Source organism: Mycobacterium sp. E3305, from assembly GCF_001666785.1.
GTDB lineage: Bacteria > Actinomycetota > Actinomycetes > Mycobacteriales > Mycobacteriaceae > Mycobacterium.
Genome location: NZ_LZJA01000054.1, coordinates 1 through 51,680, shown reverse-complemented (window position 1 = coordinate 51,680; position 51,680 = coordinate 1). Strand labels below are relative to the sequence as shown.

Sequence of the window (51,680 nt, the reverse complement as noted above, 5' to 3'; positions counted from 1 at the left end):
GGCCTGGGGGGTCCGCGCGGCGGGCGATCCCGACCTGCCGGTGTCCCGGGTCGCCGTCCGCGGCAGCGCGGCGTCCACGCGGGACACGAAGTCGCGCAGCGGTTCCGGCCGGGGCAGGGCGCCGATCCGCCCCAGCCCGGCGTCGCCCGGCGCGGGCACCAACGCGAACACGTCGAACGCCGGCTCCTCGTAGGGATGGGCGGCGCGCATCGCCGCCAGCACGGCTCCCCGGATCCGCGCGGGCGCGACCACCTCGAACCGATCCTCGGCCACCCGCTCGACGGTGCCGACGCTGCCCACCGCGGGCGACGCCCCTTCGTGCGGCAGGAACTGGCCGATGCCGCTGACACTCCAGCTGCAGTGCGAGTAGTCGCCGATGTGCCCGGCGCCGGCCTCGAACACGGCCGCCTGCACCGCTTCTGAGTTCTCGCGCGGCACGTAGACCACCCACTTGTCGAGGTCGGTCGCGGCCGTCCGCGGCTCCAGCGGTGCTTCGACGGCGAGGCCGAGGGCTTCGGCGAGCGCGTCCGAGACGCCCGGGGCGGCCGAGTCGGCGTTGGTGTGCGCGGTGAACAGCGAACGCCCCGTTCGGATCAGGCGGTGCACCAGCGCGCCCTTGGGCGTACTGGCCGCCACCGTGTCGACGCCGCGCATCAGCAACGGATGATGGGCCAAGAGCAGCCCGCCGTCGGGAACCTCGCCAACGACGGCCGGCGTCGCGTCGACCGCCACGGTCACCGACTCGAGCGCATCATCGGGGTCCCCGCACACCAGGCCCACCGAATCCCACGATTCGGCCAGCCCCGGTGGGTAGGCCTCGTCCAGCGCGTCGATCACGTCGGCCAGCCGCACGCTCACGCGCACACCTCCGAGACGGCCTCGACCAGCAGCGGCCATTCCCGGCGCACCGCGGCCCGCAGGTACCGTTGGTCCAGGCCGACGAACGTGTCACAGCGACGGATGGCAATCCCCTTGTCTCGCAGCTTGTTTCGGATCTCAACGGCGTCCGGGCGGCGGAACAGGACGAACGGCGCCCGCCCGTGGACCACCTCGGCACCCACCGACGTCAGACCGTCCACCATCTCGGCGCGCAACTCCGTGAGACGCTCGGCACCGGCCGCCGCTTCGGCGACGGACTGCGGGCCGCAGCACGCCGCGATCGCCGTCAGCTGCAGTGTGCCCACCGGCCAGTGGGCGCGCTGAGCGGTCAGCCGGTCGAGGACTTCCGGTGAGCCCAGGGCGTAGCCCACCCGCAACCCCGCCAGCGCCCAGGTCTTGGTCAGGCTGCGCAGCACCACCACGTCGGGCAGCGAGTCACCGGCCAGCGACTCCGGTTCGCCCGGGATCGCATCGGCGAACGCCTCATCGACCACCAGGATGCGGCCCGGCCGCCGCAGCGCGAGGAGCTGCTCGCGGGTGTGCAGCACCGAGGTGGGGTTGGTCGGGTTGCCGACCACGACCAGGTCGGCGTCGTCGGGGATTCGCACCCCGTCCAGGCCGAACGGCGGCTCGAGCACCACATGGTGCACGGCCACCCCGGCGGCGGTGAGCGCTGCCGCCGGCTCGGTGAACGAGGGCGCGACGATCGCCGCCCGCGCCGGACGCAGGTTGCTCAACAGCGCGAACCCCTCGGCCGCCCCGGCGAGCGGCAGCACCTCGTCGCGCGCCCGGCCGTGCCGCTCGGCGACCGCGTCCTGCGCCACCCGGACGTCCTGGGCGCTCGGATAGCGCGCCAAATCCGGCAGCCGCGCGGCCAGCCGCCGCACCAGCCATTCGGGTGGTTGGGCGTGACGGACGTTGACGGCGAAATCCAGCATCCCGGGTGCGACGGCCTGATCACCGTGATAGCGCGCCGCAGGCGGGGTCAAGTTCAGACTCGCCATCCGAGAAACACTAGTGGGCCGCGCCGGGGCGCGGCAGCGACACCGGCACACCCGGCCGCGGGGCATCGAGGACAATGGTGAGGTGACAGGCTCAACGTCCACCGATCGCCCTTCGCCACGCCTGGCGACCGAGCTGGTGATCTTCGACCTCGACGGCACGCTCACCGACTCCGCGGAGGGGATCGTGGCCAGCTTCCTGCACGCGCTCGAGCAGGTCGGCGTGGACGTGCCGGACGGCGACCTGGTGGCCCAGATCGTGGGCCCGCCGATGGACGACACATTCCACGCCATGCTGGGCGAGGACGCCGAGCGGGCGATCGCGGCCTTCCGCGCCGAATACGCCGACCGCGGCTGGGCGATGAACACCCTGTTCGACGGTATCGAGCCGCTGCTGGCCGACCTGCAGGCCGCCGGCGCCCGGCTGGCGGTGGCCACGTCGAAGCTCGAGCCGACGGCGCGCCGCATCCTGGCCCATTTCGGGCTCGATCGGCATTTCGAGGTCATCGCCGGGGCGAGCCCGGACGGCTCGCGCAAGACCAAGGTCGAGGTGCTGGCGCACGCATTGGAGCAACTGCAGCCGCTGCCCGATCGGGTGCTCATGGTCGGCGACCGCAGCCACGACGTGCACGGCGCGGCCGCGCACGGGATCGACACCGTGGTGGTCGGCTGGGGCTACGGCCGCGACGACTTCCCCGACGGGGCGACCGCCGCCGGCGCCACGGCGGTGACGCACGCCGCGACCGTCGACGAACTGCGGGCGGTGCTCGGTGTCTGAGCGCGAGCCGCTGCACGTGACGTTCGTGTGCACCGGCAACATCTGCCGGTCGGTGATGGCCGAGAAGATGTTCGCCGACCAGCTGCGCCGCCGCGGCCTCGCCGAGGCGGTGCGGGTGACCAGCGCGGGCACCGGCAACTGGCACGTCGGGGAATGCGCCGACGACCGGGCGACCGACGTGCTGCGCGCCCACGGTTACTCCACCGACCACCGCGCCGCCCAGGTCGGCGAGGACCATCTGGCGGCCGACCTGGTGGTGGCCCTGGGCCGTAACCATCTTCGGATGCTGCGCGAGCTGGGCGTCGACGAGGAGCGGGTGCGGATGCTGAGGTCGTTCGACCCGCGTTCGGGCGCCCACGCCCTCGACGTCGAGGACCCGTACTACGGCGACGCGCGGGACTTCGAGGACGTGTTCACCGTCATCGAGGCCTCGTTGCCCGGCCTGCACGCCTGGGTCGACGATCGGCTGGACCGGAACGGATCGCCCTGACATGCGTCGGTTGACGTTCTTGCTGCGGCCCGGCTGGATCGCGCTGGCGCTGGTGGTCATCGCGTTCGCCTACCTGTGCTTCACTGTGCTGGCGCCGTGGCAACTGGGCAAGCACAACCGGACGTCGCGGGAGAACCGCCAGATCGAGTATTCCCTCAACACCGAGCCTGTTCCCCTGAAAAGCCTGCTGCCGCAGCAAGGTTCGGCGGCCCCGAACGCGCAGTGGCGCCGCGTCACGGCCACCGGGCACTACCTGCCCGACCTCCAGGTGCTGGCGCGGTTGCGGGTGATCGAGGGCAAACCCGCGTTCGAGGTGCTGGCGCCGTTCGTCGTCGACGACGGGCCCACGGTCCTCGTCGACCGGGGCTACGTGCGGCCCGAGCAGGGCTCCCAGGTGCCGCCGTTCCCCCGCCCGCCCCGGGAACCCGTCACCATCACCGCGCGGCTGCGCGATTCCGAGGCCGTCGTCCCGGGCAAGGACCCGTTCACCCAGGACGGTGTGCAGCAGGTGTATTCGATCAACACCGAACAGGTCGCTGCGCTGATGAAGGTCCCCCTCGCCGGGTCCTATCTCCAGCTGACCGAGGACCAGCCCGGCGGGCTCGGCGTCATCGGCGTGCCGCACCTGGACGCCGGTCCGTTCCTGTCCTACGGCATCCAGTGGATTTCGTTCGGCATCGTCGCGCCGCTGGGTTTGGGTTACTTCGTGTATTCCGAGATCCGCGCCCGCCGCCGGGAAAAGCAACCCCCGGCCGCGGCTGCGCGGGCCCCGGAACCGCCGAAGACCGTGGAGGCGAAACTCGCCGACCGCTACGGCCGCCGCAGGTAACACAGCAGCCCCGCCACGACGGCGGCGCCCGCCTGCACCGTCCGCGACAGCGCCACCACGCGCCGCAGGTCGGCCACCGTCGGCTCGTGGCCGTCGCCCAGGGTGGGCCGGATCTGCAACTCGTGGTGGTATTGCGTGGGCCCACCGAGGCGCACGCCCAGCGCCCCGGCGAAGGCCGCCTCGACGACGCCGGCGTTGGGGCTGGGGTGCCGGGCGGCGTCACGGCGCCAGGCCCGCACCGCATCCGAAGCCGACCCGCTGACGAAGGGCGCCGAACCTACCACCAGCGCCGCCGTCACCCGGGCGGCGACGTAGTTGGCTGCGTCGTCCAATCGTGCTGCGGCCCAACCGAATCGGGCATAGCGCGCCGAGCGATAGCCCACCATGGAGTCCAGCGTGTTGATGCCGCGGTACGCCAGCACCGCGGGCACCCCGCCCACGGCGGCGCACAGCAGCGGCGCCACCTGGGCGTCGGACGTGTTCTCCGCGACCGATTCCAGCGACGCACGCGCCAGGCCTGCGGCGTCCAGCCAGGCCGGATCGCGGCCGCACAACGAGGGCAGCAGGCGGCGCGCTCCCTCGATGTCCCCGCGTTCCAGCAGTTCCGACATCGCCAAGCCGGTGCGCGCCAGCGAGGTCCCGCCCACCGACACCCAGGTGGCGGCGGCGGTGGCCGCGATCGACCAGGGCCAACCGCCGCGCGCGGCGGCCCGTTGCAGCGCGGCGCCCAGCAGGCCCACCGCTCCCACCAGCACGCCGACGTGCACCACCCCCGCGCCCCTGGCGTCGCGGTAGGTCACGCGCTCCAGCCCCGCCGCGGCCCGGCCGAACACCGCGACCGGATGCCCCCGCGCCGGGTCGCCCAGCGCCACGTCGGCCAGGTAGCCGGCCAGCACGCCGGCCAGCCGCGTCCGCGTCGCCAACACCCTGGCAGCGTCTCACACGCGTGCCGAGCGCTAGGCCATGGCGAAGAGGCCCGCGACGATCACCGCGGCGATCAGCACGACGATCACCCACCAGATCAGCAAGGGTGAGTCGAACGTGGCCGTCGACGCGGTCGCCCGGTGGCGCGCCGGGCCCGTGGCCGGAACGCCGAATGGGGTGCTCATTTTGCTAGGCGTGCCCGTTTTCGGCCGGTTCTAACGTCCGGGTCGTGGTTCACTCGAAGGCATGGCGTCGTCCGCGACGAAGCGGCCCGCGACCCGGGTCGCCGACCTCCTGAACCCGGCGGCACTGCTGCTCCCGGCCGCGAACGTGATCATGCAGTTGTCCTTGCCGGGCGTCGGGTACGGGGTGCTGGAAAGCCCGGTGGACAGCGGCAACGTCTACAAGCATCCGTTCAAGCGAGCCCGCACCACCGGCACCTACCTCGCGGCCGCCACCATCGGGACCGAGTCCGACCGCGCGTTGATTCGCGGCGCCGTCGACACCGTGCACCGGCAGGTCCGCTCGACGTCGTCAAGCCCGGTGCCCTACAACGCTTTCGACCCCAAGTTGCAGCTGTGGGTGGCCGCGTGCCTGTACCGCTATTTCGTGGACCAGCACGAATTCCTGCACGGCCCGCTCGACGACACCACCGCCGACGCCGTCTACCTCGACGCCGCCCGGCTGGGCGCCACTTTGCAGGTGCCCGAGGGCATGTGGCCGCCGGACCGGGCGGCCTTCGACGCGTACTGGAAGCGCTCGCTCGACGAGCTGCGCATCGACCCCCCGGTGCGCGAGCATCTGCGCGGCGTGGCGTCGCTGGCGTTCCTGCCCTGGCCGTTGCGGGTTTTGGCCGGCCCGTTCAACCTGTTCGCGACGACGGGTTTCCTGGCTCCGGAGTTTCGCGCGCTGATGCGGTTGGACTGGTCGCGGGGCCGGCAGCGCCGGTTCGAGTGGCTGCTGTCCGCGCTGCGGCTGGCCGACCTCTTCCTGCCGCACGGGGTCTGGCTCCTCGGGTATCAAATCTACCTGTGGGACATGCGATTTCGTGCGCGGCGGGGTTGGCGAATCGTCTAGCCCCGGATCGTCGCGAAGAACGCGCGGACGTCGTCGACGAACAGCTCCGGCTGCTCGAACGCCGCGAAGTGTCCGCCGCGCTCCATCGTGGTCCAATGCGTGATGTTGTAGACCGGCTCGCACCAGCTTCTCGGCGCCTTCAGCAGCTCGTGCGGGAAAGCCGCGACCCCCGTGGGTAATTCGACACGGTCCAGCTGCCCGAACACCCTGAAGCTCTCCCAATACAGACGAGCCGACGACGCGGCGGTGTCGGTGACCCAATAGACCATCACGTTGTCGAGCAGCTCGTCGCGGGTGAACGCGTTCTCCGGATGGCCATCGCAATCGGCCCACGCCCAGAACTTCTCGACGATCCACGCCAGCTGCCCGACCGGCGAATCGGCCAGCCCGTAGCCCAGCGTCTGCGGCCGGGTGGACTGCTGCTTGGAATAGCCGGTGCCCCACTTGCGGTGCTCGGCCAGCGCGGCCATCGCCCGCCGCTCCTCGTCCGTCGGGTTCTTCAGGGATTCCGGCGTCGGACGCCCGATCGGCATGTTGAGGTGGATTCCCACGCAGTGCCCCCGGTTTCGCCCGATCTGCGTGGTCACCGCGGCGCCCCAGTCGCCGCCCTGGGCGCCGTAGCGGTCGTAGCCCAGGCGCAGCATCAGCGCCTCCCACGCCTCGGCGATCTTCTCCACGCCCCAGCCCGTGCGGGTCGGCTTTCCGGAGAACCCGTATCCGGGCAGCGACGGGCAGACGACGTGGAAGGCGTCCTCTGCGCGCCCGGACGCCGGGTTCGTCAGCGGCTCGATCACCTTGTGGAATTCGACGATCGAGCCGGGCCAGCCGTGGGTGATCAGCAGCGGGAACGCATCGTCGTGCGGCGATCGCTGGTGGATGAAATGGATGTCCAGCCCGTCGATTTGGGTGGTGAACTGGTCGAAGCGGTTGAGCGCGGCTTCGCGTGAGCGCCAGTCGTATTCGTCGGCCCAGTAGCCGGCCAGCTCGCGGGTGTAGGCCAGCGGCATGCCCTGGCTCCAGTCGTCCACGCATTCGGCTTCCGGCCATCGGGTGCGCGCCAGCCTGGAGCGCAGGTCTTCCAGGACGTCCTCAGGGACGTCGATGCGAAACGGTTCCACGGGTTGCTCGTCCACGCTCCTGAGGTTGCCACACCGCCACGGTGCGGGGCGAGCGTAACGCCATGGCGAAGATCGGAGCCGAAAGTCGCCGTGGCGTTACGCCCACGACCGCCGCGAATGGGTGAGAGCGCGACAGGGACGCGAACCGGCGGAGCCGGCCGGTTACCGGGCCGGCTCCGCGGGTATCGCGGTCGCTACTCGCACGGCGATCATGGCCACCGCGGTCAACTGAACTGTTCTGCGGACATCCATGTCGACGTGGCGATCAGGTCGCCGCGGTCGAGCGCGGCGGCGCGGTGCTCGTGGACCTTCGCGTACTCCTCCGTGGTGACCATCTCCAAAAACGCTCCCGGCGTCGGGTATTCGACGAGCAGGATCGCGTCCCACCACGGCTCTTGACCCTCGCCGATGACCACCGCGGGGGCGGTGCCGCCGAAGCGAACCTTCGCGCCGACGCGCTCGAGGTGCGGCGCGACCTCCGCCCCGTATTGCAGGTAGCGCTCGAGGCCGCCGGGGTTCTTGAACTTCAGCAGATTGACCATCACCACCGGGGCGTCGGCCGGCCGCGCGACGAGCGCTTTCACCTGCTCGGGGGTGGTCTCTATCGAGGTGCTCATGTGGATCTCCTTGTCGTTGTCAGTGCTGGCTAACCGTGCCGGCGGCCCCACCGCCGATGTAATTGACCGGCCCCGCTTGTTGCGCCTCGGCGACCACCGGGGTCAGGTGGCGGATCATCACCGCGTCGAGGACGGAGTGGAATTGGCCGTCCTCGGTGAAATTGATGTTGGCTCCCTCGACGCGGATGAACACGACCGTGTCCTCGGTGTTGGACTCCGGGCAGACGAAGGTGTGCACGGAGCCGGCCGGCTCGTACAGATACGAACCGGCGGTCTGCGGCTGATCGGGGTACTCGAGGTAGTACCAGCGACCCGAGAGTGTGTAGGCCTCCGCGGTGCCGGTGTGGTAGTGCACCGGCAACTGGGCTCCGGGACTCAAGACGGCCAGCACCACCCAGCAGCCGGCTTCCAAATCGAGGCGAAGCGGCTTGAAGTGCACTCCCGGGGCGAGCGCGTCGCGCAGCAGGGGGTTGTCCCCCTCGTTGACCGTCAGGAGTTCGCCCTGCGGCAGGGCCGCCAGCGGCAACGGCGTTCCGGAGCTTGTCTTGGCCGATGTTGGTTCAGCGGCGAGCGTCATGGTCTTTCCTTGGGCTGCAGTGACTTCCCCCGCATCGGTGGAAGGGCGGTGTTGGTACCGCCGACTCCACGATGCCGAAGTGGCATGCCTTCGGTCTTGACCGTCAGAGACTACCTTTTGGCTTTTGACGACACCGGGGTCCGTTCGCTACTAGCATCCCGGAGCATGTCGGTGGTGCGCGGCACGGCGCTGTCGAACTATCCCGAACTGGTCACCGAGCTGGGCGGTGACCCACGACGGCTGCTGGCGCGCGCGGGGATACGGCCCATGGACATCGGCCATTACGAGGTGTTCGTGCCGTTGCGCGGAGTGGTTTTCGCCTTGGAGTCGGCAGCCGAAGAAACGGCCACACCGGATTTCGGCCGCCGCCTGGCCCGGCGGCAGGGCATCGAGATCCTCGGTCCGGTGGGGGTGGCGGCCCGCACGGCGGCCACGGTGGGTGACGCGATGGCGATCTTCGGCACCTTTCTTGCCGCGTACAGCCCCGCCCTGTCGGTCCGCGCCGCGCCGGTGCCGGACCGTCCCGAACGTTCTTTTTTCGAGTTTCACATCCTCATGGAGCGCCTGCCGCCCGTCATCCAAAGCGTGGAGTTGTCGCTCGGCGTGATCCTGGAGGTGCTGCGGCTGCTGCTTGGCGCCGCGTACTGCCCGCTTTCGGTGCACGTGCCCCATGAGCCGGTCACCCCCGCCGCGCAGTATCGCGAATACTTCGGATGCAGGCCGTATTTCGCGGAGCCGGTCGCGGGGTTCACTCTCCGAACCGCCGACTTGAGCGGCTCGCTCCAGCACGACGAACTGGCTCACCGGGCTGTGGTCGAATACCTCAGCACGCTGATCGGCCCGCGCGGCCCGGACATGAGCCAGTCGGTGCGCACGATCGCCCGGCAGTTGTTGCCTACCGGCGCCGCGAAGCTCGAGGTGATCGCGGCGCAGTTCAACGTCCACCCCAAGACGTTGCAACGCAGGTTAGCCGACGAAGGCACAACGTTTTTCGAGCTGATCGACGACTTGCGGCGCGAAACCGCCGAGCACTACCTGCGCGACACCGACATCGACCTGTCTCACCTTGCCCGAGAGCTCGGCTACACCGAACAAAGCGTGCTGACCCGATCCTGCAAGCGCTGGTTCGGCACCGGGCCGGCGGCCTACCGGCGCGCCCTCAGACCCCGCAGACATCCCGCCTTTTCCTGACCTCACAGTCCGACAGCCCGCTCCAAGTCCTTGAGTGAGGTTTCCAGGTGGCCGAGCAGGCGCTGCAGGTGCGGGACGGCGCGACGGCATCCGACGAGACCGAAGTCGAGGCTGTCGGCACTGGTGGCGACCGTGACGTTGAGGGCCTGCCCGTCCACGGCGATCGACAACGGGTAGTTTCCGTCGAGGCGGGCCCCGTTGCAGTACAACGGTTTCTGCACACCCGGTACGTTGGAGACGACGATGTTGAACGGCGGCGGCGTTGCCGCGCCGAGGCCCGGAATCCCGCCGAAAGCGGCCGGCGCCAGCAAGCCCATCCCCAACGCCATCGCCTGGGCGCGTGGCAGTTCGGACAGCACCAGCTTGTTGTCGCGCATGGACTCATGGATGGTCCGCAGACGGTCGGCCGGATCGTCGCGGTCGGTCGCCAGGTTGCACAACACAGCAGAGACCACGTTGCCGCCGTCCGCGTCGCGTTCGGTGCGCAGATTCACCGGGACCATCGCGGTCAGCGGCTTGTCCGGCAGCGCCTCGTGATCGGTGAGGTAGGAGCGTAATGCACCGGCGCACATGGCCAGAACGACGTCGTTGACCGTCATTCCCGCGACGTTCTTCACGTCCTTGATGCGGTCCAGCGGCCAGGACTGGGCGGCGCACCGCCGGGCACCGCCGATCGGAACGTTCAGCATGGTGCGCGGAGCCCGAAACGGCAGGGTCAGCTGCTGTTCGAGCAGCGCGGCGCGGGTCAGCTTCAGCGTCGCCGGCGCGAAGCCGGCCGCGGTCGCAATGGCGTCGGCCAGCATCGCGCGGCGCCCACGAGCCGGCCGCTTCTGCCGCGGCGGCGGTGCCCAGGGAGCCCGAATCACGGTGTCATGCGGGTCAGCGCTCAAGGCGCCCTGCAACATTCGCAGCGCGGACACGCCGTCGACGACCGCGTGATGCATCTTGGTATAGACCGCGAAACGTCCGTCCGCCAACCCCTCGATCAGATGTGTCTCCCACAGCGGGCGGTGCCGGTCGAGCAGGGTTCCGTGCAGCCGCGACGTCAACTCGAGTAACTCGCGGACCCGTCCGGGCGCGGGCAGCGCCGAGCGCCGCACGTGATAGCCGAGGTCGATCTCCTCGTCGAACTTCCACAGGGCGTTGCTGAACGCACCGAGCGTCTTGGCCGGACGCTTCCGGAAGGCGGGAGCCACGTGGCCGCCCGCCACCAAGGCGTCGTAGATGTCGCGAGCGAACTCCGGGCCGGCGCCCGGCGGCGGCGTGAACAACTGCAGGCCGGCGACGTGCATCGGGTGCTCGCGAGACTCGGCCAGCAGGCAGAAGGCGTCGACTGGTGCGATGAGGTTCATTGTCTTCCTTCGGCTTTCGTCATGGATGGTCGCGCTCACGCGCTCATCGCCGCATCAGGTGTGCGCATCGCCGCCACCGGGATGAAAGTCAAGTTGCCATCCGCGACGGAGCTCTCGCGCAGCATCTTGGCGTCGGCGAGGTGGTCCATCGCCGTCCGCCACGGCTGGCGGTCGCCCTGGCGCGGGAACTCCTCGACCGCCCTCTGGACGTAGCCGGCGTGCACTTCCAGTAGCGGCATGGTGCGCATCTCCCCGCTGATGTGCGGGTAGCACACCGCGTACCCGTGCGCGTCCATGTGGTCGAGCAGGCGGCACAGGTGCTCGCACACCGGGCCGACCTTCAACGTCCACGACGAGTTGGTGTAGCCGAACGAGTAGGCGAAGTTGGGCACCCCGTCGAGCATCATCCCCTTGAAGGCGACCTTCTCCGGCAGGTTCACCGGTGCACCGTCGACGGTCAGGGTGATGCCGCCGAATGCCAGCAGGTTCAGCCCGGTCGCGGTCACGATGATGTCGGCCTCGAGCTCCCGCCCGGACACGAGCCGGATGCCCTTCTCCGTGAAGGTGTCGATCCGATCGGTGACCACCGAGGCGCTGCCGTTGCGGATCGCGGCGAACATATCCCCGTCGGGGACCGCGCAGAGCCGTTGGTCCCACGGGTTGTAGGCCGGCCGGAAGTGCTCGTCGACCGGGTATCCCTTCGGTAGCTGCCTGGCGTTGAGGTAGCGGATGATGCGCCGTGCGGTGTCGGGATGGCGTTGGCACAGCCGGAATACCGCGCGCTGCTTGGCGATGTTCTTGCGCCGGGTGATCGCGTACGCCCGCTTACGCCCCACCAGCTTGGGCAGCGCATTGGCGATACGGTCCTTCGCGGGAACCGGCAGGACGTAGGTCGGTGAGCGTTGCAGCATCGTCACGTGGGCCGCGGCGTCGGCCATCGCCGGAACCAGCGTGACTGCGGTGGCGCCGCTGCCGATGACGACCACGCGCTTACCGCTGTAGTCCAGGTCCTCCGGCCACAGTTGCGGATGCACGATCTGCCCCGAAAACCGTTCGCGGCCCTCGAACTCAGGGGTGAAACCTTGGTCGTAGCGATAGTAACCGCCAGCGCAGAACAGCCAGCCGCAGGTGATGCGCACCCGCGCACCGGTGTCCGTGCGCTCGACGTCGACCGTCCACCGGGTGTCGGTGCTCGACCATGACGCACTGATCACCTTGTGGTGGAAGCGAATCGCGGGCGCAATGTCGTTTTCCGCGACCGTCTCGCGCAGGTAGACCATGATGGCATCGGCGCTGGCGATCGCCTTGTCGTTCTCCCACGGCTTGAACTCGTAGCTGAAGGTGTGTAGATCGGAGTCGGAGCGAATCCCCGGGTAGCGGAACAGATCCCAGGTGCCGCCGATCTCACCGCGCGCCTCCACGATCGCGAAGGTCTTGGCCGGCCGCCTGGTCTTCAGGTAGTACGCCGCCCCGATGCCGGAGATTCCGGCCCCGACGATCAACACGTCGACGTGCTCGGTGGTGGTGGTCATCGCGAGGCTCCTTTGCTTTCGATGTAGTGCATCAACTGTGCGGCACCAGCGGCCCATAGGTCTTGACCGAAGAGGACTAGTATTTAGCATCCAGAGACAGGCGAGCTGCAGATATGCGCGCAAGGGTGCCCTCGGCCACCTGTGCGAGCGGGGGTCAGATGCCGGCGAGGAAGCCGCGGAGCCGGTCGAGCAGGACGTCGGGGCGCTGCTCGGCGAACCAGTGGCCCACGCCGTCGACCAACTCCACGTCGAAGTCCCGAACCCGCCCCTCGTACCCACGCAACAGCGTCGGGGTGAGCACCGGGACTCGCGATGAGGCCCCCAGCGTGCGGCCACGGCGAAAATCGGGCCTGCAAGTCGCGATGGCGTTGTGCCCGCGAAGCGGATGAGTGGGCGCGGACGGTATCGAACCGCCGACCGCTGGTGTGTAAAACCAGAGCTCTACCACTGAGCTACGCGCCCGTGCCCCGGGGAGGCTACACGTCCGAAGGGCCGGTACTCAAAACTGTAAGCCCGCGTCAGGCCCGCTCAGCCCCGCAAGGCCGCCAGGGCTTCGGTCCACAGCCCCTGGTTGCGCGATTCGCCGGGTTGCTTCATCTCCGCGAACCGGATGATGCCGGCCTTGTCGACGACGAACGTGCCGCGATTGGGGTAGCCGGCCTCGTCGTTGAATACGCCGTAGGCCTGGCTGACCTCGCCGTGCGGCCAGAAGTCCGACAGCACCGGGAAGGTGAAGCCGCTTTCCAGCGACCAGATTCGGTGCGTGGGCGGCGGACCCACCGAGATCGCCAGCGTGGCGCTGTCGTCGTTCTCGTAGTCGGGCAGGTGGTCGCGCAGCTGGTCCAACTCGCCCTGGCAGATGCCGGTGAAGGCCAGCGGGAAGAACACCAGCAGCACGTTCTTGGCGCCGCGGTAGGAGCTCAGGGTGACACGCTGTTGGTTCTGGTCGCGCAGTGTGAAATCCGGGGCGGTGGCGCCAACGGGCAGCATCAACGCTTCCCGGTTCGGGACTTCGGCTGCACGAGTCGGCTGGCGCTCCAGTCGCCCAGGTTGACCGACGACGTCGGCATCAGGCCGGCGGTCGGGGCCGCCTCGGCGATTTCGGCAGGCAGGACGTGGCCGGGCTTGCCGGTCTTGGGCGTCAGCACCCAGATCACGCCGTCCTCGGCCAGCGGACCGATCGCGTCCATCAGGGTGTCCACCAGGTCGCCGTCCCCGTCACGCCACCACAGCAGCACGACGTCGACCACCTCGTCGGTGTCCTCGTCGAGCAGCTCAGCGCCACACGCTTCCTCGACGTCGGCCCGGATCTCGTCGTCGGTGTCCTCGTCCCAGCCCCATTCCTGGACAACTTGGTCTCGTTGGATGCCCAGTTTGCGAGCGTAGCTCGGGGCGTGATCCGCCGCGACCACCGTGGAGCCTCCTTAAACCGTCCCGCGCCGTGCGATGGGGATTATCGTCGCACAGCCGCAACCGCGTCGACACCCGCGCCTTTAGAAGGATGCCAGGCACAGTTTCAGCGCTTTCGTCTTGGCGTCGTTGAGGCGGTCCACGCGCCGATTGAACTCACCCGTCGCGGCGTGGGTGCCGATCGCGTTGGCAACCCCCCGGGCCGCGTCGATATACGTGTTGAACGCGTCCTTCAGCTGCTGGGACAGCGCATCGCTGAAGCTGTTGCCCACGGTGTCGGCGCTGCTGTTCAGGGCGTCGATCGCCGGGCCCTCCGTCGGGCCGGTGCTGCGGCCCGCGTTGAACGCGCCGACGAAGACGTTCACCTTGTCGATCGCGTCCTTGCTCGACGTGGCCAGCGTGTCGCACGAGGTGCGCACGGCCCGGGTGGTGAGCGATTGCTGCCGCTGGGACTCGCGGACCCGCGAGGTCGCCGACGACGCGGACACCGACGCGGACACCGACTGCCGATACGCCGGGGCGACCTGGGTGTCGGGGGTGGCGGTGCCGTTGGTGACGGTGGTACACCCCACGATCCCCATCAGCGTCGCCGCTATACATCCGAGCGCCAAAGCGCCTCGCCTGGGGGAGCCCCCCGCAAGGACGGCACGCCATCCACTGAGCACGGCTCATGACGTTACCGGGTGGCCTCCCCGATCGTTTCGCTACGCGCGGGTTCGTGTCCGCGGGGTGAACCCGCGTCAGCTACCCGATGTCGGCTAGCCCCGCGAAACGCCGGTGCGGCACGATAGGGGGAGACGGTGCACGGCACCCCGAGGGCACAAACCCCGCCAACTACAGGAGAGTGCGTTGACAACCGAGTTCGCGCGCCACGATCTGGCCAAAACCCCTAGCAGCGCAAGCGAACCCGACCGCGTTCGGGTGATCCGTGAAGGCGTGGCGTCGTACCTGCCCGACATCGACCCCGAGGAAACGTCGGAGTGGCTGGAATCCTTCGACGAGCTGCTGGAGCGCTCCGGGCCCGCGCGGGCCCGCTATTTGATGCTGCGGCTGCTGGAACGGGCCGGCGAGCAGCGCGTCGCCATTCCGTCGCTGACGTCAACCGATTACGTCAACACGATCCCGACCGAACTCGAGCCGTGGTTTCCCGGCGACGAGGACGTGGAGCGGCGCTTCCGGGCCTGGATCCGCTGGAACGCCGCCATCATGGTGCACCGCGCGCAGCGCCCGGGAGTCGGCGTCGGCGGCCACATTTCGACGTACGCGTCGTCGGCGGCGCTGTACGAGGTCGGGTTCAACCACTTCTTCCGGGGCAAGTCGCATCCCGGCGGCGGCGACCAGGTGTTCATCCAGGGCCACGCGTCGCCCGGGATTTATGCGCGCGCCTTCCTCGAAGGCCGGCTCAGCGAGGACCGGCTCGACGGCTTCCGCCAGGAACACAGCCACGCCGCCGGCGGGCTGCCGTCCTACCCGCACCCCCGGCTGATGCCCGACTTCTGGGAATTCCCAACCGTGTCGATGGGCCTGGGCCCGCTCAACGCCATCTACCAGGCGCGGTTCAACCACTACCTGCACGACCGGGGCATCAGGGACACCTCCGACCAGCACGTGTGGTGCTTCCTCGGCGACGGGGAGATGGACGAGCCGGAGAGCCGCGGGCTCGCGCACGTCGGCGCGCTGGAGGGCCTGGACAACCTGACGTTCGTGATCAACTGCAACCTGCAGCGCCTCGACGGCCCGGTGCGCGGCAACGGCAAGATCATCCAGGAGCTGGAGTCGTTCTTCCGCGGCGCCGGCTGGAACGTCATCAAGGTGGTCTGGGGCCGCGAGTGGGACGCCCTGCTGCACGCCGACCGCGACGGCGCGCTGGTGAACCTGATGAACACCACCCCCGACGGGGACTACCAGACGTACAAGGCCAACGACGGCGCCTACGTGCGCGACCACTTCTTCGGCCGCGACCCACGCACCAAGGCGCTCGTCGAGAACATGACCGACGCCGAGATCTGGAACCTCAAGCGCGGCGGCCACGACTACCGCAAGGTGTACGCCGCCTACCGGGCCGCCCTCGACCACAAGGGCCAGCCGACGGTGATCCTGGCCAAGACCATCAAGGGCTACTCGCTGGGCGCACACTTCCAGGGCCGCAATGCCACCCACCAGATGAAAAAGCTTGCGCTGGAAGACCTTAAGCGGTTCCGGGACTCCATGCGGATCCCGATCAGCGACGCCCAGCTGGACGAGAATCCCTACCTGCCGCCCTACTACCACCCGGGGTCGGACGCCCCGGAGATCCGCTACCTGCTCGACCGCCGGCGCACCCTCGGCGGCTTCCTGCCCGAGCGCCGCACCAAGGCCAAGGCGCTCAAGCTGCCCGGGCGCGAAATCTACGCCGCGCTGAAGAAGGGATCGGGCACCCAGGAGGTCGCCACCACCATGGCGACCGTGCGCACCTTCAAGGAAGTGTTGCGCGACAAGGAGATTGGGCCGCGCATCGTCCCGATCATTCCCGACGAGGCGCGCACGTTCGGCATGGACTCCTGGTTCCCGTCGCTGAAGATCTACAACCGCCTCGGCCAGCTCTACACCGCCGTCGACGCCGAGCTGATGCTGGCGTACAAGGAGAGCGAAGTCGGGCAGATCCTGCACGAGGGCATCAACGAGGCCGGGTCGGTGGGCTCGTTCATCGCGGCCGGCACCTCGTACGCGACGCACAACGAGCCGATGATCCCGATCTACATCTTCTATTCGATGTTCGGTTTCCAGCGCACCGGCGACGGGCTGTGGGCCGCCGCCGACCAGATGACCCGCGGCTTCCTGCTCGGGGCCACCGCGGGACGCACCACGCTGACCGGCGAGGGGCTGCAGCACGCCGACGGTCACTCGCTGCTGCTCGCCAGCACGAATCCCGCCGTGGTCGCCTACGACCCGGCGTTCGCCTACGAGATCGCCTACATCGTGGAGAGCGGGCTGGCGCGGATGTTCGGGGAGGACCCCGAGGACGTGTACTTCTACATGACCGTCTACAACGAGCCGTACGTGCAGCCGCCGGAGCCGGAGAACTTCGACCCCGAGGGCGTGCTGCGGGGCATCTACCGCTACCGCGCGGCCACCGAACAGCGCGCCAACACCGCGCACATCCTGGCCTCCGGGGTGGCGATGCCGTCGGCGCTGCAGGCGGCCGAGATGCTGGCCGAGTGGGACGTCGCCGCCGACGTGTGGTCGGTGACCAGCTGGGGCGAACTGAACCGCGACGGCCTGTCCATCGAGAAGGCCAAGCTGCGCCACCCGGACCGACCGGCCGGGACCGCCTACGTCACCCAGGCTCTGTCGAACGCCGACGGGCCGGTGATCGCCGTGTCGGACTGGATGCGCGCCGTGCCCGAGCAGATCCGGCCGTGGGTGCCCAACACGTTCGTAACGCTGGGCACCGACGGCTTCGGCTTCTCCGACACCCGGCCCGCCGCCCGGCGCTACTTCAACACCGACGCCGAGTCGCAGGTGGTGGCGGTGCTGGAGGCGTTGGCGCGCGACGGTGAGATCGACCCGTCGGTGCCGGTCGCGGCCGCCCGCCAGTACAAGATCGACGACGTCCAGGCCGCGCCAGAGCAGACGTCCGACCCCGGGGTCGCCTGAGCGCCCAAGATTCCGCGAGCGCCCCGCCAGCGGGGCGCTGGGCCGTGAGCGCCCCGCGAGTGTGCGGCCAGCCGCACACCGGCGCAAAACCGCCCACCTCTTTGGCGGATACTTCCAAAATGTGGCGTAGGTTTTAGGGGTGAATGACAACCCGTTCGCCGGCCCGTTCGCCAAGCAGCCCAGGTCGCCGCTGGAGATGCTCAACACGGTGCCCGACTCCGTGCTGCGCCGGCTCAAGCAATACTCCGGCCGGCTGGCCACCGAGGCGGTCTCGGTCATGCAGGACCGGTTGCCCTTCTTCGCCGACCTGGAAGCCTCGCAGCGGGCCAGCGTGGCGCTGGTGGTGCAGACGGCCATCAACAACTTCGTCGAGTGGATGCAGGACCCACACAGCAACGTCAGCTACACCGCCCAGGCCTTCGAGCTGGTACCCCAGGATCTGGCCCGCCGGATCGCGCTGCGGCACAGCGTCGACATGGTGCGCGTCACCATGGAGTTCTTCGAGGAGGTGTTGCCGCTGGTGGCCCGCTCCGAGGAGCAGCTGACGGCCCTGACCGTGGGTGTCCTCAAGTACAGCCGCGACCTGGCGTTCACCGCGGCCTCGGCCTACGCCAACGCCGCCGAGGCCCGCGGCACGTGGGACAGCCGGATGGAGGCCAGCGTCGTCGACGCGGTGGTCCGCGGCGACACCGGCCCCGAACTGCTGTCCCGGGCCGCGGCGCTGAACTGGGACACCACCGCCCCGGCGACCGTCGTGGTCGGCGTCCCGGCCCCCGGGCGGGACGGCTCCACCGGGCCCGGCGACGACCAGCGGGCCAGCCAGCACGTCCGCGACATCGCCGCCCAGCATGGCCGCGCCGCCCTCACCGACGTCCACGGCACCTGGCTGGTCGCTATAGTTTCCGGCCAACTGTCGCCAACCGACAAATTCCTCGGCGATCTGCTGCAGGCCTTTTCCGACGGCCCGGTGGTCATCGGGCCCACCGCACCGATGCTGACGGCCGCCTATCACAGCGCCAGCGAGGCTATTTCCGGGATGAACGCCGTCGGTGGCTGGCGGGGCGCACCGAGGCCGGTTCAGGCCCGGGAACTTCTGCCCGAACGCGCCCTGATGGGCGACGCGTCCGCGATCGTCGCGTTGCACACCGACGTGATGGGGCCGCTGGCCGACGCGGGACCGACGCTCATCGAGACTCTTGACGCTTATTTGGATTGTGGCGGCGCGATTGAAGCTTGTGCCAGAAAGTTGTTCGTTCATCCAAATACGGTGCGCTACCGGCTCAAGCGGATCACCGACTTCACGGGACGCGATCCGACCCAGCCCCGCGACGCATACGTGCTGCGCGTGGCGGCGACGGTCGGCCAGCTCAACTACCCCACCCCGACCGCCAGCGTCGGCACCAACCCGCTGCCCCCTGTTCCGCTGCCGGTCAGGGCGGCTATCGTCGGTCAATCGGAGTAATAGTGACCCAGGCAACAGATCAAGCAACGGTATCGAACATGTAGCTTACGGAGCTGTTTTGTGGGGAGTACACAAAAACCTAAGACCAGGTTCATAATCTGTTACACCCGCCAAAACCGTTTCCACAGTGTTCTCTTAAACACGTGATTGCTTTGCTTGCGCCCGGACAGGGTTCGCAGACCGAGGGGATGCTCTCGCCGTGGCTCGACCTGCCGGGTGCCGCGGACCAGCTCGACCTGTGGTCGAAGGCCAGCGGCCTCGACCTGGTCAGGCTGGGCACCACCGCGTCGACCGAAGAGATCACCGACACCGCGGTCACGCAGCCCCTGGTCGTCGCCGCCACCCTGCTGGCCCACCAGGAGCTCACCAAGCGCGGCCTGCTCTCCGGCGCGGAGCTGATCGTCGCCGGCCACTCCGTCGGCGAGATCGCGGCGTACGCGATCGCCGGTGTGATGGCCGCCGACGACGCCGTCTCGCTGGCCGCCACCCGTGGCGCCGAGATGGCCAAGGCGTGCGCCATCGAGCCGACCGGCATGTCCGCCGTGCTCGGCGGTGACGAGGCCGAAGTGCTGGCCCGCCTCGAGCAGCTCGACCTGTTCCCCGCGAACCGCAACGCCGCCGGCCAGATCGTCGCCGCCGGCCCGCTGACGGCGCTGGAGAAGCTGGCCGAGGACCCGCCGGCCAAGGCCCGGGTTCGCGCCCTCGGCGTGGCCGGGGCGTTCCACACCAAGTACATGGCTCCGGCCCTCGACCGCTACGCCGCCGCGGCGGCCGCGGTCGCGACCGCCGAGCCCACCGCCACGCTGCTGTCGAACCGCGACGGCCAGCCCGTCGGCTCCGCGGCGGCGGCGATGGAGGCGCTGGTCGCCCAGCTCACCCAGCCCGTGCGCTGGGACCTGTGCACGGCGACCATGCGTGACCGGGAGATCACGGCGGCCGTGGAGTTCCCGCCCGCGGGCACTCTGACCGGCATCGCCAAACGCGAACTTCGGGGGGTTACGACCCGCGCCGTCAAGGCACCCGCAGACCTGGACGCACTGGCTGAACTGTAGAAAGCCGCTTCCAGTACAACCACATAACGCTCTATAAGAACGCTCTGTTCGATTAACACAACACATCACGAAGGGAAGACGCTGTGGCCGTCAGCCAGGAAGAAATCATCGCCGGTATCGCGGAGATCATCGAAGAGGTCACCGGTATCGAGCCGTCCGAGGTCACCCCGGAGAAGTCGTTCGTCGACGACCTGGACATCGACTCGCTGTCGATGGTGGAGATCGCGGTGCAGACCGAGGACAAGTACGGCGTGAAGATCCCGGACGAGGACCTCGCCGGTCTGCGCACCGTCGGTGACGTCGTCTCCTACATCCAGAAGCTCGAGGAAGAGAACCCCGAGGCTGCCGAGGCCCTGCGCGCCAAGCTGGAGACGGAGAACCCCGACGCCGTCGCCAACGTCAAGGCGAGGATGGAAGCGGACAAGTGAGCAAGCCTTCCACTGCTAATGGCGGTTACCCCAGCGTTGTGGTGACCGCCGTCACGGCGACGACGTCGGTCGCGCCGGACATCGAGAGCACGTGGAAGGGTTTGTTGGCCGGCGAAAGCGGCATCCACGTACTCGAGGACGAGTTCGTCACCAAGTGGGACCTGCCCGTCAAGATCGGTGGGCACCTCAAGGAGCCCATCGACGAGCACATGAGCAGGCTCGACCTGCGGCGTATGTCGTACGTCCAACGGTTGGCCAAGCTGCTCAGCACTCAGCTGTGGGAGTCCGCCGGCAGCCCGGAGGTCGACCCCGACCGGTTCTCGGTCGTGGTCGGCACCGGGCTCGGTGGCGCCGAGCGGATCGTCGAGAGCTACGACCTGATGAACGAGGGCGGCCCCCGCAAGGTGTCGCCGCTCGCCGTCCAGATGATCATGCCCAACGGCGCCGCGGCGGTGGTGGGTCTGCAACTGGGCGCTCGCGCCGGGGTCATCACCCCGGTGTCGGCATGCTCGTCGGGCTCGGAGGCGATCGCGCACGCGTGGCGCCAGATCGCGATGGGTGACGCCGACTTCGCCGTCTGCGGCGGTGTCGAGGGTCCCATCGAGGCGCTGCCGATCGCGGCGTTCTCGATGATGCGGGCGATGTCCACTCGCAACGATGAGCCCGAACGCGCCTCGCGCCCGTTCGACAAGGACCGCGACGGCTTCGTGTTCGGCGAGGCCGGGGCCCTGATGATCATCGAGACCGAGGAGCACGCCAAGGCCCGCGGCGCCAAGCCGCTGGCCCGGTTGATGGGTGCGGGCATCACCTCGGACGCGTTCCACATGGTTGCGCCGGCCGCGGACGGCGTGCGCGCCGGCCGGGCGATGCAACGGTCGCTCGAGTTGGCTGGCTTGTCCCCCAAGGACATTGACCACGTTAACGCGCACGGCACGGCGACACCGATCGGCGACACGGCCGAGGCCAACGCCATCCGGGTCGCGGGCTGCGAGCAGGCGGCGGTGTACGCACCGAAGTCGGCTCTGGGCCACTCCATCGGCGCGGTCGGCGCGCTGGAATCTGTCCTCACGGTATTGAGCCTTCGGGACGGCGTGATACCGCCAACTCTCAATTACGAAACGCCAGATCCCGAGATCGATCTTGATGTTGTCGCGGGCGAACCCCGCTACGGCGATTTCCGTTACGCCATCAACAACTCGTTCGGATTCGGTGGCCACAACGTGGCGCTCGCCTTCGGGCGGTACTGAGCACGACGTCGGGCGACGAAGCGGGCCTCAGCAAGCGGCCCGCGGAGGAGCCGGACAAGTACGAAAGGAACGTTTGCAAGACCCATGACAGAGCTGGTTACCGGGAAAACGCTCCCGAATGTGGTCGTCACTGGCGTCGCCATGACGACCGCACTGGCCACTGACGCCGAGAACACCTGGAAGTTGTTGCAGGACGGACAAAGTGGTATCCGCAGACTCGAGGACCCGTTCGTCGAGGAGTTCGACCTGCCGGTCAAGATCGGCGGGCACCTGTTGGAGGAATTCGACAGCCAGATGACCCGTGTCGAGCTGCGGCGCACGGGTTACCTGCAGCGGATGTCGACCATCTTGAGCCGCCGGGTCTGGGAGAACGCCGGCTCGCCCGAGGTCGACTCCGACCGGTTGCTGGTGTCCATCGGCACCGGCTTGGGCTCGTCGGAGGAAATGGTCTTCAGCTACGACGACATGCGCGCCCGTGGCATGCGGGCGGTTTCCCCGCTCGGTGTGCAGAAATACATGCCCAACGGCGCCGCGGCGGCGGTGGGTCTGGAACGGCACGCCAAGGCCGGCGTGATCACGCCCGTGTCGGCGTGCGCGTCCGGTTCCGAGGGTGTGGCCCAGGCGTGGCGCAACATCGTCTTCGGCGAGGCCGACATCGCCATCTGCGGTGGTGTCGAGACCAAGATCGAGGCGGTGCCGATCGCGGCGTTCGCCCAGATGCGCATCGTGATGTCGACCAAGAACGACGACCCGGCGGGTGCCTGCCGCCCGTTCGACCGGGATCGCACCGGCTTCGTGTTCGGCGAGGCCGGGGCGCTCATGGTGATCGAGACCGAGGAGCACGCCAAGGCTCGGGGGGCCAACATCCTGGCCCGCATCATGGGGGCCGCCATCACCTCGGACGGCTACCACATGGTCGCGCCGGACCCCAACGGGCTTCGGGCCGGGCACGCGATGAGCCGGGCGATTCAGCTCGCCGGCCTGACCCCCGGCGACATCCACCACGTGAACGCCCACGCGACGGGTACGTCGGTGGGTGACGTGGCCGAGGGCAAGGCGATCAACAACGCGCTGGGCCCCCACGGCGGCAATGCGGCCGTCTACGCGCCCAAGGCCGCGCTGGGCCACTCGGTGGGCGCGGTGGGTGCGGTCGAATCGATCCTGACGGTGCTGGCCCTGCGGGACCAGGTGATTCCGCCGACGCTGAACCTGGAAAACCTCGACCCCGAGATCGACCTGGACGTGGTGGCGGGCAAGCCGCGGCCGGGCAAGTACGAGTACGCGATCAACAACTCGTTCGGATTCGGCGGGCACAACGTCGCGATCGCCTTCGGGCGGTACTGACCATCGCTGCCCAACCAGAGAGCACACCGGAGAACAGGAGACCTGCGATGACAATCATGGCCCCCGCGTCGGTCGGCGAATCGCTCGACCCCAGGGACCCGTTGCTGCGTCTGAGCAACTTCTTCGACGAGGGCAGCGTCGCGCTGCTGCACGAGCGTGACCGCTCGGGTGTGCTTTCTGCGTCGGGCACCGTGAACGGTGTGCGCACCATCGCCTTCTGCACCGACGGCACCGTCATGGGCGGCGCCATGGGTATCGAGGGCTGTGCGCACATCGTCAACGCCTACGACACCGCCATCGAGGAGCAGAGCCCGATCGTCGGGATCTGGCACTCCGGCGGTGCGCGGTTGGCCGAGGGCGTGAAGGCGTTGCACGCGGTGGGGACGGTCTTCGAGGCGATGATCCGTGCGTCCGGTTACATCCCGCAGATCTCGGTGGTCGTCGGCTTCGCCGCCGGTGGCGCCGCCTACGGGCCGGCGCTGACCGACGTGATCGTGATGGCTCCGGAGAGCCGGGTGTTCGTGACCGGGCCCGACGTCGTGCGCAGCGTGACCGGCGAGGACGTCGACATGGCGTCCCTCGGCGGTCCGGAGACCCACCACAAGAAGTCCGGCGTGTGCCACATCGTCGCCGACGACGAGCTCGACGCCTACGAGCGCGGCCGTCGACTGGTCGGATTGTTCTGCCAGCAGGGCCATTTCGACCGCACCAAGGCCGAGGCCGGTGACACCGACATCCACGCCCTGTTGCCGGAATCGGCGCGGCGGGCCTACGACGTGCGTCCGATCGTGACCGCGATCCTGGACGCCGAGACCCCGTTCGACGAGTTCCAGGCCAACTGGGCGCCGTCGATGGTGATCGGGCTGGGCCGGCTCTCCGGCCGCACGGTGGGTGTCCTGGCGAACAACCCGCTTCGTCTGGGCGGCTGCCTGAACTCCGAAAGCGCCGAGAAGGCAGCACGTTTCGTGCGCCTCTGTGACGCGTTCGGCATCCCGCTGGTCGTGATCGTCGACGTGCCCGGCTACCTGCCCGGCGTCGACCAGGAGTGGGGCGGCGTGGTGCGCCGCGGCGCCAAGCTGTTGCACGCCTTCGGCGAGTGCACGGTTCCGCGGGTCACGCTGGTCACCCGAAAGACCTACGGCGGGGCCTACATTGCGATGAACTCCCGGTCGCTCAACGCGACCAAGGTGTACGCCTGGCCGGACGCCGAGGTGGCGGTGATGGGCGCCAAGGCCGCCGTCGGCATCCTGCACAAGAAAAAGCTGGCCGCCGCGGCCGATCACGAGCGTGAGGCGCTGCACGACCAGCTCGCCGCCGAGCACGAGAAGATCGCCGGTGGCGTGGACAGCGCCATCGAGATCGGCGTGGTCGACGAGAAGATCGACCCGTCGCACACCCGCAGCAAGCTCACCGAGGCGCTGGCTCAGGCCCCGGCGCGCCGCGGTCGGCACAAGAACATCCCGCTGTAAGCCGCAGCGGCACCTTCTAGCGCGAGCAGACGCAAAATCGCACTCGCGGTGCCCGCGTAGTGCGATTTTGCGTCTGCTCGGCGGTTAATCCCCAGGCGTGACTGGTCAATTGAGCCGGGCCACCGCATGCTTCCGCGGTGCTCACCGACGCGCTAAAGCTGATGCAGGAAGTCGGCGGGTTCGCGACGACGTCCCAACTGCTGACAGTCATCACCCGTCAACAACTCGACGTTCAAGTCCGAAACGGTGGGCTGGTCCGCGTATGGCACGGGGTCTACGGCGCCACACAGCCAACTTGTCTGGGGCGGTTGGCCGCCTTGGACGTCTTCATGGGCCGACATGCGGTGGCCTGCCTGGGCACCGCCGCGGCCTTGTACGGATTCGACACCGAGAACACGAGAGCTATTCACGTTCTCGATCCCGGTGTGCGCATGCGCCCTACGGCCGGCTTGATGGTTCACCAACGAACCGGTGCCCGGCTCCACCGAATTGGGGGTCGTCTCGCGACGGCACCGGGATGGACTGCAGTGGAGGTCGCAAGGCAACTGCGCCGGCCGCGGGCGCTGGCGACGCTTGACGCGGCGTTGCGCTCAATGAAGTGCACTCGCAATGAAATTCGGAGAGCCGTTATCGAGCAGCGAGGACGTCGAGGCATAGTTGCTGTGCGCGCACTGTTGCCCTTTGCGGATGGCCGTGCGGAATCGCCCATGGAAAGCGAGGCGCGGCTGGTGATGATCGATCGCGGGCTACCGCTTCCCGAGCTGCAGCATCCGATCGTCGGACGCGATGGCCAGTTGTGGCGCGTCGACTTCGCATGGCCGCATCTGCGTTTGGCTGCAGAATACGAGAGCGTCGATTGGCACGTTGGTCGCGAGGAAATGCTTCGCGACAAGACGCGGTGGGCCAAGATCCAGGAGCTTGGGTGGACGATCATCCCAATCGTCGTCGACGACGTGCGACGAGAACCTGACCGCCTCGCTGACCGCATCGCGACGCACCTGAACCGCCCACCGATGGCCGGTTAACGCCGCCGAGCAGACACATAATCGCACGCAACACGCTTTGGCCGTGCGCTTTTGTGTCTGCTCACGGAGCACGGTGTCTGCAGAGGATCTTCGCAAGCACCGCCCGCAGTTGCCCTTCGGGATCGTCGGGCAGCGTGTCACAGCGCCAGCCGACGAAATCGTCGGGGCGCACCAGCAGCGCGCCGGAAGGGTCGAGCCCGGTGACCGCCGCCCACTCGTCGCTGTCGATGCGATGCGCGGCCACCGACGCCGAAGCCGCGGCGGCGCACCAGCGTTCGTCGCCGGTGAGCACGGTGAATCCCGGGCCCAGCAGGTCGAGCGTCGAAACCCCCTCGCGCACCCAAACATGCGGCACCCGAGTGCCGGGCTGCCCGCGCAATTCGTCGATCAGCGACACGGCGTCGGGATCCGCCGGGCCGGGATCATCGGAAACCGCTGCGCCCGAGCGGTATTGGTAGCCGATAAGCAGCGCGAACATCGGCGCCTCCTCGTCCGGCGGCAACAGGGGCCGGTCGTCGTCCAACCGCAGGAAGCCCAGCGACGGCCCGCTAAGCGACTGGCGAGCGTTGAAGCGCCCGACCGGGTGTCGCTCGGCATGGTAGGTGGTCAGCAGGGCCGGGCCGGCGGTCCCGTTCACGACGGCGGCCAGTTTCCAGGCCAGGTTATGCGCGCTCTGGATGGCGGTGTTGGCCCCGCCGCCCTTGAACGGCGGCATGGTATGGGCCGAGTCGCCGACGAGAAACACTCGGCCGCAGTGGAATTCGTTGGCCACCCGCTCGTAGGGCTGCCAGGGTGCCACATCGATGATTTCCACGTCCATCGGCTCACCGATCGCTTTGGTCAGCATCTCGCGGCACCGCTGGGCGGTGAACTGTTCGGCGGTTTCCCCGCGGGCGGGAAAGTACGTGGTGATGAACATGCCCATGTCGTCGCGCACCGACAGAAAAATTCCCTCGACGTCCGGGTTGCTGACTTGGATGGCGTCGCCGTCGCCCAGGTCCGGAGCGAATTTTCGCCACGGCGCCCGGAAGTAGATGAACACGACATAGATGGGCAATGCCCCGTGGCCGGAGGTGGTCACGCCAAGCGCGTCGCGGACCGGGCTGTGCACGCCGTCGGCCGCGACGAGATAGTCGGCGCGTACCGCCTCGGTCGCGCCCGACTCGCGATCGCGGACAACCGCGGTGATGCCGCTAGCGTCTTGTTCGAACGAGCCCAACTCCGTGTTGTAGCGCACCTCGCTGCCGCGCCGGCGGATGTGGGTGAGCAGGATCGGTTCGAAGGCGCTCTGCGGGCAGTACTGGCCGCCGGGCTCGGGGCTTAATTCGTCGAACGGCGCGAAGATCGCGTTGATGTCGATCGCCTGACGCTGTTCGGCGCTGTTGAGCGTCGGCTTGCTCAGCATGTCGGAAACGCCGTTGGCGACCGCGTGGATCTCGTCGGCCAATCCAAGACCGCGCAGGATTTCCAGGGTGCGGAAGCTGAGGTTGCGGGCCTTCGGATAGATGAACACCTCGCGCCGCTTCTCGACCAGCAGCGAGCGGACCCCGTGTTTCGCCAGCAATGCCGACGTGGCGAGGCCGGCGGCGCCGGCGCCGACGATGAGGACTGGAACTCGTGTGGTCGTCATAGAACAAAATGATAGTCGCTATCATTCGATATCTACAGTCAGAATCAAGCTTCGGCGCCTAACCCAGGCGCGCCACGAACTCCTCGGCCGCCGGCAGCGCCCGCTCGCGATCGGAGGCCACCAGGCCGATGCGGGTCCGCCGGTCCACGATGTCGGAGACGTCCAGCGCGCCCTCATGGGTGATGGCGTACTCGAATTCCGCCCGGGTGACGTCGATGCCCTCGGCGACCGGCTCGGTCGGGCGCTTACACGTGGCGGTGGCCACGACCTTGGCGGCCTCGGCGCCGTACCGCCGCACCAGCGAGTCCGGCAACCCGGCGACCGGGCCGGAGCCCGGCGGTCCCGGATTGGCGGGCGCCCCGACCAGCGGCAGGTCGTGGGTCCGGCACTTCGCGGCGGGCAGGCGCCGAAGGCCGACGGCGCGGTCCAGCACGTCTTGCGCCATGTAGCGGTACTCGGTCAATTTGCCGCCGATCACGCTGATGATCCCGGACGCCGACTCCACGACGGCGTGCTCGCGCGAGACGTCGGCGGTGCGGCCCTCGCCGGTGTCGATCAGCGGCCGCAGCCCCGCGTAGGCGCCGATGACTTCGGCCGGCCCGAGCGCGACCCCCAACGCGGTGTTGACCGTGTCGAGCAGGAACGTGACCTCGTCGGCCGACGGTGTGGGCACATCCGGAATCGGGCCGGGGGCGGCTTCGTCGGTCAGCCCCAGATAGACCCGGCCCAGCTGCTCGGGCATGGCGAAGACGAACCGGTTGAGCTCGCCGGGGATCGGAATCGTCAGCGCCGCAGTGGGATTCCCGAACGCTTCGGCGTCGAAAACCAGATGCGTTCCGCGGCTGGGCCGCAGCCGCAGCAGGCCGTCGATCTCCGCGGCCCACACCCCGGCGGCGTTGATGACCGCCCGCGCCGCGACGTCGAACGACTGTCCCGTGCGCTGGTCGGTCAGCCGCACCGAGGTGCCGGTGGCCCTCGACGCCGCCACGTAGGTCAGGATCCGTGCGCCGTGCTGCGCCGCGGTGCGCGCGACCGCGGTGACCAGGCGGGCGTCGTCGATCAACTGCCCGTCGTAGGCCAGCAGCCCGCCGTCCAGCCCCGCGCGCCGAACGGTGGGCGCCAGCTGCACGACGCGCTCCGGTGAGATCCGGCGCGACCGCGGCAATATCGACGACGACGTGCCCGCAAGCATCCGCAGCGCGTCGCCCGCCAGGAACCCCGCGCGCACCAGCGCGCGCTTGCCCCGGCTCATCGAGGGCAGGAGCGGAACCACTTGCGGCATCGCGTGAACCAGGTGGGGGGCGTTGCGGCCCATCAGGATTCCGCGCTCGAGGGCGCTGCGGCGGGCGATCCCCGCGTTGCCGGTCGCGAGGTAACGCAGCCCGCCGTGCACCAATTTGGAGCTCCACCGGCTGGTGCCGAAGGCGAGGTCGTGCTTCTCCACCAGCGCCACCCGCAGCCCGCGCGCCGCGGCGTCCAGGGCGATGCCGGCGCCGGTGATGCCGCCGCCGATCACGACGACGTCCAGCGGCTCGCCGTCGGCCAGGGCAGTCAGGTCCGCCTCGCGGCGGGCGGCGTTCAGCGCGGTGGGGTCGGGTATCACGACAGGTATCCGTTCAGCGAGTAGGCGAGTTCGACGGCCAGCGTGTCGGCGTCGAGGAGGGGTTCGACGATCTGCGCCGACTGAATGGTCGACTGGGCGATCAGCAACACCATGGTGGCCATCTGGACGGGGTCGCCGGCGCGCACGCTGCCGTTCCGCTGGGCCACCCGCAGCCGGGCGGCGAGGGCGTCGATCAGCATGTGCTGGCTGGTCCCGAGCCGCTCGGTGATGTAGATCGGCGCGAGTTCGGAGTGCAGCACCGACATGACGAGGCGGTCGCGACGCAGCAGGTTGGCCACCGTAACGATCTGTCGCACAAGGGATTCCCGGTCGTCACCGAGCAGCGGCGCGTCCCGCATCACCTCGGTGACGTGGCGGGTCAACAGCGCCGCGACGATCGACGGGGTGTCCGGCCAGCGCCGGTACACCGTGGGCCTGCTGACGCCGGCACGTCGCGCGATCTCGGCCAGGGTCACCCGGTCCACCCCGAAGTCGACCACGCAGCTGGCCGCCGCCGCGAGGATGCGCTCCCCCGTGTCCACCGGGACGCGTGCGTTACTGGTTGACAGCATGTGTAATACTGTAACGCATGACGCAACCCGAGGGCCTGCTCCCCCCGATGAAATGGAACGCGTGGGGGGATCCGGCCGCGGCCAAGCCGCTCTCCGAGGGCATCCGGACGCTGCTGGAACAGGCCGTCGGCGTGCAGGATTCCGGCGCCGCCGAGCTGCAACCCGATCAGGTGCGCCTGCGCCCGTCGGCGCTCTCGCAGGCCCATCGCGACGCGCTGGCCGAGCTCGTCGGCGCCGAGTACTGCCGCACCGACGACCGGGACCGGCTGCTGCACGCCGGCGGCAAGTCCACGCTCGATCTGCTGCGCCGCAAGGACGCCGGCGTGCAGGACGCGCCCGACGCGGTCTTGCTGCCCGGTGACGAGGACGCCGTCGCCACGATCCTGCGCTACTGCTCCCACCACCACATCGCCGTGGTTCCGTTCGGCGGCGGCACCAGTGTGGTCGGCGGCCTGGATCCCATTCGCGGCGAGTTCCCCGCCGTGGTGTCGCTCGACCTGCGCCGCCTCGACCAACTGTTCTCCCTCGACGAGGTGTCCGGCCAGGCCGTGTTCGGGGCCGGCGTCACCGGGCCGGATGCCGAACGCATGCTTGGCGCCCAAGGTTTTTCGCTCGGGCATTTCCCGCAGAGCTTCGAATACGCGACGATCGGCGGCTTCGCCGCCACGCGCTCGTCCGGGCAGGACTCGGCGGGCTACGGCCGCTTCAACGACATGGTGCGCGGCCTGCGGGTGGTCACGCCGGTGGGCACCCTGGACCTGGGCCGCGCGCCCGAGTCCGCGGCCGGCCCCGACCTGCGCCAGCTGATGATCGGGTCCGAGGGCGTCTTCGGCGTCATCACCCGGGTGCGGCTGCGCGTGCACCGGGTCCCGGCGGCCGTCCGCTACGAGGCGTGGTCCTTCCCCGACTTCGAGACCGGCGCCGCAGCCCTGCGCGCCGTCACCCAAACCGCGACCGGCCCCACGGTCATCCGGCTTTCCGACGAGGCCGAGACCGGGGTCAACCTGGCCACCACCGAGTCCATCGGGGAAAGCCAGATCACCGGCGGTTGCCTGGGCATCACCGTGTTCGAAGGCACCGAGGAACACGTCGAAAGCCGGCACGCCGAAACCAGCGCCCTGCTGGCGGCGCAGGGCGGAACCTCGCTGGGCGAAGCGCCGGCGCGGGCGTGGGAGCACGGGCGCTTCGGCGCGCCGTACCTGCGCGATTCGCTGCTGTCGGCGGGCGCGCTGTGCGAGACGCTCGAGACGGCCACCGACTGGTCCAATGTTGCGGCCCTCAAAGCCGCTGTGACGCAAGCGCTTACGGACGCTCTGGCCGCGAGCGGCACGCCCGCGTTGGTGATGTGCCACATCTCGCACGTCTACCCGACCGGGGCGTCGCTGTACTTCACCGTCGTCGCCGGGCAGCGCGGCAACCCGATCGAACAATGGTGGGCCGCCAAGAAGGCCGCGTGCGACGCGATCATGGCCACCGGCGGGACCATCACCCACCACCATGCGGTCGGCGCCGACCACCGCCCCTGGATGGGCGACGAGGTGGGCGAGCTGGGCGTGCAGGTGCTGCGCGCGGTGAAGGCCACCCTGGACCCGGCCGGAATCCTCAACCCGGGCAAGCTGATTCCATGACCCGGCGCGAGATCGCGAAGGTGATCGCGCTGACCAATCCCGTCTCGGGGCATGGCGCCGCGATCCGGGCGGCGCAGCTCGCGATCGCGCGGCTGCACCACCGCGGGGTCGAGGTCGTCGAGATCATCGGCGACGACGCGCAAGACGCGCGGTACCTGGTGGGCGCCGCGCTGGAAAAGGGCGCCGACGCGGTAATGGTGACCGGCGGGGACGGCGTCGTCTCCAACGCGCTGCAGGTGCTCGCGGGCACCGACGTGCCGATCGGCATCGTGGCGGCCGGGACCGGCAACGACCACGCCCGCGAATTCGGGCTTCCCACCAAGGATCCCGAGGCCGCGGCGGACATCATCGTCGAAGGTTTCACCCAGACGATCGATCTGGGCCGCATCCGCAACAGCGACGGGGCCACGAAGTGGTTCGGCACCGTGGCGGCCACCGGATTCGACTCGCTGGTGACCGACCGGGCCAACCGGATGCGCTGGCCGCACGGGCGGTTGCGGTACTACGTCGCGATGCTCGCCGAGCTATCGCAGCTGCGGCTCCTGCCCTTCCGCATGGTGCTCGACGGGACGCGCGAGATCGACGCCGACATCACGCTGGCGGCCTTCGGCAACACCCGCAGCTACGGCGGGGGCATGCTGATCTGCCCGCACGCCGACCCCACCGACGGCCTGCTCGACATCACGATGGTGCACGAGGCGTCGCGCACCAAGCTGGTCCGCCTGTTCCCCACCGTCATGAAGGGCACCCACATCGACCTCGCCGAGGTGAGCACGACGCGGGCCCGATCCATTCACGTCGAGTGCCCCGGCATCAACGTCTACGCCGACGGCGACTTCGCCTGCGCGCTGCCCGCGGAGATCAGCGCGGTTGCGGGGGCGCTGCGGATCCTGCGCCGGGCCGGGGACCAATAGCGGGCCGCCGGATTTGATATCGCCCGCGATATCAAATCCGGACGTCGCACATTCCCGCGGAGACCTAGCCGACGCCGCGGCTGAGCCAGGTCACCTCGCCGACCTCGCCGCCGTCGCGGTAGGCCTCCAGGGCGTCGTCCCACGCCGTTCCCAGCACGGTGTCCAGCTCGGCGGCCAGGGTGTCGGCGCCCTGCGACATCAGCGCCCGCAGCCGCATCTCCCCGACCATCACGTCGCCGTTGGCGCTCATCGCCCCGCTCCACAGGCCGAGCTGCGGGGTGTGGCTGAACCGCTGGCCGTCGACTCCGGGGCTGGGGTCCTCGGTGACCTCGAACCGCAGCACCGACCACGACCGCAGGGCGTTGGCCAGCCGGGCGCCGGTGCCCACCGGCCCGACCCAGTTGGTGACCGCCCGCAGCTGTCCGGGCATGGCCGGCTGCGGGGTCCACGTGAGGTTCGCCTTCGCCCCAAGGGTCGACGACAACGCCCACTCGACATGCGGGCACACCGCCGCGGGCGAGGCGTGCACGTACACCACGCCAGTCGTCACGTCGGCGAATTGATTCGACGCACGCATTTCCTGCTCCTTCGGTTCCGCGAGGGACGTCTTCCCCAACGACCTGGCGGGACCTGGCAAGCAGGATGTCTAACTATTTTGTGTGTCGTGCGTGTCTATTGTGCCTTGTGATACCCGTGTTGCGCTAGTGTGCATTTTTTCTCAGCCGTATTCCGCGACCACGGCGTCCGAGAACGCCGGCCACGGCTGCAGCGCCCACTCCCCGAAATCGCGGTTGGTCAGGGCCACCAGCGCCAGCTCCCGTTCGGGATCTGCCCAGATGAACCCACCCGCCTGGCCGAAATGGCCGTAGGTGCGCGGCGAGTTGTGCGCGCCGGTCCAGTGCGGCGATTTGGCGTCCCGAATCTCGAAGCCCAGCCCCCAGTCGTTGGGCCGCTGGACGCCGTAGCCGGGCAGCACGCCGTCCAAGCCGGGAAACTGCACCGTCGTCGCCTCGGCGTGCAGCTCGGCGGAGACAGTCACCGGCCGCAGCAGGTCGCCGGCGAATTTCGCCAGGTCAGCCACCGTGGACACCGCCCCGAACCCCGCCGCCGCCGCGCCGCCGCCCAGCCGGGTGGAAGCCATCCCGAGCGGCTGGAACACCGCCTCGGTCAGGTAGCGGCCGAATTCGATGCCCGATTCGCGCTCCACGGTCTCGGCCAGCACGGTGAAGCCGTGGTTGGAGTAGATGCGCCGCGCGCCGGGGGCGGCGAGCACGTGGTCGTTCTGCAACGCCAGCCCCGACGCGTGCGCCAGCAGATGGCGCACGGTGGCCCCGGGCGGGCCGGCCGCGGTGCTCAGGTCGACCACGCCCTCTTCGACGGCGACCTGCACCGCGCGGGCCACCAGCGGCTTGGTCACCGAAGCCAGCACGAACACCCGCTCGGTGTCGCCGTGACCGGCCAGCACGCCGTCGGGTCCGATCACCGCCGCGGCGGCGGCCTCGACTGGCCAATCCCGCAGAGCGTCGAGGGCCGCCATCACTTTCGGGCGATGTAGTAGTTGTTGATCGGGTCGGACTCGATCTCGGCGACCCGCACGTCGCCGAATCCGGCGTCGGCCAGCATCGCGGTGGCCAGCTGCGTCCCCCACGCCGTGCCCAGCCCGGCGCCGTCCAGCGCCAACGACACCGTCATGCAGTGCATCAGCGACGTCGTGTACAGGTAGGTGCTCATCGGAACGCCGACGTTGTCCTCGAGGCGGCTCGACGCCTTGATGTCGGCCATCAGCAGCACGCCGCCGGGCCGCAGGGCGCGGTAGATGTTCTCCAGCACCTGCGCGGGCTGGGCCTGGTCGTGGATGGCGTCGAACACGGTGATGACGTCGTAGGCCTCGACCTTGTCCAACTCGGCCAGGTTGTGACTCTCGAAGGTCGCGTTCGCCAGCCCGAGGTCGGCCGCCTCGCGGGCGCCGACGGCGATCGCCTCGTCGGAGAAGTCGATGCCGGTGAAGCGGCTGGCGGGGAACGCACGCGCCATCACGTTGATCGCGTGGCCGCTGCCGCAGCCGAAGTCCGCGACGTCGGCCCCGTCCCGCAGGCGTTCGACGAGGCCGTCCACCAACGGCAGCACCACGTCGACCAGGGCGGTGTCGTACACCACCCCGCTCTGCTCGGCCATCAGCGCGTGGAAGCGGGGGAACTCGCTGTAGTGCAGTCCGCCGCCGTCGCGGAAGCAGCCGATGATCTTCTGTTCGACCTCGGCGAGCAGCGGGACGAACAGGGTCACCAGGGCGAGGTTGTCCGGGCCGGCGGCCCGGGTCAGCACGCCGGCACGGTGCGCGGGCAGCGAGTAGGTCGCGGTCTCGGCGTCATAGTCGACGACGTGCGCGGTCGTCATGCCGGCCAGCCACTCGCGCACGTAGCGCTCGTTGAGGCCGGCCGCCTCGGCGATCTCGGCGCTGGTGGCCGGCGCGAGCCCGGACATCGTGTCGAGCAGACCGGTCTGGTGCCCGATGCTCAGCAGCAGGGTCAGGCTGGCGCCGTCGATGGCCGCGGCGATTCGTTCGGTGAATTCGTCGCTGGTTTCCGAGGCGGTCTCGGGTGCTGCGTTCATCTGCGCCGCTCCTCTTCGTTTCGTTCCCCGCAAGCGGGTGGGGGTCCCACTGCATCGTCCCCGGCGCGCATGGTCAGCGACGGTACACCGTAGTTTGGTGGCCATGAGTCAGACAGTGCGCGGCGTGATTTCACGAAAGAAGGGCGAGCCCGTCGAGCTGGTCGACATCGTCGTCCCCGACCCGGGGCCCGGTGAGGCCCTGGTGGACGTCATCGCCTGCGGGGTGTGCCATACCGACCTGACCTACCGCGAGGGCGGCATCAACGACGAGTACCCGTTCCTGCTCGGCCACGAGGCCGCCGGCCGGGTCGAGGCCGTCGGGCCGGGCGTGACGGCGGTGGAGCCGGGCGACTTCGTGATCCTGAACTGGCGGGCCGTCTGCGGCCAGTGCCGGGCCTGCAAACGCGGCCGCCCTCACCTGTGTTTCGACACGTTCAACGCCTCGCAGAAGATGACGCTGACCGACGGCACGGAACTGACGCCCGCGCTGGGCATCGGGGCGTTCGCCGACAAGACGCTGGTGCACGCCGGGCAGTGCACCAAGGTCGATCCCGCCGCCGACCCGGCCGTCGCGGGCCTGCTCGGCTGCGGGGTGATGGCCGGCATCGGCGCGGCGATCAACACCGGCGGCGTCACCCGCGACGACACGGTCGCGGTGATCGGCTGCGGCGGGGTCGGGGACGCCGCGATCGCCGGGGCCGCGCTGGTCGGGGCCCGGCGGATCATCGCGGTCGACACCGACGACACCAAGCTGGAATGGGCCCGTAAATTCGGCGCCACCCACACCGTCAACGCCCGCCAGGCCGATGTCGTCGAGGCCATTCAGGACCTCACCGACGGGTTCGGGGTGAACGTGGCGATCGATGCGGTCGGCCGGCCCGAGACCTGGAAGCAGGCCTTTTACGCCCGCGACCTCGCGGGCACCGTTGTGCTGGTGGGGGTTCCGACGCCCGACATGAAGCTGGAGATGCCGCTGATCGACTTCTTCAGCCACGGCGGGTCGCTGAAGTCGTCGTGGTACGGCGATTGCCTACCGGAACGCGACTTCCCGACGCTGATCGATCTGTATTTGCAGGGCCGGCTCCCGCTGGAGCAGTTCGTCTCCGAGCGCATCGGCCTCGGCGACGTCGAGGAGGCCTTCCACAAGATGCACGGGGGCAAGGTGTTGCGTTCGGTGGTGGTGCTCTAATGGTCGAGATCCAGAAGGTGGTCACCCACGGCACGTTCGAACTGGACGGCGGCAGTTGGGAAGTCGACAACAACATCTGGCTGATCGGTGACAACTCCAACGTCGTGGTGTTCGACGCCGCTCACACGGCCGAGCCGATCATCGAGGCCGTGGACGGCCGGCACGTGGTCGCGGTGGTGTGCACGCACGGCCACAACGACCACGTGACGGTCGCGCCGGAACTGGGCGAGGCGCTCGACGCGCCGGTGCTGCTGCACCCGGCCGACGAGGTCCTGTGGCGAATGACGCACCCCGACAAGGAGTTCCGCTCCGTGTCCGATGGCGAGACGGTCAAGATCGGAGGGACCGAGCTGCGCGCGTTGCACACCCCGGGCCACTCGCCCGGATCGGTGTGCTGGTATTCGCACGACCTGGGCGTGGTGTTCAGCGGCGACACCCTGTTCTCCGGCGGCCCGGGTGCGACCGGCCGCTCCTATTCGGATTTCCCGACGATCCTGCAGTCGATCTCCGAGCGGTTGGGCAAATTGCCCGGCGAGACGCTGGTGCACACCGGCCACGGCGATGACACCACGATCGGCGACGAGATCGTGCACTACGAGGAGTGGGTGGCCCGGGGCCACTGAGCGTTCGCGCGCCCTGGCGGCCACATCCGTCACACGCGCAACGGTTTCCTACCACCATGCCGCCGCCGGATTTGATAACGCCGGCGATATCAAATCCGAAAGTCGCCTAATGGTCGCGGACAGGCGGGCTATTGCCCCTCGAGGATCCGCCGCTTCTCGGCCTCGAACTCCTCCTGGGTCAGCGCCCCCGAGTCACGCAGCGCCGCAATGGTTTTGAGCCGCTCCAGGCGCACCCCCTCGTCGGTCGGCTCGACGGGCGCGGCGGTCACGACCGGCGCCCCGTAGTAGGGATTCGCCGCCACAACGGCCCGGCGGCGGGTGCGGCTCAGCCACCGGCCCGACAACACCGATCCGGCCAGGCCCACCACGAACGTGGCGACGAACAGCCACACCGCAAAGCCGTAGGAACTCTTGTGGCCGAAGGCCAGTCGCGGGTCGATGTACCCGTTGACCTGTCCGTCGGTCGTGATGTTGTAGGTGCCGCTCGACGCGACGCGGGCGACCCACACCCGCACGTGTGCGTCGTTGTTGACCGTCGTCGTCGTCCCGATGCTCTCGGTCACGACGGGCTGCGCCACGCCGTCGGGCGGCGCGATCGTGACGCCCAGCGGCGGCACCGGCAGCCCGCGGTCGGGGCCGCTGATGACGACCGTATGCAGGCTGATGGTGACATCACCGGCGGGCAGGTAGAGGCTGCCCGACCCGGGGACGGGCACCTCGCCGTAGGCGTTGTATTTGTCCAGAAAGAAGGCGTTGAGCACCAGGGCGGCGATGAAGCCGCCCACCGATACGACCATCACGACGATGGCAGCGGCCAGCGAAATCTTCGCGAGCCGTCGGCTGCTCATCCAGGCAGTGTGTCACCGCGACGGCAGACGGCGCACACTGGGAGCCGGGTGAAACCGGTAAGGAGTGATACGCATGGCCAACGATCTCGTCGCCACGGTCCCCGACCTGTCCGGCAAGCTGGCTATCGTCACGGGTGCCAACAGCGGCCTGGGGTTCGGTCTGGCCCGCCGGCTCGCGGCCGCCGGCGCCGACGTCGTGATGGCGATCCGCAACCGCGCCAAGGGCGAGAAGGCGATCGAGCAAATCCGCAAGACGGTGCCGGACGCGAAGCTGACCATCGCCGCGCTGGACCTGTCGTCGCTGGCCTCCGTCGCCGCGCTGGGTGAACAACTCAACGCCGAGGGCCGCCCGATCGACATCCTGATCAACAACGCCGGCGTCATGACGCCGCCGGAACGCGACACCACCGCCGACGGCTTCGAATTGCAGTTCGGCAGCAACCATCTCGGGCACTTCGCGCTGACCGGGCACGTGCTGCCGCTGCTGCGCACCGCCGGCAAGGCGCGCGTCGTCTCGCTGAGCAGCCTGGCGGCCCGCCAAAGCGGCAAGATCCACTTCGACGACCCGAATTTCGAGAAGTCCTACGCGGCGATGTCGGCATACGGCCAGTCGAAGCTCGCGGTGCTGATGTTCGCCCTCGAGCTGGACCGGCGCAGCCGCGCGGGCGGTTGGGGCATCGTGTCCAACGCCGCGCACCCTGGCCTGACCAAGACCAACCTGCAGATCGCCGGGCCCTCGCACGGCCGGGAGAAGCCCGCGCTGATGGAGCGGCTGTACAAGGCGTCCTGGCGCTTCACGCCGTTTCTGTGGCAGGAGATCGACGAGGGAATCCTGCCTGCGCTGTACGCGGCGGCAGCCCCGCACGCCGAGGGCGGCGCGTTCTACGGGCCCCGCGGGTTTCAGGAGCTGGCCGGCGGCGGCGTCCGGCCGGCCAAGGTCCCGGCGCCGGCCCGCAACGAGGCTGACTGCCAACGACTTTGGGAGCTTTCCGAGCGGCTCACCGGCGTCAGCTACCCGAAGCCGGACTGACGACTATCGTTGGGACATGCGGCCTGAGCCAAGGATGCCCGAATCGAGCATTGTGGTTCGGCCCGAGCCCGTTTACACCCAGTCGTCGCGGCTGCAGGCCGCCGGGCTGGCGCCGGCCATCGCGATGTTCGAGCGCGCCGCCGAGCAGGTGGCGCTGCCCAAGCCGCCGCAGCCCATCGTCATCGCCGACTACGGCGCCGCCAACGGCCACAATTCGCTGAAGCCCCTCGCGGCCGCCATCGCGGTGCTGCGCCGCCGTACCCGTCACGACCACGCAATCCTGGTGGCGCACACCGACATACCGGACAACGACTTCTCGGCGCTCTTCCACACCCTGGTAGACGACCCGGAGAGCTACCTGCAGCTCGACAACGCGACGTTCGCGTCGTCGATCGGCCGTTCGTTCTACGACCAGATCGTGCCGTCCAAGACGGTCAACCTCGGCTGGTCGTCGTGGGCGACGCAGTGGCTGAGCGCGATGCCCGGGGAGGTGCACGATCACGTGCACGTCGCCTACAGCAGCGACGCCGCGGCGCGCTCGGCGTACGCCGAGCGCGCGGCGCTGGACTGGCACAACTTCGTCGCGTTCCGGGGCCGCGAGCTGGCCCCCGAGGGTCGGCTGGTGGTGATGACGATCGCGCTCGACGAAGACGGCACGACGGGGTTCCCGACGCTGATCGACGCGATGCTCGAGGGGCTGCGGGAGCGCGTGCGCGACGGCCTGGTGCGCGAGGACGAGGCGCGGCGGATGACCATTCCCACCTTCGCCCGCGGCGAGAAGGACTTCCGCGCCCCGTTCGCGCCCAGTGGGCGCTTCGAGGGCCTGACGATCGACCAGCTGGAGATGTTCAACGCCGAGGACCGATTCTGGGCCCGCTTTCAAGCCGACCGCGACGCCGAGGCCTTCGGCGCGCAGTGGGCTGCCTTCGCCCGCGCGGCGCTGTTTCCCGCCCTGGTGCGCGGGCTGGACGGCGGGGTCGACGACGCGCGGGCCCGCGAGTTCGTCGATCAGCTCGAGCGCGCGGTCGCGGTTCGGCTGGCAAGCGCACCCGAGCCGATGCGAATCCCCCTGGCCTTGGTCGAGCTGGTCAAACGCGAACGATCCGGCGCGTGAGAGTTTCGACACATCCCGGCAACGGGTAACCCCCGACAATCGCGACCTGCGATTGCGAGGGGGTTATTGCATGAGCGTGCAGGACGACAAGTCGGCTGACCAGGACGCCGATCTCAAGTCGGCTGACGAGGACACCGATCAGAAGCTGACGGAAAAGCCCGAGCCTGACGAGGACGATAAAGCGAAGGCCGCCGAGATGATGGAGGCCTATAAGGAGAAGCCGACCATCGTGCTCCCCGGCACCGGCGGGAGCGTTTCCGGCACCGCCGTCAACGACTGGCTGGACGAGGACGGCAATCCCAAGCACGAGGTTCCCGAGGGTACCGACTCGAAGGCCGAAAATTCCGACGACGAGCGCGACGAGCAGGCGTTGAAGGAACAGATCGAGAAGGACAAGGAGCTCAACGAGAAGCTCAAAGAGGCCGCGGCCGCCGAGAACAAGGGCGAAAAGGGTTGACCCGTCGGCCCGTTCCGCGCTACGGGCCGAATTGAGGGATGCCGCTGATGCCCAAGTCGCCCGCGATCCCCTGCACGATCTGATTGACGCGGTCCAGCCCCGGGATGGGTTCGTTGAGACCCGGCACCGGCGGGATGGGCGGCACCTCGGGGATCCGCGGGGCCACCGGACGGGCGGGCCCGGCCGCGAGTGGGGGCGCCTGCTGCGGTTTGGCTGACGGGACGCTGCTGGACGGCGTCTCGGTGTTGGCCGGCGGGTTGGTGTCCGTGCTCGACGGCGGCGGAGCCTCTTGCGTCGGGGGCGGCGGCTGCGCCGTCGCGGTATTGGGCGGCGGAGCGGGCGCCCGACTGCTGGTCACGCCCGGAGCCGGCGTGTTCGCCGAGTCGTTCGAGGAGGTCAGGCCGATCGTGACCGCGGTCCCCACGAGCGCAACCGCGGCCGCCCCGCCGACGATCGCGGCCAGCACCGGCAGCCGAAACAGGCGGTTCTTGCGCTTGGCGATCGGCCGCTCGCGCGGCTCGTCGATGTCAATGGCGGGCGCGGCCCCCGTCGGCCTCTCAGACCCCACCGGAGCCGCCTGCGCCGTCGCCGTGACGGGCGCGGCCGGGGCGGCCCCCGTCGCCGCCGCCGCGAACGCCTCCCCGGGCCCGTGCGCCGCCCGCAGCGCGGCCCCGGTGGCGGCCGTCAGTTCCGGGCGCGCCGTGGTGATGACCGGGACGCGGAAGTACTGCGACAGCGTGGTGGTGATCGACGGGATGTGCGCCCCGCCGCCGGCGGAGGCCACCGCGACCAGATCTTCAATCCCGTTGCGCGCCAACGCGTTTTCCAACACGGCCACGAACCTGTCCAGCGGGGTGCGGATCGCGTCGTCGAGCTCCTCGCGGGTGACCCGGATTTCGCCGGTCAGCCCGTCGGCCACCGTGGTGACCGTGTTGAACGACAGCTCTTCCTTGGCGTTTCGGCACGCGGTCCGCAGCCGGCTCAGCGAGCCGATCGCCACGGTGCCGGCCGGGTCGAAGGACGCGGTGCTCGGCATGTTGGCGACGACGGCGCTCAGCAGCGACTGGTCGATCAGGTCGCCGGAGAAGTCGTGCAGCCGCAGGGTCGGGGCCAGCGCCTGGTAGTCGCCGTCGGCGCGCAGGAAGGTGACGCTGGTGCCGGTGCCGCCGAAGTCGCACACCGCCACCGTGCCGCGGCCCGGGATGCCGGCGTTGTTGCGCACGGCGACGAGCGTGGCGGCGGCGTCGGGAATCAGCAGCAGGGGCCGGGCACGGTTGGACCATTCGGCCACCGAGCTCAGCGCCGTGCCCACCGCGTCCACCGCCGCGGACGGCCAGTGGGCGGGGTAGGTCACGGCGACGCTCTCGGGCAGGGGCCGCCCGCCGGTGACGGCGTAGGCGAGCGCGCGCATGGCGTCGGCGATCAGTTGCTCGCCGCGGTGCACCGAGCCGTCGGGCGCCACGATGCCGCGGGGGTCGGAGACCCGGTTGACGAACCCGGTCAGCACCAGGCCGGGCTGGTTGAGCCGCGGGTTCTCGGCGGGGATGCCGACCTCGGGGGCGCGCTCGGGGTACAGCGTCAGGACGGGCTTGCGGGTGATGGCCTGGCCGGGGGCGACGGCCGCCAGGTTGGTGGCCCCGATCGACAGTCCCAGCGCGGTCTCAGCTCCATCGGCCATGTATCCCAACCCCAAACCTCAGCGACTCGCAAACCGGCTCGCCGTTATTGTGCCGCGGAAACCTGTACCGCGTCTCAGCGCAACCTAGGTGCCGGCTGTGCGGCGCGTCAGCGAATGTTGCCGGTTCCCGCGATCAGCGGGAGGTCCAGCGGCGTGACCCAGCCCGGCCGCAGGTCGTTGACGGCCGGCACCGCGTTGAGGGCGCGCATCCCGGTCGCCAGGCACCCGGCCGTGGCCGCGTCGCGGCCCGAGCCGTCGGTGAACCGGAACGCGGTCTCCTGGAAGATGCTGGGCGTGCCCTCGATGTCCACCCGGTAGACGTCGTTGTCGTGGCCGGACGGCCAGTCCGGGGCGGCGTCCAGGCCGATGCGGTTGACGTGCTCGAGCTGAATCCTGGTGTCGCCCTTGTAGATTCCGTTAATGGTGAACCGGACGGCGGCGACGTGCCCGGCCTTGATGACGCCCTTGACGGTGTGCCGCTCGGTGGGCGTCACCCACTTGTCCCAGGTGGTGGTGATCTCATCGAGCATGATGCCCGCGGCATGGGCGATCATCGGGACCGTGGCGCCCCACGCGAAGATCAACATGTTGGAGTCTTCGAGCATCGGGCTGTATTCGGGTTCGCGGCCGATGCCCATCTCGACCTCGTAGTCACCCTCGTAGTTGGTGTAGTCGAGCAGCTCGGACGCGCGCACCCGGCGCACCTCCGAGCACAGGCCCATCAGCGTCATGGGGAACAGGTCGTTGGCGAACCCCGGGTCGATGCCGGTGGTGAAGCAGGACGACTCCCCCAGCTCGCAGGCTTCGGTGATGGGCGCGATCCACTGCGGCGGGTTGAGGTGCATCGTCGGCCACACCCAGGGGGTCATCGCGGTCGAGCACACGTCGATGCCGGCCCGCAGGAAGCGGGTGATCAGCGCGATGTTGTCCTTGGCGTGCATCGCGGTCGGGCCGTAGTGCACCAGCGCGTCGGGCTGCAGCGCGATCAGCGCGTCGACGTCGTCGGTGGCCTTGATGCCCACCGGCTCGGGCAGCCCGCAGATGTCGCCGACGTCGCGGCCGACCTTGTCGGGATTGCTAACGCCGACACCCACCAACTCGAACAGCGGATGCTTGACGATCTCGGCGATCACCATCTTGCCGACGAAGCCGGTGCCCCAGACCACCACACGTTTTGAACCGTGTTCCGACATACTCACCTTCCCGTACCAGCCCCCGTGGGACTCACACTAGACCGGGCCGGCCGTCGCCTTGGCCGGAAACCTTCCCTAGCACCGCGTGTGGTGACACGATGCAAATCATGACCAAGCATGTGCGCGGGCTCTCGATCCTGTTCGCCGTCGCCGTCGCGGCGGCCCCGGGCGTGGCGCACGCCCTCCCCCAGATGCCCCAGGCCCGTTACGAGGTGACCGGTACCGGCGTCGCGCAGTACATCTCGTACCAGACCGACAACGGACAGCTGCACCAGGTGAATGCGCCGCTGCCGTGGTCGACTGAATTCACCGCCTTCGGGGGCCAGGTGTTCGTGGTCAGCGCGCAGGGGGTCGGCCCCATCCGCTGCCGGATCCTGCTCGACGGCAACGTCGTCGCCGACGCGCAGTCGGCCGGCGGCCGGACCGTATGCACCCATTAACGGAGGTCCTGTGAGTCTGAAGACGGGTATCGCGACGCGAACCAACGGGGCGCCTCCGCCGGAGGTCCCGCTCTCCGACATCCATCTGGATTCGCTCGACTTCTGGGGTCTGGACGACGACTTCCGCGACGGCGCGTTCGCCACGTTACGTCGCGAGGCCCCGCTGTCGTTCTGGCCCGCGATCGAGATGGAGGGATTCGTGGCGGGCGAGGGTTATTGGTCGCTCAGCCGCCACGACGACGTGCACTTCGCCAGCCGTCACCCGGAGATCTTCAGCAGCACCCCCAACATCACGGTCAACGACAACGCGCCGGAGATCGCCGAGTACTTCGGGTCGATGATCGTGCTCGACGATCCTCGGCACCAAAGGCTGCGCTCGATCGTCAGCCGCGCGTTCACCCCGAAGGTGGTGGCGCGCATCGAGGCGTCAGTGCGCGAGCGCGCCCGCCGGCTGGTCGCGTCGCTGATCGCCAATCACCCCGACGGCGAGGCCGATCTGGTCACCGAGCTCGCGGGGCCGCTGCCGCTGCAGATCATCTGCGACATGATGGGCATCCCCGAGGACGACCATCAGCGAATCTTCCACTGGACCAACGTGATTCTCGGGTTCGGTGACCCCGACCTGACGACCGACTTCGACGAGTTCCTGAAGATCTCGATGGACATCGGCGCGTACGCGACCGCGCTCGCCGAGGACCGCCGCGTCAATCACCACGACGACCTGACCACCAGCCTGGTCGAGGCCGAGGTCGACGGTGAACGGCTGTCGTCGGCGGAGATCGCGTCGTTCTTCATCCTGCTGGTGGTAGCCGGCAACGAGACGACGCGCAACGCGATCAGTCACGGCGTGCTGGCGCTGTCCCGCTACCCCGACGAACGGGACAAGTGGTGGGCCAACTTCGACCGGCTGGCGCCGACCGCCGTCGAGGAGATCGTGCGGTGGGCGTCGCCGGTGGTCTACATGCGGCGGACTCTGACCCGTGATTTCAAGCTCAGCGGCACCAAGCTGGCCGAGGGAGACAAGGCCGTGCTGTGGTACAACTCGGCCAACCGCGACGAGTCGAAGTTCGCCAATCCCTGGCAGTTCGACGTGGCGCGCTCCCCCAACCCGCATTTCGGATTCGGCGGCGGCGGGGCGCATTTCTGCCTGGGCGCCAACCTCGCCCGCCGCGAGATCCGGGTCGTCTTCGACGAATTGCGCCGCGAGATACCCGACATCGTCGCGACCGACGAGCCCGCGCGGCTGCTGTCGCAGTTCATCCACGGCATCAAGGCCCTGCCGGTCGCCTGGACGCCGCCCCGGTAGCAGCGCTCCCCGGTCTCCGCGAGCAGACGCAAACTCGCACTGAGCGCCGCAAAATTGTGCGAGTTTGTGTCTGCTCGACCAGGTTTATCGTTACCTGCATGACGATTCCCGAGTTTCCTAACCCGGAGGTGCTGGCCGCCCGCGAGAAGCTCGTGCTCGACCATTTCCACGACGAGGTCCGCCAGGACTGGGACGACGTGTTGGCGACGTTCCCGCATCCGCGCTACGAGCTGATCCCGCAGATGATCGTGCACGACGGCGACAGGGCGGTGCGCGACTACTACACCTACACGCGCACCGCCTTTCCCGACCAGGACCACGAGATCATCGCGCTGCGCCACAGCGCCGACGCGGTGATCGTCGAGTTCTGGTTGATGGGCACCCATCGCGGTTACCTGGGCAAGGTCCCGCCCACCGGCAGCCGGTTCCGGGTCCGCATGACCGCTTACTTCGTCTTCGACGGCACCGAAACCCTTGTCTGCGAACGCATTTACTTCGACACGCTGACCATGATCAAACAGCTGCTCGGCGGGCTGGACATGAAGAAGCCGGCGAACTGGCTGCTGGCCGCGCGCTGCGCGCGCGGCTTCCTGTCGATGTCGTCGGAAAAGCCCGACCCGGCGCTCACGGGTGCCTAGACTCTCTGCATGCGTGGCCTTTACGCGTTGGGCGGCCTGACCGTCGCGGCGATGCTGGCCGCCTGCCCCGGCGCCGCGGCCGCCCCCACCACCTCGCACACCGTGAAGTGGATCGACCTGCAGGTCGGCGACTGCGTGGCCGACCTCCCGCCGATCGACCTGAGCCGGGTGACCGTCATCGCCGTCGACTGCGCCACACCACATTTGGCCGAGGTGTACCTGCGCGGCCCCTTGGCCGTCGACAAAGCCGTCGCCATCGTCGCCAACAGGGACTGCAACGACGGATTCGCCCCGTACACCGGGCGATCCGTCGACGGCAGCCCGTTCTCGATCACGTTTCTCATCGACTCCAACCAGGACCGGACCGGCGCGGACCCCACGCCCAGCACCGTCATCTGCCTGCTGCAGTCCGCCACCGGGCAACCCCTGACCGGGTCGGCGCGCCGCTGATCAGCGGCCGAGTTGTGCCGCCAGGTCCAAGAAGTCGGACGCGTTGACGTCGAACTCGTCGGAATAGGCCACGTCGGCCTGGCCGTCGGCCCCGAACTCCATCGGGCGCGCGACGAAGGCGGTCCGGAATCCGAGTGCGGCCGCGGCGCGGATGTCGTATTTGTGGCTGGCCACCATCATGATCTCGGCGGTTTCGAGGCCGAGGTAGGTCGCGGCCATCCGATAGATGGCCGGGTCGGGCTTGAACACCCCGGCCATCTCCGCGGCGAAGACCGCATCCCACGGCAAGCCCGCCCGCTTGGAGATCTCGACGACGGCCGACACGTCGGCGTTGGACAGGGTGGCCAGCGTGTACCCGGCTTTCAGGCGCGTCAGCCCGGGCACCACGTCCGGCCAGGGTTTGAGCCGCCGCCAGGCCTGCGTCAGCTCGTCCCTTTCGGCCTCGGTGAACGCGATGCCGCGCTCGTCCAGGACGGCGTCGAGCGAGCGCCGATACACCGAGTGCACCGGCACCCACCCGCTCTGACGGGACCGCGCCGCCTCCAGCGTCGTGAAGTAGCCTGCGCGCCAACGCCTTACCACCTCGGGCCAGTCCGCTTGCGGGTGCCGCCCGGCGCTGATCCCCCGCGCCTCGTCGCAGACGGTCGAATGAAAGTCCGTCGCCGTGCCTTGCACGTCAAACAGCAGAGCCTTGACCACAGCCTTCATCATGCAACGATGTGCGTCGTGGCCGACACCGACTGCGCCGACGATCAAGAGCCCGACTACCGGTTCACCTTCGCCAACGAGCGGACCTTCCTGGCCTGGCAGCGCACCGCGCTGGGGTTGCTCGCCGCGGCGGTCGCGCTCGTGCAGTTGGTCCCCGAGCTTGCCGTCCCGGGCGCCCGCCGCGTGCTGGCGGTGGGGCTCGCGGTGCTCGCGATCCTCACCAGCGGGATGGGCCTGCTGCGCTGGCGGCAGGCGGATGACGCCATGCGCCACGGGCGGCCGCTGCCCCGGCATCCCTCGCCGACCTACCTCGCGATCGGGCTCACGCTGGTCGCGATCATCGCGCTCGGATTGGTGATCGCCAAGGCGGTGATGCATTGACCGACGCGCCGGGCGGCCCGGTGGAGCGGACGATCCTGGCCTGGACGCGGACCTCGTTCGCGTTTCTGGGCAACGGCGCCCTGCTGATGATCAGGAACCTGCACGGCCCGGTCGGGCCCGCCGCCTTCATCCCGGCCGGCCTCGCCGGCGCGGTGGCGTTGGCGACGTTCGTGATCGCCGTTCAGCGCCAGCGGGTTCTGCAGCGGCGGCCCATTCCGCCGCGCGTCACGCCGCGGCGGCAGGTCTACATCGTCGGGGTCGCCGTCTTGCTGCTCGTCGGCGTGACGACGGTCGCCCAGCTGATCTAGCGGGGTGTTTCGTCGACAACGGGGTCGACGTCATCCGCGCGATATTCGGCTACGAATCACCAGCGTGGACAGTTCCGGGCACTCCGCCGCCCTGCTGCGGCATCGGGTTGCCGCAGCAGGGCGACAAACTCGATCCTTCGGCGGCGCGCCGGGCGCTAGGCTACCGATCGATGACCGGACCGCCCACGCCCAGCAAGGACCTGGACGCGCTGCTGCACCAGGTCGCGCGCGGCGACCGCGACGCGTTCGCCGCGGTCTACGACCTCACTAAAAGTCGGGTGTACGGCATGGTCATGCGGGTGCTGCGCGATTCCGGCTACAGCGAGGAGACCACCCAGGAGGTCTACTGCGAGGTGTGGCGGACGGCGCCGGACTACGACTCCAGCAGGGGGTCGGCGCTGTCCTGGCTGCTGACCATCGCGCACCGGCGGGCCGTCGACCGGGTGCGGTCCGAGGAGGCTTCCGGCAGGCGGGATTCCCGCTACGCCGCCGCCAGCGCCGACCCCGCCAGTGATGTGGTCGCCGAATCGGCGATCGCCGGCGACGAGCGCCGCCGCGTCGCCGAATGCCTGGGCGCGTTGACCGACACGCAGCGGGAGTGTATCCAGTTGGCGTACTACGACGGACTCACCTACAGCCAAGTGTCGGACCGGTTGGCGGCGAATCTGTCGACGGTCAAGTCGCGCATGCGCGACGCGCTGCGTGCCTTGCGTAACTGCCTGGAAGTGCCATGACGGAACCGAACGAATTCGAATTGCTCGAGCTGGCAACGCCGTACGCGTTGGACGCCGTGTCCGACGAGGAGCGGGCCGACATCGAGCGGCGGCTGGCGGCCGCGCCGAGGTCGGTGGCGGCGGCCTTCGACGACGAAGTCCGTGCCGTCCGCGAGACGCTGGCGGTCATCTCGGCGACGACGGCCGTCGAACCACCGGCGCATTTGCGGGCCGCGACGCTGGCGGCGATACCCGCACGAGACGAACGCAGATACGGTTGGCGCGCAGCCCTTTTGGGGGCCGGGGCGGCAGCGGTGGTGGTCGGCGCCGCCGCATTCGGCATCGGGATAATGCTGCGTCCCCATCCACCGTCCACGATCGCCGAGCAGGTGTTCGCGGCCCCGGACGTGCGCACCGTCTCGGGCCCGCTCGGCAATGGCACTGCGACCGTTGTCTTTTCCCACGACCGCAACGCCGGCGTGCTGGTGATGAACAACGTCCCGCCGCCGAAACCCGGGACCGTCTACCAGATGTGGCTGCTGAGCGACAAGGGGCCGACGTCGGCCGGGACGATGAGCACCGCCGCGGTGGCGCCGTCGACCACCGCGACGCTCACCAACCTGGGGTCGTCCACCAGCCTGGCGTTCACCGTCGAACCGGGCACCGGGTCCCCACGTCCGACGGGGACGTTCCTGGCCGCGCTGCCCCTCGGCTGAGCGGCGCACGACTCCCGGAAAATCGCGGCCCGTCCGCGGCGTCGGCACAACCACTTTCGACCACCCGCCCACTCTTCCGGACGGACGATCCGTCGCCATTGCCATCGGCGGCCCGCCGACGTCACATCAGATCGTCTCCGGCGATCGCCTGCAATCAGAACCCTCGAGGTCACCCCGACCAAGGGCTGCAGGTGTATTCGTTCACCTACGGCTAGAAACTTCTGCCCCGGCACCCATCCGAAGGTGTTCGGGCTCCGAATCGCTGTCAAATGTCGGACCAACCAAAGGAGTCAAAGGCGATGAAGGCACACAGGACGTCGGTGGCGGCGAAGGGGTTCGCGGTAGCGGCGATGCTGGGTCTGGGTGTGGTGACCGCTCCCAATGCGGCGGCGGCCGATTTGGTGGGCCCCGGGTGCTCTGATTACGCGGCCGCCAACCCGAGCGGCCCGGCGTCGGTGGAGGGAATGTCGCAGGTTCCGGTGGCGGTGGCGGCGTCCAACAACCCCGCGTTGACCACCCTGACCTCCGCGCTGTCGGGCAAGCTGAACCCGAATGTCAACCTGGTCGAGACGCTGAACAACGGTCAGTACACGGTCTTCGCTCCGACCGACGCCGCATTCGGCAAGCTGCCGGCGCAGACGATCGACCAACTGAAGACGGATTCCAGGTTGCTGACCAGCATCCTGACCTATCACGTGGTGCCCGGCCAGCTGAGTCCGGCCAAGGTCGCCGGCTCGCATAAGACCGTTCAGGGCGCGAACGTCACGGTGACCGGCCAGGGCAACGGCCTGCGGGTCAACAACGCGGGCCTGGTCTGCGGCGGCGTACCGACCGCCAACGCGACGGTGTACATGATCGACACGGTGCTGCTGCCGCCGGCGTAACGGCGCACTCGGTCCCGCTCGCCACACCGGCCTCCCCGGGAAGTTAAGCGGACTTGCAGCCGGCCGCTTGCGCCCGGCCAGAGGCTGGTGTGGCGATGCGCTAGCGGCCCACGGCGAGACGATCGGTCAGCGGTCGCTGACCTGTACGGCGGCCGAGAGCTCTACGTGCGAGTAGGCGACCGAATGCGCGGGCGCGTCCATGTTGCCCAACACGAACGCAAGGGGCGCCGCCAAGCAGGCGCACCAACGGCACAGTGTTTCCATTGGGCCACACCGCCTTTCATCGGTTGCGGACGGATCGCGCCTTGTTCGGTTACCCCGCCGACTGCGGGGGCAAACTGAGATTCGCCGAAAAGCTGGCGCCCCGCCCGCCTCACCCGTCACGGGAAAGCAGACGGACGCCGAACTGCCCGCCTCACAGCGACAACCGCGCCTACCCCGGCGTTGTCGCTACGAGGCGGGCAAACACCCTCCCGCTTCCGCCGTCGGGGCGGCCGGGGCTGGTGTGGCGGGCGTGGCGTTAGGCGATGACGTAGTCGCTGAGCGGGAATGTCGCGGCTTCCCGCACCGAGTTCAACGTCGAGGTCGGTCGCAGCAGCGAGGCCTCGCCGCTGGGGCTGAAGTAGTACGAACGCGACGTGGCGCAGTTCCCGGCGTAGAACACCGTGTTGTCCAGCCGCTTGGTCATCCGCTCCATGAATCGGTCGTTGGCCTCTTCGGTCACCTCGAAGGTCGTCGCACCGCGGCGCTTGACCTCGCCGAGCAGCCGGTCCATGTGCCGCATCTGGTATTCGATGGTGTGGAAGAAGGACAGCCCGGAGAAGGCGAACGGGCTGGCCAGGCTCAGGTAGTTCGGGAAGTAGGGCATCGAGACGCCCTGGTAGGCCTGGAAGCGGGTCTCTCGCCACCACTTGCCCAGGTTGCGGCCCTTGCGGCCGACCACCTCGATGGCCGGGAAGTTGGCCTCCCACAGGTCGAAACCGGTCGCCAGGACCAGGGTGTCGATGACGGTCTTGCGCCCGTCGACGGTGACGATGCCGTCCGACTCGATCCGCGCGATCGAGTCGGTCTCCAGGTGCACGTTCGGCTTGGTGAACGCGCGGTAGAAGCCGTTGGAAAAGGTTGGCCGCTTGCAGCCGAGGTCGTAGTCCGGCGTCAGCCTGGCGCGCAGTTTCTTGTCCCGGATCCACCGGAATCGGTTGATCTTGGCCAGGTCGGATGCAGAGATGTTCCCCCGACCGCGGGACTCCCGGAAGTGCAGCGCCCCGACGACCATGATGATTTCGAGGAGGATGTCGGTCACCCACCGCAGCGTCCGCTGCGCCACCGGCACCCGGGCGAACAGGCCGCGCACCGCGGGGGGAAACTCAAAGTCGAACTTGGGCAGCACATGCGTCGCGGTGCGCTGGTACACGGTCAATTCCCCAGCCTGTTCGGCCAACTCCGGGATCACCTGCACTGCGGACGCGCCGGTCCCGATGACCGCGATCCGGCGCCCCTCGTATCGAAAGTCGTGGTCCCACGCGGTCGTGTGGACCACCTTGCCCTCGAAGCTCGCGATCCCCGCGATGTCCGGCATGCGCGGCTGCGACAGGAAGCCCGTCGCGGTGATCAGGAAGCGGCTGGACAACGTTTCGCCACCCGCCAGCGTCACCCGCCAGACCTCGGCGTCCTCATCCCACTGGGCGCCTTCCACGGTCGTGTTGAACCGCATGTGACGGCGTACGTCGTACTTGTCGGCGACGTCCGCGGCGTACTGCTTGACCTCGGCGCCCGGCGCGAACAGCCGCGACCACGTCGGGTTCGGCTCGAACCAGTAGGAGTAGGTGGTCGACGGGATGTCGACGGCGATCCCCGGGTAGTGGTTGACGTGCCAGGTGCCGCCCAGGTCATCCTCGCGGTCGAGGATGACGAAGTTGTCATACCCGAGACGCTTGAGCTGGATCGCAGCACCGATGCCGCCAAAGCCGGCGCCGACGATGACGGCGTCCAAACGGTCCGTGTTCACAACCTCGCTCCGTGCTTCCCCGCCCCGCGCTTACTGAGAAAGAATTGTCATTACCCTTACGTAACTCTAATAAAGGAAGCCAGACGACGCACCCGTGTTTGCCAGCATGTGACCTTGCTGACATCGCAACCGGACCTCCCGGGGCGGTCGCGCCGAACGACCGCCCCGCCCCCAAAGCCTCTGTCCCCGAGCCAAATCTGCGGTGTTACCGGTAGCCGAACCGGCCGGCCGTCCCTTGCAGCCGGCCCAGTAACGCGACGTCATCGCGCCGCGCGCGCACAATGGATTCGTTTGGTGCGTCGACACGCGCCGCTCATCCGGCGCGACGCGCCGTACCTCGGTATACAGGAAACGGCGAGATATTTTTTACGATAGGGACAGTTTTGGGAGGCGTTCGTATGGGCATCAGCGGCGGCATGATCGCACGTCACTTCATCCGTTCCCTTGCTCCGGCAGTGGTTGCGGCGTCGGGTCTCGGCGCGTCGGCCCTCGCCGGGTCCGTGATCCCCACCGCGTCCGCGCAGTGTCCGGACGTGCAGGTGGTGTTCGCCCGCGGCACCGGTGAAGCCCCCGGAGTCGGGCCCACCGGCCAGGCCTTCGT

At 69.0% G+C, this 51,680-nt stretch carries 53 protein-coding genes, 1 tRNA gene and 1 pseudogene; 30 read left to right on the top strand and 25 right to left on the bottom strand.

Annotation, left to right across the window (positions count from 1 at the left end; genetic code table 11):
* Together A5701_RS05705 and cobC are read right to left on the bottom strand one after the other, a co-directional pair.
* Window positions 1–858 (bottom strand): YqfO family protein (locus tag A5701_RS05705; protein WP_067749708.1); only part of this gene is annotated, 858 nt, incomplete at its 3' end.
* A complete protein-coding gene (gene cobC, locus A5701_RS05700; protein ID WP_067749692.1) occupies window positions 855–1,883 on the bottom strand; it encodes an Rv2231c family pyridoxal phosphate-dependent protein CobC in 1,029 nt (342 codons plus the stop codon). The genes A5701_RS05705 and cobC, both read right to left, overlap by 4 nt.
* 82 nt (window positions 1,884–1,965) lie before the next feature.
* Between cobC and A5701_RS05695 the strand changes: the two genes are divergently transcribed.
* Genes A5701_RS05695 through A5701_RS05685 form a run of 3 tightly spaced genes read left to right on the top strand, consistent with a single transcriptional unit; the run spans window position 1,966 to window position 3,977 of the window.
* A complete protein-coding gene (locus A5701_RS05695; RefSeq protein ID WP_197498854.1) occupies window positions 1,966–2,658 on the top strand; it encodes an HAD-IA family hydrolase in 693 nt (230 codons plus the stop codon).
* Complete coding sequence (locus A5701_RS05690; protein ID WP_067749691.1) at window positions 2,651–3,148, top strand: low molecular weight protein-tyrosine-phosphatase; 498 nt, start codon at window positions 2,651–2,653, stop codon at window positions 3,146–3,148. Before A5701_RS05695 ends, A5701_RS05690 begins: the two co-directional genes overlap by 8 nt.
* A gap of 1 nt (window position 3,149) precedes the next feature.
* Window positions 3,150–3,977 carry an SURF1 family protein gene (locus tag A5701_RS05685; protein ID WP_067749689.1) on the top strand — a complete coding sequence of 276 codons (828 nt, stop codon included), beginning with the start codon at window positions 3,150–3,152 and terminating at the stop codon, window positions 3,975–3,977.
* Here the strand turns inward: A5701_RS05685 and A5701_RS05680 are convergent.
* Both A5701_RS05680 and A5701_RS27995 read right to left on the bottom strand, forming a co-directional pair.
* Window positions 3,959–4,903 (bottom strand): cobalamin biosynthesis protein, encoded by a 945-nt coding sequence (locus A5701_RS05680; RefSeq protein ID WP_067749687.1) that lies wholly within the window; start codon window positions 4,901–4,903, stop codon window positions 3,959–3,961. The two genes, A5701_RS05685 and A5701_RS05680, sit on opposite strands and share 19 nt — an antisense overlap.
* Before the next feature lie 30 nt (window positions 4,904–4,933).
* On the bottom strand, window positions 4,934–5,086 hold the full coding sequence (locus tag A5701_RS27995) for a hypothetical protein (protein WP_156669934.1): 153 nt from the start codon (window positions 5,084–5,086) through the stop codon (window positions 4,934–4,936).
* Window positions 5,087–5,147: 61 nt separating this feature from the next.
* Between A5701_RS27995 and A5701_RS05675 the strand changes: the two genes are divergently transcribed.
* A complete protein-coding gene (locus A5701_RS05675; protein WP_067749686.1) occupies window positions 5,148–5,978 on the top strand; it encodes an oxygenase MpaB family protein in 831 nt (276 codons plus the stop codon).
* Here A5701_RS05675 and A5701_RS05670 read toward each other — a convergent pair.
* The 3 genes from A5701_RS05670 to A5701_RS05660 form a co-directional block, all read right to left on the bottom strand.
* Complete coding sequence (locus A5701_RS05670; RefSeq protein WP_067749704.1) at window positions 5,975–7,096, bottom strand: epoxide hydrolase family protein; 1,122 nt, start codon at window positions 7,094–7,096, stop codon at window positions 5,975–5,977. The two genes, A5701_RS05675 and A5701_RS05670, sit on opposite strands and share 4 nt — an antisense overlap.
* 224 nt (window positions 7,097–7,320) lie before the next feature.
* Window positions 7,321–7,713: a DUF1330 domain-containing protein gene (locus tag A5701_RS05665; RefSeq protein ID WP_067749702.1), complete on the bottom strand. Its 393-nt coding sequence runs from the start codon at window positions 7,711–7,713 to the stop codon at window positions 7,321–7,323.
* 19 nt (window positions 7,714–7,732) lie between these two features.
* A complete protein-coding gene (locus A5701_RS05660; protein WP_067749684.1) occupies window positions 7,733–8,290 on the bottom strand; it encodes a 2,4'-dihydroxyacetophenone dioxygenase family protein in 558 nt (185 codons plus the stop codon).
* A 165-nt stretch (window positions 8,291–8,455) separates the two neighbouring features.
* Between A5701_RS05660 and A5701_RS05655 the strand changes: the two genes are divergently transcribed.
* Complete coding sequence (locus A5701_RS05655; RefSeq protein WP_067749682.1) at window positions 8,456–9,481, top strand: AraC family transcriptional regulator; 1,026 nt, start codon at window positions 8,456–8,458, stop codon at window positions 9,479–9,481.
* Window positions 9,482–9,483: 2 nt separating this feature from the next.
* Here A5701_RS05655 and A5701_RS05650 read toward each other — a convergent pair whose 3' ends face one another.
* The 7 genes from A5701_RS05650 to A5701_RS05625 form a co-directional block, all read right to left on the bottom strand.
* The gene (locus A5701_RS05650; RefSeq protein ID WP_067749679.1) at window positions 9,484–10,833 is read right to left on the bottom strand and encodes a wax ester/triacylglycerol synthase family O-acyltransferase; all 1,350 of its coding nucleotides are present in this window, start codon (window positions 10,831–10,833) and stop codon (window positions 9,484–9,486) included.
* Between the two features lie 35 nt (window positions 10,834–10,868).
* On the bottom strand, window positions 10,869–12,365 hold the full coding sequence (locus A5701_RS05645; RefSeq protein WP_067749677.1) for an NAD(P)/FAD-dependent oxidoreductase: 1,497 nt from the start codon (window positions 12,363–12,365) through the stop codon (window positions 10,869–10,871).
* A gap of 154 nt (window positions 12,366–12,519) precedes the next feature.
* On the bottom strand, window positions 12,520–12,666 hold the full coding sequence (locus A5701_RS27990; RefSeq protein WP_156669933.1) for a hypothetical protein: 147 nt from the start codon (window positions 12,664–12,666) through the stop codon (window positions 12,520–12,522).
* 89 nt (window positions 12,667–12,755) lie between these two features.
* Window positions 12,756–12,827: transfer RNA gene (locus tag A5701_RS05640), tRNA-Val, on the bottom strand.
* Window positions 12,828–12,893: 66 nt separating this feature from the next.
* The gene (locus A5701_RS05635; protein ID WP_067749675.1) at window positions 12,894–13,355 is read right to left on the bottom strand and encodes a peroxiredoxin; all 462 of its coding nucleotides are present in this window, start codon (window positions 13,353–13,355) and stop codon (window positions 12,894–12,896) included.
* Window positions 13,355–13,777: a DUF3052 domain-containing protein gene (locus A5701_RS05630; protein ID WP_067269553.1), complete on the bottom strand. Its 423-nt coding sequence runs from the start codon at window positions 13,775–13,777 to the stop codon at window positions 13,355–13,357. Before A5701_RS05630 ends, A5701_RS05635 begins: the two co-directional genes overlap by 1 nt.
* Before the next feature lie 81 nt (window positions 13,778–13,858).
* Window positions 13,859–14,440 carry a hypothetical protein gene (locus A5701_RS05625; RefSeq protein ID WP_082969681.1) on the bottom strand — a complete coding sequence of 194 codons (582 nt, stop codon included), beginning with the start codon at window positions 14,438–14,440 and terminating at the stop codon, window positions 13,859–13,861.
* Window positions 14,441–14,624: 184 nt separating this feature from the next.
* Between A5701_RS05625 and aceE the strand changes: the two genes are divergently transcribed.
* The 8 genes from aceE (at window position 14,625) to A5701_RS05585 (ending at window position 25,438) form a co-directional block, all read left to right on the top strand.
* Entirely contained in the window at window positions 14,625–17,411 is a 2,787-nt protein-coding gene (gene aceE / locus A5701_RS05620) for a pyruvate dehydrogenase (acetyl-transferring), homodimeric type (protein WP_067749672.1), read from the top strand.
* Between the two features lie 139 nt (window positions 17,412–17,550).
* Window positions 17,551–18,873, top strand: a complete 1,323-nt coding sequence (locus tag A5701_RS05615) for a CdaR family transcriptional regulator (protein ID WP_067749670.1) — start codon at window positions 17,551–17,553, stop codon at window positions 18,871–18,873.
* A gap of 143 nt (window positions 18,874–19,016) precedes the next feature.
* Complete coding sequence (locus tag A5701_RS05610) at window positions 19,017–19,925, top strand: ACP S-malonyltransferase (RefSeq protein WP_067749668.1); 909 nt, start codon at window positions 19,017–19,019, stop codon at window positions 19,923–19,925.
* An 83-nt stretch (window positions 19,926–20,008) separates the two neighbouring features.
* A complete protein-coding gene (gene acpM, locus A5701_RS05605; RefSeq protein WP_007170888.1) occupies window positions 20,009–20,353 on the top strand; it encodes a meromycolate extension acyl carrier protein AcpM in 345 nt (114 codons plus the stop codon).
* Window positions 20,350–21,600: a 3-oxoacyl-ACP synthase KasA gene (gene kasA / locus A5701_RS05600; RefSeq protein WP_067749666.1), complete on the top strand. Its 1,251-nt coding sequence runs from the start codon at window positions 20,350–20,352 to the stop codon at window positions 21,598–21,600. Before acpM ends, kasA begins: the two co-directional genes overlap by 4 nt.
* An 84-nt stretch (window positions 21,601–21,684) precedes the next feature.
* A complete protein-coding gene (kasB, locus tag A5701_RS05595) occupies window positions 21,685–22,944 on the top strand; it encodes a 3-oxoacyl-ACP synthase KasB (protein WP_067749664.1) in 1,260 nt (419 codons plus the stop codon).
* A gap of 47 nt (window positions 22,945–22,991) precedes the next feature.
* Window positions 22,992–24,413: an acyl-CoA carboxylase subunit beta gene (locus A5701_RS05590; RefSeq protein ID WP_067749662.1), complete on the top strand. Its 1,422-nt coding sequence runs from the start codon at window positions 22,992–22,994 to the stop codon at window positions 24,411–24,413.
* Window positions 24,414–24,550: 137 nt separating this feature from the next.
* Window positions 24,551–25,438, top strand: coding sequence for a hypothetical protein (locus tag A5701_RS05585; RefSeq protein ID WP_067749660.1), 888 nt, complete (start codon window positions 24,551–24,553; stop codon window positions 25,436–25,438).
* Between the two features lie 61 nt (window positions 25,439–25,499).
* Here the strand turns inward: A5701_RS05585 and A5701_RS05580 are convergent, their stop codons facing one another.
* The 3 genes from A5701_RS05580 to A5701_RS05570 are packed head-to-tail and all read right to left on the bottom strand — an operon-like array spanning window position 25,500 to window position 29,243.
* Window positions 25,500–27,068, bottom strand: coding sequence for an FAD-dependent monooxygenase (locus A5701_RS05580; RefSeq protein WP_067749658.1), 1,569 nt, complete (start codon window positions 27,066–27,068; stop codon window positions 25,500–25,502).
* 58 nt (window positions 27,069–27,126) lie between these two features.
* Complete coding sequence (locus tag A5701_RS05575) at window positions 27,127–28,671, bottom strand: glycerol-3-phosphate dehydrogenase/oxidase (protein ID WP_067749656.1); 1,545 nt, start codon at window positions 28,669–28,671, stop codon at window positions 27,127–27,129.
* Entirely contained in the window at window positions 28,668–29,243 is a 576-nt protein-coding gene (locus A5701_RS05570; protein WP_067749654.1) for a TetR/AcrR family transcriptional regulator, read from the bottom strand. Before A5701_RS05570 ends, A5701_RS05575 begins: the two co-directional genes overlap by 4 nt.
* A 47-nt stretch (window positions 29,244–29,290) precedes the next feature.
* On the opposite strand from A5701_RS05570, the gene A5701_RS05565 reads away from it, so the two are divergent.
* On the top strand, window positions 29,291–30,871 hold the full coding sequence (locus A5701_RS05565) for an FAD-binding oxidoreductase (RefSeq protein ID WP_369807390.1): 1,581 nt from the start codon (window positions 29,291–29,293) through the stop codon (window positions 30,869–30,871).
* Complete coding sequence (locus A5701_RS05560; RefSeq protein ID WP_067749650.1) at window positions 30,868–31,785, top strand: diacylglycerol kinase; 918 nt, start codon at window positions 30,868–30,870, stop codon at window positions 31,783–31,785. Before A5701_RS05565 ends, A5701_RS05560 begins: the two co-directional genes overlap by 4 nt.
* Window positions 31,786–31,849: 64 nt before the next feature.
* On the opposite strand, the gene A5701_RS05555 is transcribed toward A5701_RS05560, so the two are convergent.
* The 3 genes from A5701_RS05555 to A5701_RS05545 form a co-directional block, all read right to left on the bottom strand.
* The gene (locus A5701_RS05555; protein WP_067749648.1) at window positions 31,850–32,362 is read right to left on the bottom strand and encodes a DUF3145 domain-containing protein; all 513 of its coding nucleotides are present in this window, start codon (window positions 32,360–32,362) and stop codon (window positions 31,850–31,852) included.
* Window positions 32,363–32,503: 141 nt separating this feature from the next.
* Window positions 32,504–33,322, bottom strand: a complete 819-nt coding sequence (locus A5701_RS05550; RefSeq protein WP_067749646.1) for a serine hydrolase — start codon at window positions 33,320–33,322, stop codon at window positions 32,504–32,506.
* Window positions 33,322–34,395 (bottom strand): class I SAM-dependent methyltransferase, encoded by a 1,074-nt coding sequence (locus tag A5701_RS05545; protein WP_067749644.1) that lies wholly within the window; start codon window positions 34,393–34,395, stop codon window positions 33,322–33,324. The genes A5701_RS05550 and A5701_RS05545 overlap by 1 nt, the downstream gene beginning before the upstream one ends.
* A gap of 103 nt (window positions 34,396–34,498) precedes the next feature.
* Between A5701_RS05545 and A5701_RS05540 the strand changes: the two genes are divergently transcribed.
* Together A5701_RS05540 and A5701_RS05535 are read left to right on the top strand one after the other, a co-directional pair.
* Window positions 34,499–35,584, top strand: coding sequence for an S-(hydroxymethyl)mycothiol dehydrogenase (locus A5701_RS05540; RefSeq protein WP_067749642.1), 1,086 nt, complete (start codon window positions 34,499–34,501; stop codon window positions 35,582–35,584).
* On the top strand, window positions 35,584–36,207 hold the full coding sequence (locus A5701_RS05535; RefSeq protein ID WP_067749640.1) for an MBL fold metallo-hydrolase: 624 nt from the start codon (window positions 35,584–35,586) through the stop codon (window positions 36,205–36,207). The genes A5701_RS05540 and A5701_RS05535 overlap by 1 nt, the downstream gene beginning before the upstream one ends.
* Before the next feature lie 128 nt (window positions 36,208–36,335).
* Here A5701_RS05535 and A5701_RS05530 read toward each other — a convergent pair whose 3' ends face one another.
* Entirely contained in the window at window positions 36,336–37,055 is a 720-nt protein-coding gene (locus A5701_RS05530) for an SHOCT domain-containing protein (protein WP_067749638.1), read from the bottom strand.
* 73 nt (window positions 37,056–37,128) lie between these two features.
* Between A5701_RS05530 and A5701_RS05525 the strand changes: the two genes are divergently transcribed.
* From A5701_RS05525 to A5701_RS05515, 3 genes are all read left to right on the top strand, one after another.
* Window positions 37,129–38,085, top strand: a complete 957-nt coding sequence (locus A5701_RS05525; protein ID WP_067749636.1) for an SDR family oxidoreductase — start codon at window positions 37,129–37,131, stop codon at window positions 38,083–38,085.
* Between the two features lie 16 nt (window positions 38,086–38,101).
* Window positions 38,102–39,199, top strand: a complete 1,098-nt coding sequence (locus A5701_RS05520; RefSeq protein WP_067749635.1) for an SAM-dependent methyltransferase — start codon at window positions 38,102–38,104, stop codon at window positions 39,197–39,199.
* 70 nt (window positions 39,200–39,269) lie between these two features.
* Window positions 39,270–39,656 (top strand): hypothetical protein, encoded by a 387-nt coding sequence (locus A5701_RS05515; RefSeq protein ID WP_067749633.1) that lies wholly within the window; start codon window positions 39,270–39,272, stop codon window positions 39,654–39,656.
* A 19-nt stretch (window positions 39,657–39,675) separates the two neighbouring features.
* On the opposite strand, the gene A5701_RS05510 is transcribed toward A5701_RS05515, so the two are convergent.
* Together A5701_RS05510 and A5701_RS05505 are read right to left on the bottom strand one after the other, a co-directional pair.
* Window positions 39,676–41,334: an Hsp70 family protein gene (locus A5701_RS05510; RefSeq protein ID WP_067749631.1), complete on the bottom strand. Its 1,659-nt coding sequence runs from the start codon at window positions 41,332–41,334 to the stop codon at window positions 39,676–39,678.
* Window positions 41,335–41,441: 107 nt separating this feature from the next.
* A complete protein-coding gene (locus A5701_RS05505; protein WP_067749629.1) occupies window positions 41,442–42,527 on the bottom strand; it encodes a dihydrodipicolinate reductase in 1,086 nt (361 codons plus the stop codon).
* Window positions 42,528–42,634: 107 nt separating this feature from the next.
* Between A5701_RS05505 and A5701_RS05500 the strand changes: the two genes are divergently transcribed.
* The 4 genes from A5701_RS05500 (at window position 42,635) to A5701_RS05485 (ending at window position 45,361) form a co-directional block, all read left to right on the top strand.
* Window positions 42,635–42,967, top strand: coding sequence for an MmpS family transport accessory protein (locus A5701_RS05500; RefSeq protein WP_197499162.1), 333 nt, complete (start codon window positions 42,635–42,637; stop codon window positions 42,965–42,967).
* Window positions 42,968–42,977: 10 nt separating this feature from the next.
* On the top strand, window positions 42,978–44,273 hold the full coding sequence (locus tag A5701_RS05495) for a cytochrome P450 (RefSeq protein ID WP_067749624.1): 1,296 nt from the start codon (window positions 42,978–42,980) through the stop codon (window positions 44,271–44,273).
* A 98-nt stretch (window positions 44,274–44,371) separates the two neighbouring features.
* Complete coding sequence (locus A5701_RS05490) at window positions 44,372–44,911, top strand: ester cyclase (RefSeq protein WP_067749622.1); 540 nt, start codon at window positions 44,372–44,374, stop codon at window positions 44,909–44,911.
* 51 nt (window positions 44,912–44,962) lie between these two features.
* A complete protein-coding gene (locus A5701_RS05485; protein WP_231972771.1) occupies window positions 44,963–45,361 on the top strand; it encodes a hypothetical protein in 399 nt (132 codons plus the stop codon).
* Here the strand turns inward: A5701_RS05485 and A5701_RS05480 are convergent, their stop codons facing one another.
* Window positions 45,362–46,069, bottom strand: a complete 708-nt coding sequence (locus A5701_RS05480) for a haloacid dehalogenase type II (RefSeq protein WP_067749700.1) — start codon at window positions 46,067–46,069, stop codon at window positions 45,362–45,364.
* Between the two features lie 9 nt (window positions 46,070–46,078).
* On the opposite strand from A5701_RS05480, the gene A5701_RS05475 reads away from it, so the two are divergent.
* The 5 genes from A5701_RS05475 (at window position 46,079) to A5701_RS05455 (ending at window position 49,071) form a co-directional block, all read left to right on the top strand.
* Window positions 46,079–46,450, top strand: a complete 372-nt coding sequence (locus A5701_RS05475; protein WP_369807389.1) for a YidH family protein — start codon at window positions 46,079–46,081, stop codon at window positions 46,448–46,450.
* A complete protein-coding gene (locus A5701_RS05470) occupies window positions 46,447–46,758 on the top strand; it encodes a DUF202 domain-containing protein (RefSeq protein ID WP_067749620.1) in 312 nt (103 codons plus the stop codon). The genes A5701_RS05475 and A5701_RS05470 overlap by 4 nt, the downstream gene beginning before the upstream one ends.
* 170 nt (window positions 46,759–46,928) lie before the next feature.
* Entirely contained in the window at window positions 46,929–47,492 is a 564-nt protein-coding gene (locus A5701_RS05465) for a sigma-70 family RNA polymerase sigma factor (protein ID WP_067749618.1), read from the top strand.
* Window positions 47,489–48,187: an anti-sigma factor domain-containing protein gene (locus tag A5701_RS05460; protein WP_067749616.1), complete on the top strand. Its 699-nt coding sequence runs from the start codon at window positions 47,489–47,491 to the stop codon at window positions 48,185–48,187. Before A5701_RS05465 ends, A5701_RS05460 begins: the two co-directional genes overlap by 4 nt.
* Before the next feature lie 350 nt (window positions 48,188–48,537).
* A complete protein-coding gene (locus tag A5701_RS05455) occupies window positions 48,538–49,071 on the top strand; it encodes a fasciclin domain-containing protein (protein WP_231968702.1) in 534 nt (177 codons plus the stop codon).
* A gap of 520 nt (window positions 49,072–49,591) precedes the next feature.
* On the opposite strand, the gene A5701_RS05450 is transcribed toward A5701_RS05455, so the two are convergent.
* Entirely contained in the window at window positions 49,592–51,079 is a 1,488-nt protein-coding gene (locus tag A5701_RS05450) for an NAD(P)/FAD-dependent oxidoreductase (protein WP_067749614.1), read from the bottom strand.
* Window positions 51,080–51,477: 398 nt separating this feature from the next.
* Here A5701_RS05450 and A5701_RS05445 point away from each other — a divergent pair.
* Window positions 51,478–51,680 (top strand): annotated as a pseudogene (locus tag A5701_RS05445) (cutinase family protein); the annotation flags it as partial.

Bases quoted from the DNA above. Each gene is read 5' to 3' on its own strand.
- A5701_RS05635 (WP_067749675.1), bottom strand. From the start codon at position 13,355: ATGCTGCCCGTTGGCGCCACCGCCCCGGATTTCACACTGCGCGACCAG.
- A5701_RS05570 (WP_067749654.1), bottom strand. From the start codon at position 29,243: ATGCTGTCAACCAGTAACGCACGCGTCCCGGTGGACACGGGGGAGCGC.
- cobC (WP_067749692.1), bottom strand. From the start codon at position 1,883: ATGGCGAGTCTGAACTTGACCCCGCCTGCGGCGCGCTATCACGGTGAT.
- A5701_RS05550 (WP_067749646.1), bottom strand. From the start codon at position 33,322: ATGGCGGCCCTCGACGCTCTGCGGGATTGGCCAGTCGAGGCCGCCGCC.
- A5701_RS05475 (WP_369807389.1), top strand. From the start codon at position 46,079: ATGTGCGTCGTGGCCGACACCGACTGCGCCGACGATCAAGAGCCCGAC.
- A5701_RS05665 (WP_067749702.1), bottom strand. From the start codon at position 7,713: ATGAGCACCTCGATAGAGACCACCCCCGAGCAGGTGAAAGCGCTCGTC.
- A5701_RS05645 (WP_067749677.1), bottom strand. From the start codon at position 12,365: ATGACCACCACCACCGAGCACGTCGACGTGTTGATCGTCGGGGCCGGA.
- A5701_RS05525 (WP_067749636.1), top strand. From the start codon at position 37,129: ATGGCCAACGATCTCGTCGCCACGGTCCCCGACCTGTCCGGCAAGCTG.
- A5701_RS05555 (WP_067749648.1), bottom strand. From the start codon at position 32,362: ATGCGTGCGTCGAATCAATTCGCCGACGTGACGACTGGCGTGGTGTAC.
- A5701_RS05685 (WP_067749689.1), top strand. From the start codon at position 3,150: ATGCGTCGGTTGACGTTCTTGCTGCGGCCCGGCTGGATCGCGCTGGCG.
- A5701_RS05650 (WP_067749679.1), bottom strand. From the start codon at position 10,833: ATGAACCTCATCGCACCAGTCGACGCCTTCTGCCTGCTGGCCGAGTCT.
- A5701_RS05520 (WP_067749635.1), top strand. From the start codon at position 38,102: ATGCGGCCTGAGCCAAGGATGCCCGAATCGAGCATTGTGGTTCGGCCC.
- A5701_RS05455 (WP_231968702.1), top strand. From the start codon at position 48,538: ATGCTGGGTCTGGGTGTGGTGACCGCTCCCAATGCGGCGGCGGCCGAT.
- A5701_RS05560 (WP_067749650.1), top strand. From the start codon at position 30,868: ATGACCCGGCGCGAGATCGCGAAGGTGATCGCGCTGACCAATCCCGTC.
- A5701_RS05490 (WP_067749622.1), top strand. From the start codon at position 44,372: ATGACGATTCCCGAGTTTCCTAACCCGGAGGTGCTGGCCGCCCGCGAG.
- A5701_RS05510 (WP_067749631.1), bottom strand. From the start codon at position 41,334: ATGGCCGATGGAGCTGAGACCGCGCTGGGACTGTCGATCGGGGCCACC.
- A5701_RS05675 (WP_067749686.1), top strand. From the start codon at position 5,148: ATGGCGTCGTCCGCGACGAAGCGGCCCGCGACCCGGGTCGCCGACCTC.
- A5701_RS05580 (WP_067749658.1), bottom strand. From the start codon at position 27,068: ATGACGACCACACGAGTTCCAGTCCTCATCGTCGGCGCCGGCGCCGCC.
- A5701_RS05515 (WP_067749633.1), top strand. From the start codon at position 39,270: ATGAGCGTGCAGGACGACAAGTCGGCTGACCAGGACGCCGATCTCAAG.
- A5701_RS05480 (WP_067749700.1), bottom strand. From the start codon at position 46,069: ATGAAGGCTGTGGTCAAGGCTCTGCTGTTTGACGTGCAAGGCACGGCG.
- A5701_RS05500 (WP_197499162.1), top strand. From the start codon at position 42,635: ATGACCAAGCATGTGCGCGGGCTCTCGATCCTGTTCGCCGTCGCCGTC.
- A5701_RS05565 (WP_369807390.1), top strand. From the start codon at position 29,291: ATGAAATGGAACGCGTGGGGGGATCCGGCCGCGGCCAAGCCGCTCTCC.
- A5701_RS05655 (WP_067749682.1), top strand. From the start codon at position 8,456: ATGTCGGTGGTGCGCGGCACGGCGCTGTCGAACTATCCCGAACTGGTC.
- A5701_RS05465 (WP_067749618.1), top strand. From the start codon at position 46,929: ATGACCGGACCGCCCACGCCCAGCAAGGACCTGGACGCGCTGCTGCAC.
- kasB (WP_067749664.1), top strand. From the start codon at position 21,685: ATGACAGAGCTGGTTACCGGGAAAACGCTCCCGAATGTGGTCGTCACT.
- A5701_RS05590 (WP_067749662.1), top strand. From the start codon at position 22,992: ATGACAATCATGGCCCCCGCGTCGGTCGGCGAATCGCTCGACCCCAGG.
- A5701_RS27995 (WP_156669934.1), bottom strand. From the start codon at position 5,086: ATGAGCACCCCATTCGGCGTTCCGGCCACGGGCCCGGCGCGCCACCGG.
- A5701_RS05545 (WP_067749644.1), bottom strand. From the start codon at position 34,395: ATGAACGCAGCACCCGAGACCGCCTCGGAAACCAGCGACGAATTCACC.
- A5701_RS05535 (WP_067749640.1), top strand. From the start codon at position 35,584: ATGGTCGAGATCCAGAAGGTGGTCACCCACGGCACGTTCGAACTGGAC.
- A5701_RS05540 (WP_067749642.1), top strand. From the start codon at position 34,499: ATGAGTCAGACAGTGCGCGGCGTGATTTCACGAAAGAAGGGCGAGCCC.
- A5701_RS05505 (WP_067749629.1), bottom strand. From the start codon at position 42,527: ATGTCGGAACACGGTTCAAAACGTGTGGTGGTCTGGGGCACCGGCTTC.
- A5701_RS05660 (WP_067749684.1), bottom strand. From the start codon at position 8,290: ATGACGCTCGCCGCTGAACCAACATCGGCCAAGACAAGCTCCGGAACG.
- A5701_RS05460 (WP_067749616.1), top strand. From the start codon at position 47,489: ATGACGGAACCGAACGAATTCGAATTGCTCGAGCTGGCAACGCCGTAC.
- A5701_RS05485 (WP_231972771.1), top strand. From the start codon at position 44,963: ATGCTGGCCGCCTGCCCCGGCGCCGCGGCCGCCCCCACCACCTCGCAC.
- A5701_RS05530 (WP_067749638.1), bottom strand. From the start codon at position 37,055: ATGAGCAGCCGACGGCTCGCGAAGATTTCGCTGGCCGCTGCCATCGTC.